Genomic DNA, 54,194 nt, shown 5'->3' on the forward strand with positions numbered 1-54,194 from the left:
GCTTCAAGAAATAAGAAGGAATTGACGAAATTTACTTCTCACATTTTTTTGTAATTTCGGCTTATTTCCGAAGAAGCTACTTCTGGAACACCAGTTATTCGGAAAAAGGAACTGCGACACGATTTTTGTCACAGTTCTATTTTCAATTATTTTTGTTTATTCCCACTCGAAAATAAAAAGATAGCGTATAGAATTATTTCGCTAATTTAAAGGTTTGCAACATATTACAATATGTTTAGAATACGATGAATTTTATAGAGTATTATCATTTTATTTACTTATTTCTACGTATTAATGTGTTAAAATTTTTTCTTGCTTATCTAGGACAGTTAAATCTAACGTATTTTTAGTAAAGTCTATAAACTTTTTGTCATGAGTCACAAAAACAACGGTAGCATGATGTTCGACATTAAATTTTTTTATGATGCGAAAGACTAATTCAGCATTTTTTTCATCAAGGTTACCTGTAGGTTCATCTGCAAAAATATAAGAAGGTTTTTTTAAAATTAATCTAGCTAACGCAATACGCTGCTGTTCTCCGCCGCTTAATTCATAAATCTTTTTCTTTAAAACATTGGATAGACCTACTTCGAATAGACTGTGTAACATCATTTCTTTTTTCACTTTGTTATTCATCTTTTGGTTTTTTAATGCTATAAGTAGATTACTTTCGACACTTTCATCGTTTATTAAACCGAAATTTTGAAAGATATAGCCAATCTTATCTTTTTGTAGTAAATGAACTTCTTTAGCACTAGGATTTTCTATACCTTCAAATATGATTTTTCCACTATCAGGTTTTTCCAGCAAGCCTAACAAGTTTAATAAAGTTGTTTTGCCACTCCCGCTTTTTCCATAAATACATAAAAAGTCACCATCTTTAATCGTTAAGGAGAATTGTTCAAAAATTTTATTTTTTCCATATGAAATACCAACGTTTTTTATCTCTATCATCTCTAAACTCCTTTTTTTTCTATGCTTGGCTTGTTAATAGAAGTGCTTAAGTAATACATGGTTAATAAAGTGATAAGTAATTCTAAAATGCTCCAGCAAGTAATTATAAAAATAATATATTGGTTTCTATAAAGGATGAATAATACTGATACAAGAATGATATCTAATAAGATAATTGGCATGACTATTGGAGTAAAGAGTTTTATAAAAGAATATCCAAAAAGTCTCTTAATATGCAAGCTATATCTATATTTTTCTACGATTAATTGGTAGGATGAAAAAACATTAAAAATTTGGATTACAGTTAAACAAATCAATAGAATTCTTATAGTGTAAATCAATGTTTTCTTTGTATTCAATTCTTCAGCTCGGAAATTGTAAATTGAAATAGTATTCTGGATGCTTGGTAAAGTATTTGTTTTGATAATGGTCGGTAATAAATAATTAAATCCATCCTTTTTTTCTGTTTGAACAAAAGAAGATGTCGTCAACCAGGCTGCATAAAAACTAGCATCTAGATTTCCTGTATCTACTATAGAGATTGGATCAACTATAGTAAAGTCTTTTTTATCAATGTGAGGATTATACGTAAAATATTTTTGATGACTTTTCACATATATGATGTTTATTTTTGCATTTATCGGTTCTGAAGACGCGCTCGTAGCTCGCCTCAAAAAAGAAAAATATTCCAGATATTGCGATTCAATTTCTTTTTCAAATTTATTCAAGAAGTCAGGCACTAATAGATTCAAATGGTTAGGTGAATAGATTATTTTATCTATAGGAGATTTTCCTTGAGTATCTATGATCGGGTTGTGCGCGAAATAGTTTTTATTGATAATGATCGATTTTCCAGCAGGAGAAGTCAATTGTTCAATATCACTATGAGTATTCATTTCATAGAGCGGTTTTCCATTTGATAGTTTTTCATAATTGGATGAGTTTATTAGGAATAATCCTTTTTTATTTGTTGCCTCGTTAAAAAAATTTTTCAAATTTTTCTCGTAAGGACGATATTCATCTGGATCATTCGTGATAAATCTTAATTGTGTGGCATAGATATTCTTTGTTTTCTCCCAATAGACATTTTGATTTTGGTGCTGAACCAATACCTGTTGCTCTTTTAATAATGAAGTACCTAAAATAATAATGGTTGTTGCAACTGCTAATTTACAGAATAGATTAAAGGCTATCCCAAAACTGCTGTAATTGTTGCCTTTTAAATTATTGGGATGATTCGAGCGATAAATGAGTTTAATAGATAGATAAATACAGATAGAATACAGCGTAATGAGTAAAAGAGTGGTCAATAATGACAAAGAGAAAAAGGAAATTATAAATGGCATTCCTTTATAACGGATAAAAAAGTATGGGACAATAATAAGGCTGACGGTAGATAAACTCAATAAAAGTACACGTATGATAGGAATTGTAAAAGAACTTAAAGTATCTTGGATACTCCAGCCAAATAGTTTAAATAGAGTGATTTTTTTAGTTTGTTTAATAAGAAATTGGATCAATATTGCTAAATTAACCACCAATAATAGAAACCATACTAAAATCAATAAATATTTGTCGAAAAACTCTTTGCGGACATTTAGGTTGTAACTATCATTGTTATCGGTTTGTATAGTACCTAGTTTATTGATATCTCTGAGAAACGCGTGGATCTGTTTTTGAGTGTTTCCCTGAATATAATAGACGCCTGAAATCCCTGTTTCAGGAATGTCGGCGAACTTTTTTAGCTCTAGGTCAATTTTTGAATTTGTCCAAACGAAATCTTTTCTAGACTTTAAAGTATCTGTACTGCTTTCATTTGGATTCCCTAGAGTAGTAAATCCATTCTTCATTGTTTGATTTGTATATATTTTTAAATCGGAGTCACTAGAAAATATATATTTAAAGATTTCAATTTGATTGTTGTTTGCTGTTTCAATAATAAAATCAGCTTGTTGCTGAGGTTCTCTTAACATTGAATTAGATTCGACTAGAATAGTAATCTTTTCTTTATCTTTATAAAGTAATTTATTTAACTCTAATTGGTCAATAACTGAAAGGAAAATAAAAACAGTGAGTATTAATTGGGCAATTATTCCTATGTAAACATATTTTTTCATAATATCTCCTTTTAGTATAAAGCTATCTCAATTAAAGATAGCGCTTACAACGGTGGTTATCAATAGTTGAAAATAAAATGTCAAGCAATTAGCTCAGAATATTTTTCTATCGGAAAATATTTGTATTAATGAAGATGCTACTAGCATTGTTGAATATATTTTTATTATGCCTCATCTTGTTTAAAATTGTTATCGTTATTTAGTATTAACTGTAAAAGTTTCATTTTTTATTATTTGAGAACACATATTGAATCATGTCCAGAACTGTTAAATAATTAGCAAGAAATATTTGGTAAGGAACAAAGAAGACTAAAGGAGCGGACATATAAAAAACGCTTATGAAGTACTATTGAAGGAATTTTCATGTTTTGTCAAGAGTAAATCAATTAAAATTACGTATAAAGTAATTGATGAAATCTTTTAAAAACTTTGTAACTGTGATAAAAGTGTGATAATGAAAAAACAAACAGCCAACAAACATTGACATATCAAAATTTGTTGGCTATTTTTGATTATTCCCACTCAATAGCCTATTAGGAAGTAAGAAAATTCAACACTGATTTGTTGGGATTTTTAACGGTATAGCTAGCGTGATTAGATTTGAATTGAATTAAACTGTGACCAAAAGTGTGACCATAAACGTCTCTTTTTTGGATATATTATTCTATTCATGCGAATAACCTTGATTAAATGCGGGTGTTTATACTCCATTTTATTTTAGGTTGACACACTTGAGCTTTAAGAATATACTCTAAACGAATTGAATATTTCTTCGGGGCAGGGTGTAATTCCCGACCGACGGTGACGAGTTTACTCGAAGTCCGTGACCCACATTTTTGTGGTTGAGCCAGTGAAAATCTGGCACCGACAGTTAAAGTCTGGATGGGAGAAGAAAAGTTGACTGAAGGTCGGTTTTATTTATTAAAATCGATTTACCTTTAGGTTTGTTTAGTTATGCCCTGTGATTAAATTCGCAGGGCTTTTTTTGTTGAAAGGGGGAATTTATATGCACCAGTCTTTCATGCTAGCTGCGATTGCAGAAGCAAAAAAAGGAAAGGGAAATACCTTTACCAATCCATTAGTTGGAGCAGCAATTGTAAAAGAAGGAAAGCTAATCTCACTAGGTGCCCATTTACATTATGGCGAGTCCCACGCTGAAGTAAATGCTATTCAAAATTGTAGTTCCCCCGAAGAACTGTTTAATTCAACTTTATATGTTACTTTAGAACCTTGTAATCACCAAGGAAAACAGCCACCTTGTACGCAAGCCATTGTTCAGTCTGGTATCACAACAGTAGTCATAGGTCAGCTTGATCCGAATCCTTTAGTGGCAGGAAAAGGCAGAGAATTTCTACAAAAGCATGGAATCAAAGTAATTGTAGGTGTGGAAGAAGAGAAATGTAGAGCACTGAATCCTTTTTATAACCACTTTTTTGAAATGGATCGTCCCTATATCACACTAAAACAAGCCGTTACACTAGATGGGAAGATTTCTATAAAGAAAGGTTCTCGGCACTCAATAACAAGCCCAAAGGCCATTTCAAGAGTACGGAAAGAGCGAGGAGAATACCAAGGAATCGTGGTGGGGAGCGAAACTGTTCTAGTTGATAACCCTCATTTGTTGCCTGATGCTGAAAATATTTTCCCGCCAGTGCGCATCGTTTTGGATCGTAGAGGGCGGATTCTTAAAAGTCCTGAACTCAATCTTTTTCAAAAGACAACAAGTCCGGTTTGGATATTTACGGAAAATCATGAGCTAAAGGAAATATTCCCCCATGTAACAATTTTTTATACACCTAAGTTTTCTTTTGCCTTCTTTATTGAGACCATGAGAAAGAAAGGTGTTCAGTCGTTGTACGTAGAAGGAGGAGCGAAAATCCATGATGCTTTTTTAGCAGAAAGTCTCTGGGACGAAGTCATCAGTTATATTGCGCCCAAACTTTTTGGGGGAACAAGTCCGATGTCCTTTCATAGTGAACGTTTAGTCTCTAAAGACCAGCAATTAGAATTTTTGGAAGTTGAACAGCTTGGAGAAGACATTCGAGTGAGGGGGAAACGAAAGCAATGTTCACAGGATTAATCGCCGAACAAGGAATAGTCAAAGAAATTAGACGAAACCAGCAAATGATCCAACTCACTTTTCAGGCTTCCAACAGTATACTAAGTGATTACAACATTGGTGATAGTATGGCAGTCAATGGGGTATGTTTAACTGCTATTGAGGTTTCAAGTACATTTTTTAAAGCTGAAATAATGCCTGAAACTTTTCAACGGACCACTTTTTCCACCGTAAAAGTGGGCGATAGAGTCAATTTAGAACGAGCAGTTTTGATGATGCAACGTTTTGAAGGACATTTTGTTGCGGGACATATTGATACTGTTACAAGGTTGATTAAGAAAGTAGAGAATCAAAATGCATTAGTTTTGACGTTTGCTTATCCAACCAAATATGCAGGTGAAATCATTCCACAAGGATCAATTGCAATTAATGGAGTAAGTTTAACAGTGACGGAAACAACAACAGCAAGCTTTTCAGTTAGTCTGATTCCACATTCCAAATCCTTGACAAATCTGGGAAATTTAAGTGTAGGACATTTTGTGAATATAGAAACGGATATGGTTGGAAAATATGTAAAGGCACAGAGAAATAAATTTGAAATGTATAAGGAGAAGGACTTACTATGAGTAATATTACTGAAGCAATAAAGACCCTGAAAAAGGGTGGGCTAATCATTGTAGCTGATGATGAAGATAGAGAATCAGAAGGAGATCTGGTTGGTTTAGCCGAATATGTGACACCTGAGGCGGTCAATTTTATGACAAAGTTTGGTCGAGGATTAATCTGTGCGCCACTATCTAAGAGCATTGCGCAACGCTTGTCTTTAGGAGAAATGACAGCTCATAATACGGATGCGTTTGGTACAGCTTTTACGATTAGTGTGGATCATAAACATACGAAGACTGGTATTTCCGCATTTGATCGAGCAACTTCCATTCAAGCATTGGCTGATCCTCATTCGAAATCAAATGATTTTCTTAGACCAGGACATATTTTCCCTTTGATTAGTGTAGAGGGCGGAACGCTTGTACGTCGAGGACACACTGAAGCTGCGATTGATTTAGCGAAATTAGCTAATAGCGTAGAGGCTGCTTATATTTGCGAGATCCTAAAAGAGGATGGAACGATGGCAAGGATGAAAGACCTGACCCGTTTATCTGAAAAATGGCAGTTACCCTTAATTACTATTGATGAGTTGGTAAAATTTTTAGAAGAAAGTAGTCATATAACAGTAAACTTACCGACAGATTATGGTGATTTCAAATTGACGATTTATGAAGATGGAGAAAAGCGGGAGCATTTATTGTTAACAAAAGGAGATATTCAAAATAGTCAATCTCCTACATTAGTCCGGGTTCATTCAGAATGTTTAACCGGTGATGTCTTCGGGTCTCATCGTTGCGATTGTGGTGAACAGTTACATGAAGCGATGAGAATGATTGAGAAAGAGGGGACTGGGGCTATTCTTTATCTTCGTCAAGAAGGTCGTGGGATCGGATTGAGGAATAAGCTAAAAGCTTATCAATTACAAGAACAAGGACTTGATACTTATGAAGCAAATATTGAATTGGGGTTTGCTCCGGATGAACGAGATTATCACTTTGCAGCAGATATTTTAAAATCAATTGGTGCAACGTCCATTCGATTACTTACAAACAATCCCGATAAAGTAACAGAGCTACAACAGGATGGAATTACGATTGTCGATAGGGTACCCATTGAAACCGTTCCACAAAAGGAAAACCAAGCCTATTTAAAAACAAAAAGAGATAAGTTCCACCATTACTTATCAGTATAAAAATAAAGGAGCAAGAAAATGACAATTTATGAAGGAAATTATTCTCCAAGGGATCTTCGAATAGGAATTGTAGTCGCGCGATTTAATGAATTTATCAATCAAAAATTATTGCAAGGAGCATTGGATAATTTAAAAAGACACGGCGTTAAAGAAGAACAAATTGATATATATTGGGTACCGGGAGCTTTTGAAATTCCTTTTATTACCAAAAAACTCAGCAAAAAAGATAGTTATGATGGGTTGATTACGTTGGGAACAGTGATCAGAGGCGCAACTACTCATTATGAATTAGTTTCCAATGAGGTAGCAAAAGGAGTCGCACATATTAACCTAGAATCCGATATTCCCGTGATGTTCGGTGTATTAACCACAGAATCCATTGAGCAAGCAATTGAAAGAGCAGGGACGAAAGCAGGGAATAAAGGTAGTGAAGCTGCTCAAGGGTTAATTGAAATGATCTCTCTTTCACAACAAATTTGAAAATTCCTAATTTTTAGAGTATGACGAGTTTACTGCGAAAATATAAACCTTCAGTTTACTGAATACAACAAACGCAGTTATTAATATCAAAAGTGCCTGTCAAGGATTATCCTGACAGGTATTTTTGATAAGTAAAATGGTCACGTATGTAATTATAATTTCTGTAATATTTTGCCATTAAAAAGAAAAGTGAAAAAACAATGAAATTTAATACAAAAATTGATTTGTAAAATGATTTTCTTATGCGAATATACCTAGTGAATCTGGACTTTTTGTAAAAAAATTTTTATGAAATATATAAATAATACTTGTTTAGAGTTATTATAATTATATATTGTGAAACAAATTATTTATTAGGAGTAGTGCTTATGCTTAAAAGTTTTTTACAAAAAGTTACACATAAGACAGAAGAAATAAATTCAAAAGAAGTTTTATCTAAAAAGTATCGTGAAGTAAAAGGGTTATCTTTTGTACAAAGTGATGATGAAACCATAGTGATAGATTTTTTAAATAATATGGATAAAGAGTTTTCCGTAGGTAAAACTGGTTGGAGACAGCAGGGAGATTATTTTGAACAATTTTTAGCAGCTGTTTTTCGATTAGCTAATTATGAAGTTGAAGTAACAAAAAAAGAATATCAAAAAGATAGATATGTATATACAGGAGACAACAATATAGATTTAATTATAAAAAAAGATGATGAATGTATTGCAGTACAAGCAAAACATTACCGTTTAAATACTAAAGCCCCGAAAATTATTACAGTAGACTATATCAAACATTATTCTGGAATTTCAGATAAAGGTTGGACAAATAAACTATTTATCACTACTTCCTTATTTAATCCATATGTATACATGGAAATAGAAAAGAATGAAAAGGCACAAAATATTGAATGGTATGATAGATATGGATTGTTACAGCTATTGAATAACTTGATCCCAAAAACTATGGAAAAATATATTTTTTTAAAAAGTTTACCTGAAAAAGTTGTCAAATGTCCAAAATGTGAATCTGGCTTTATTGTAGATAAATGGAGTGAGAGCAACCATAGTTATTTTAGAGCTTGTACTATGTATCCTGAATGTAAGTATACAGAAAAGTCATTTAGTTAGTAAGGTATTAAAATAAGCATTATATTGATAGAATATACTAAAAAATTCTTTGTTATTTCTGTATCTATAATTGTTTATTAAGCTTCGAGCATAATCGGGATGGCAATTTTTATTAAAAATTAAATACTCTGTTAATCGGTTGAATAAGGCTGATTTACTCATGAAAAAATATTTTGCTACTTCTTCAAAAGAAGAGAATCGATAGAGCGCATATTTTAAAGCTGAGTCATTTGCCATTAAGATACTAGCTCCAACATTAGCGCGATATTCTTTAGGCAAGTCTTCTGATAAATAACCATTTTCTGAAATCATATCAGAAAATGTATGTCCTTCTCTCACATAAGGAATATCTTTATAAAGATGAACAATTTCATGCATTTCAGTGAAATTTCTTCTTTCACACATGTAAGAAACATATATGGGATTTTTCAGATGTCATTAGACCAAGCAGTGGTTTTGGGACTACTTGAAAAAATCCTGCAAAAGTTATTGGAAATGTGAAGAAAAAGAAAACTACAGTTGATTTTTGGACAAAAGAAGAATTTGAAAAAGTTATTTCAACTTTTTATATTGATGATTTGTACCAACATTGTGGTTTTATTTGTATTTGGTTACTTTTTATGACCGGTATGCGTTTGGGAGAAGCCACTGCATTAAGTTGGAAAGATATTGATTTTGAAAATAAAAACTTGCGTGTGAATAAACCACTCTATTATAAGAATGCCAAAACCTATGAGTTTGTAGAACCCAAAACAGCTTCTAGTATTCGTACAATCGAACAAGACGACGATACAATTACCTTTTTAAAAGATTGGAAGGAGCGTCAAGATTCAATAGGAGGCATGTCGTTTGTACTTTCTTATAATGGAATACCTACTCAGAAATATACAATCCGTCATATTATGAGAAGACATGCAACGATTGCTGGTGTTCATATAATCCGCATACATGGGTTAAGACATAGTCATGCTTCTTTGCTTATATCACAGCGAAAGGATGCACTTCGAATTAAGGAGAGACTAGGGCATGCTGATGTACAAACGACTTTAGGAACTTATGGTCATTTGTATCCAAATTCATTGAGAGAGATAGCGAATGATTTGACTGGATCTATCCAAACTAATTTTTCTAAAAGCAATCTGACACCTGAAACTAAGAATCAGTTTACAGCAAAAGAAACAAAATGATATATAATAATATGCTATACTGTTTTTGTTTTAGTTAAAAACCATAATAAGAGAGGCATATTTTGATAAGTATTTTTCTTTTCATTTTTTTAGATTCACTTTAAAAAAAATATCTATTTTGTATTCTTTTCTTCAATTTTTAAAATAAATAGGATATAATGACTTCAAATATAAGTAGATTGGAGTTGTACAAATGGAAAATGAAGTTCTCAATGCAGAAGAAGCACAATTAGTTGTTGATGGGTTATTACTTGGTTATAAAGAATATCTAGATATTCGTAAAGAGATGAAAGAAAAATTGAAAGTTTCCGCTGGTTTTGCTTTTACAAAAGGTAACTTTATTGATGACGGTGTTGCTAGAAAAACTTTTAATTTTGCAAAAAATAAACGCGAAAAAGCAGGCGAAAGTTGGGAATATTTAGAGTTTTCCTTTGGTGGAGAAAAACCTTCTCTTTTTATCGTAAAAAACGACTATAGATTACAGCAAACTTTCTCAAAAGAAAAAAAGAAAAAGGTAAGTCAATATTTGTCTGATTATGCTAAGATTAATAAACCTATCCTTAATTCAGTTCGTAAAGGTCAAAAGAAAGTGCCTAATACCTCAATTCAATTAGAACTTCCATTGGAAGAACCAATGATTTCAGAACAAGAGTTATCAAAATATGAAAATTTTTATATAGTGGTTTATAAAACTAATACGGCAAAAGTGATAGAATCAGTTTTACTTGTTTTACCTGATGATGAAACAAAAGAATTACATGTAGTTCAAAATTTAACACCTTATCTACAAACTACGTCTATAATTATAGAAGATGAAGAATATTCTGCTGTAGTTGGTGAAAAAGAAGAAATTGGTGATCTTTATGATTATGATTATACAATTCCAAAAGAGGAAGAAGAAATCTCCAATTAGCTTTCCCAGTGCAGTGTATTAAGAAAGGAAGAGCACAATGTTTTATGGGAAAAATCTGCAAATAATTAGGATGTTGCATGGTCTTTCACGTAAAGAACTTGGAGAAAAACTACGCGTGTCTGAACAATCTATATGGCAATTTGAAAAGCAAATGATAGAACCGTCATTTGAAAATATCTTACAAATGAAAGAAATTTTACAAGTGAAATCTTCTTTTTTCTTTGAAGAAATTATTATTGAAAAGACTTTTTTTGAAAATAATGTTGCATATAGAAAAGCAGATATTTCTTCAAGAAAAAAAACTAATAGCGAGGTAGTTTATTTAAATGTTGCTTCGAAAGTAATTAGTTATTTAGAAAGTTTTTTAAATGTGCCACCTAATAAGTTATTAGATCTTAGACAAAAAATTTCTAAAATGTTATTTGATGAAATAACAAATGAAAAAATAGAAGAGATTGCTACTCTTTCTAGAAAGTTTTTAGATATTCAACCTGATAATGGTAATCTATTATTATCATTAGAAAAGGCAGGAATTTATGTTTTAGAGAAGAATGTTGGTGGGAAGGCAGATGCTTATAGTGCATGGTCAACACAAGATGTTCCGATCATTGTATTAGGTATAAAAAAATCAGCAGTGAGAAGAAATTTTGATTTGGCTCATGAATTAGGACATTTGTTACTACACCCATATGTTGACTTTTCTCTGTTAGATAAAAATGAACGTCAACAAGTAGAAAGAGAAGCAGATTATTTTGCTTCGTGCTTTTTATTGCCTTCACATATTATTCAAGAAGATTTAGAAAAAATAAAAAAGATTTCAAATCCAGATAGTTATATCTCTTTAAAGGCAAAATATAATGTATCAATTCAAGCACTTGAAATGAGAGCTTACAAATTAGGGTTTCTTACACCAAAACAACATAGTTATTTTTATCGACAAATTGCTATAAAAAATTACAAATTAGAAGAACCTTTAGATAGGGAGATTGTATTTAAACGTCCCGGAAAAATCCGTAGTATTTTTAACTTGGTTCTAACGAATAAGTTAACTGATTTATCAAGCATTGAAAATAATTTTAGGGTTAACAGGAGCTTATTAGAAGAAATGTTTTCAATTGAACCTGATTTCTTCGTTCCCTTTACAAAGGAAGAAAACTTTACAGATTTAAATAATGTTTTAAAACTTAACTTTGGTTCTGTATAGTTTACAAGTTTTATCAAAGTAAATATTTGATTTGAGAAACTAAGAATCAATTTACGACAGATAAAAAAAGGAACAACGAACACAAGTGTGACCAAAATGTGACCACCCCAAAAGAAACACGCTAGAAATCCTATAACATAGGCTTTCTAGCGTGTTGTTTCTTATTCCCATTCCACTGTTGCTGGTGGTTTAGAAGTGATGTCATACACGATGCGGTTGACATGGGCTACTTCGTTTACGATACGTACAGAGATTTTTTGCAAGACTTCCCATGGGATACGGGCAAAGTCAGCTGTCATTCCGTCGATTGAAGTCACCGCACGGATACCGACTGTGTAGTCGTAAGTACGTCCGTCACCCATAACACCGACAGAGCGGATTCCTGGAAGAACAGTGAAATATTGCCAGATATCACGGTCAAGTCCAGCAGCTGCGATTTCTTCGCGCAAGATAGCATCAGATTCGCGTACGATTTCTAGCTTGTCTTCAGTGATTTCGCCAAGAACACGAATACCAAGACCAGGGCCAGGGAATGGCTGACGCCAAACGATTGAATCAGGCATGCCTAATTGAGTACCTAATTCACGGACTTCGTCTTTGAATAGTGTGTTTAATGGTTCGATCAATTCAAATTGCATATCTTCTGGCAGTCCACCTACATTATGGTGAGATTTGATCGTTTGTGCTGTTTCTGTACCAGATTCGATAACGTCAGTATACAACGTTCCTTGTGCTAAGAAAGAGACGCCTTCTTCACCAGCAAGTTTTGTTGCTTCGTCATCAAAAACATATACGAATTCATTCCCAATGATTTTACGTTTTTGTTCTGGGTCAGATACACCTTTCAACTTGTCTAAGAAGCGATCTCTTGCATCGACTTTGATGATGTTCAAGCCGAATTTTCCGCCTAGACTTTCCATTACTTGTTCCGCTTCGCCTTTGCGTAGCAGACCATGGTCAACGAAGATAGATGTCAATTGGTTACCAATCGCTTTTTGTAAAAGAACCCCAACGACACTAGAATCAACGCCGCCTGAGAGACCAAGCAAGACTTTTTTGTCACCAACTTGTTCACGGATTTTTTCTACTTGCATATCAATAAAGTTATCCATTGTCCAGTTACCTTCACAGTGGCAAACATCAAAGGCAAAGTGGCGCAACAATTCGATTCCGTATTCGGAATGACGTACTTCTGCATGGAATTGGATACCATAAAAATTACGTGTTGTGTCTTGGATAGAAGCAATCGGACAATCTTTGCTTGTTCCGACTGTTTCAAAGCCTTCAGGAACTTTAGTTACCAAGTCGCCATGGCTCATCCATACTGTTTGTTGTTTTGGTGTTTCTTTAAACAAGACAGCTTGATCGCTTGTTACTTCTAACAAGGCTTTCCCATATTCGCGGTTTTTAGCAGGCTCTACGGAACCGCCAAGTTTGTATGTGATCAATTGCATACCATAGCAAATCCCTAATACAGGAATACCTAAATTGAAGATCTCAGGATCGATCCCAAATGCATTCTCATCATATACACTGTTTGGTCCGCCAGAAAGAATGATTCCCTTTGGATTCATCGCTTTTACTTCTTCTGCAGTAATGCGGTGGCTCAATAATTCGGAAAAGACTCCAAGATCACGAATACGTCTTGTGATCAATTGGTTATACTGACTACCGTAGTCTAATACGATAATCTTTTCAACGTTCGTCATATCGGCAACGTTTGTCAAATTTATTACCCCTATCCCTTTAAATTTTATCTCAAAATAGTCAAACTATTTTAAAATGCTAATATTTTCGCATGAAAATCGAATCGATAATATGATTTTCAGTTTTATGGAGAATTATATCGGCTCTTCCTCGTGTAGGCAAGATATATTCCTGTAAATTTTTCAAATTCACATTTTTCCATACATCTTTTGCCATTTTAAAGGCTTCTTCACGATCTCCGATAGCAAAACGATAATAATAATTCTCTGGATTTTGGAAAGCCGTATCCAGTAACGCGCCAAAACGATCCAAATACCATTTTTCGATCAGCACGGGATCGGCATCGACATAGACAGAAAAATCAAAAAAGTCGCTGACGTAGATTTGCTGATTCGCAGGTAATTGAAGCGTATTGATCCCCTCAACGATCAAGATATCAGGTTGCTGGATCAGCTCGTACTTACCTGGAATGATATCATATACATCATGTGAGTAAACAGGTACTTTTATCTCTTCCTGACCAGATTTTACACGATTCAAGAAGTCGATCAGCATCTCCATATCATAACTTTCAGGAAATCCTTTGCGATCCATGATTCCACGCTCTTTTAATATACGATTTGGATAAAGAAATCCATCAGTCGTGATCAGCTGAACATTTCTTCGTTTGAAGGTACGAGACAAAATCGTCTGCAGCAGTCTGGCTGTGGTACTTTTTCCAACGGCTACGCTTCCGGCAATCCCGATGATAAAAGGCGGTACTTCTACATATTTATGAAGAAATAAACCTTTACTCAAGAACAAAGATTCGAATTCTTTCATATATAGATATATCAGATGAGCAAGAGGTACGTAGATATCTCGAACATCCTGCATGGAAATGCGGTCATTCAAACTTTTGATATTATCTAGTTCATCTTGTGTCAAAGGTGCTTGCCCATTACGATAAAATTCTCGCCATTCTTCTCTTGCCACACGGTAGTAGTTCATTGGATCATTCATATTAGCCTCCTGCGTTCTCCCATCAATGGAACTATTTTAACACAAAATAAACACAAACCCCACCACTTAAGAGAGATTGCCAATCTTTTTGTACAATCTTTATAATAGAAAGAAAAGGAGTTTTATTCTTGACTTGCGTACGGATACATAAAAGGATAGACTGTTGACATGAAAGAAACGAGAAGGATGGAAGACATGACAAATCATTACTATTCTGAACGCCCAGATACGGCGCACGATTTTGAACAATGGGCTTTTGAGTTAAAAGGCAGAACCTTTCAATTTGTAACTGATTCTGGTGTATTTTCACGTGAAACAGTGGATTATGGTTCACGTGTCCTGATTGATGCTTTTGATTGGGAAGAGTTACCTGATGAAGGAAAGATCTTAGATGTGGGATGCGGGTATGGACCGATTGGGCTAGCTTTGGCATTTGCGACACAACGGTTTGTTGAAATGGTCGACATTAATGAGCGAGCAGTGAGTCTAGCGCAAGGAAACGCAAAGCGTAACCAAATCGAACAAGTGGACATCCATCAATCAAATATCTATGAAGTACTTCATGAAGAAACCTATGCAGCTATTGTCAGCAATCCGCCAATCCGTGCTGGAAAAAAAGTCGTACATGAAATCTTGACAGGCGCATATCCTCGGTTGAAGCAGGGCGGTACACTGACAATTGTGATCCAGAAGAAACAAGGAGCGCCGAGTGCGCAAAAGAAGATGGAAGAAACATTTGGCAATGCAGAAATCGTCACAAAAGATAAAGGATATTATATCATCAAAAGTGTGAAAGAATAACTAGCTGAAAAATAATAGAGCGACGAAAAAGTGGAACTGGGCGTGCATGTAAGGGTACGTATCAGTTCTTTTTTTGTTGAGAAGTTTTTAAAAACAAAGAACTATTTTTTTCTTCAAAAAGAAATAGTAGGAACAGAGTCGTTGTTTTTTACGATAAAATAAATAAGATACAGAACTTGTATAGAACGCTGCCAAGTTGGTAGATAAAGGAGATTTTTATCAAAAAACATACTTTCTTTTTTTCTCTATTCTTTTCTTGGGGGTTTTGGTACACTGATAGGGAATTTAGATAGAAGGGAGCCACTAGGGTGAAGCTGACCATCAGAGATATTGCAGAAATGGCAGGGGTATCAGTAACAACTGTCTCACAGATTTTGAATAACAAAGGAAGCCGATTTAGTGATAAGACAAGAAAAAAAGTGTTGTCGATCGTGAATGAACATCATTATAAACCCGATTATTTCGCTTCAAATGTGATCAATCGACATTCAAAGACCATCGGAATGATCGTCCCTGATGTCACTGATTTCTTCTTCTCCAAACTGATCGAAGGTGTAGAGAGCTATTTGAATCCTTTGGGCTATGTGATCATGTTATGCAATTCTCGTCATAGCCAAGAAAATGAGATCAAGTATTTACAAGAGCTTTCCCACCGCTCAGTGGATGGGATCTTGCTGGCAACACCAAATATTTTACCTGAGAAATACGCATTAGACAGCGGATTTTATCAAAAAATGCCGATTATTTTAATCGATCGCGGATTGAATCGTCGGGATAACGGACGGCTTATCGTAAAGGAATATGAGGGCGCCTATCAAGCCGTTTCACTATTTATTGAAAGCGGCCATACGAAGATCGGCATGCTGAAGGAAACCACTGGATACTATCAATTAGAAGAACGTTTCAACGGATATCGTCATGCGCTGAAAGATCATGGCCTGCCTTTTAATGGGAAATTTGTTGAACATGGAGAGTTGACTGTCCAAGGTGGCTATACTGCATCAAAAAAACTACTCAAACATAAAGATATCACGGCTATTTTTTGCGGGAATGATGCCATGGCGATCGGCTGCTATCAGGCGATAGATGAATTGGGCAAAAAAATCCCAGAAGATATCTCTGTCATAGGATTCGATGGATTAAAACTGTCAGAATACATGATTCCGCAATTGACGACAGTGCAGCAACCAAGTTTTGATATTGGATTTTATGCTGCGCGTTTCCTAATCGATACGATCGAATTTCCTCAAAGAAAAGTTCCGAACAAAGTGTTCGAAACAAAATTAATTATTCGTGAGAGCGTAAAAGTATTGACAAAGGGCTAACTCGGCGGTATATTGCTTATGTAAGCATTTACAAAGGCGAGTTAGTGCTTTTTTTATTTTTAGTAAACCAGTTTACTAAAGTGGTTTACCTTTCCTAAAAATAATGTATAATACCGAATGAAGACAAGGAGGATCAGACAATGCGAATGGTGGATCTGATTGAAAAAAAGAGGGATGGAAACGAGCTGTCGAAAGAGGAAATCGAGTACATCGTCACGAACTATACGAATGGAAAGATTCCAGATTATCAAGTCAGTGCATTATTGATGGCAATTTTTTATCAAGACATGACAAATGAAGAAATCACGAATTTAACATTGGCGATTGCTAATTCTGGTGATGTCATCGATTTGAGTTCTCTTGAAGGAATAAAGGTAGATAAGCATTCGACAGGTGGCGTTGGTGACACGACCACATTGATTTTAGCCCCCCTAGTAGCTAGTGTCGGAGTGACAGTGGCTAAAATGTCTGGACGCGGTCTAGGTTACACAGGTGGCACATTAGACAAGCTAGAAGCAATTCCCGGATTTCAGATCGAGCTTTCGGATGAAGCATTCGTGCGCATTGTCAATGAAAGCAAAGTAGCAGTAATCGGTCAATCAGGAAACTTGGCACCGGCGGACAAAAAATTGTACGCTTTGCGTGACGTCACAGCGACCGTTGATTCTCTTCCGCTGATTGCCAGTTCGATTATGAGTAAAAAGATCGCGGCAGGAGCAGATGCAATCGTTTTGGACGTGACCACTGGAGACGGTGCTTTCATGAAGAATATCGAAGATGCAAGACGTCTGGCAAAAACCATGACAAGCATTGGCAAACTAGCGAACCGAGAAACAGTGGCGGTAATCTCGGATATGTCAGAACCTCTTGGCGAAGCAATCGGAAATAGTCTAGAAGTTGTCGAGGCAATCGAAACATTACAAGGAAATGGTCCAGAAGATCTAGTAGAAATGTGCTACGCCTTAGGAAGCCAAATGGTTGTCCTTGCTGGCAAAGCTAAAACAATCGATGAAGCAAGAACGTTGCTTCAAGAAGCTCTGGAATCAGGTAAAGCGTTAGCAAAATTCAAAGAAATGATCCAAAATCAAGGGGGAGACCCAACGATCGTGGAACAACCAGAACGAATTTTGACTGCACAGTACACAATGGAGCTTCCTGCTAAACAAAGCGGAGTCGTGTCAAAAATCGTGGCAAACGAATTAGGAATTGCTGCAATGATGCTAGGTGCTGGGCGTAAAACCAAAGAAGACGATATTGATCACGCCGTTGGATTGAAACTGCATAAAAAAATCGGGGACACTGTGACAAAGGGCGAGTCATTATTGACAATCTATAGTAATGATAAAGAAATCTCTTCTGTTATTGAATTATTATATAAAAATATTGAAATTGGCGAGTCAGCAATGAAGCCAACATTGATTCATGACATTATCACAGAATAAAAGGAAAAAAGCGGATTTTACCGTTTGAAAGAAAAGGGGAAAAGAAATGGAACTAAACCGAATGATCGACCATACTATTTTGAAAGCAGACGCATCTAAAGAAGCTGTGATGCAAATTATCGAAGAAGCGAAAAAATATCATTTTTACTCTGTCTGCATCAATCCAGCATGGGTTGCGCTAGCAAAAGAACAATTACAAGGCGAACCAGTAGCCGTATGTACAGTGATCGGGTTTCCTTTAGGAGCAAACACATCCGAGACAAAAGCATTTGAAACGACAGATGCCATCAATAACGGTGCAGATGAAGTCGATATGGTCATCAATATCGGTGCGTTGAAATCAAAAGATGATCAAAAAGTTCAAAAAGATATCGAAGCAGTTGTTGAAGCAGCAAAAGATCGTGCACTTGTCAAAGTGATCATCGAAACATCTTTATTAGATAGAGAAGAAATCATCCGAGCATGCGAATTAGCAAAAGCTGCAGGCGCTGATTTTGTCAAAACATCAACTGGTTTCTCAACGGGTGGTGCAAAGGTAGAGGATGTCCGCTTGATGCGTGAAACGGTAGGACCTGAAATGGGCGTCAAAGCTTCTGGCGGTATCCATAACGAAGAGGAAGCAATGGCAATGATCGAAGCGGGTGCTACAAGAATCGGAACAAGCGCAGGAGTAGCAATCGTATCTGGTTCAACTGGCGAAGGCTATTAATTTTCAAAGGAGAAACTCATGGCAGAACTCAAACAAGAATGGATCAACACAGCTATTGAAGCGTTAGATAAAGCATACGTTCCTTATTCCCATTTTCCGGTAGGTGCTTGTCTCGTAACAGAATCAGGCAAGATTTATCAAGGTATCAACATCGAGAATGCATCATTTGGATTAACGAATTGTGCCGAGCGCACAGCTTTCTTCAAAGCCGTATCAGAAGGAGAAAGATCGTTTACCCATTTAGTCGTAGCAGGGCACACCCCTGATCCTATTTCTCCATGTGGTGCATGTCGGCAAGTAATGGCAGAGTTCTGCGCCCCTGATATGCCGGTTACGCTAGTGGGAGACAATGGTGTGACGAAGGCAACGACCGTTCGAGAACTACTGCCTTATGCATTTACTGAAAAAGATCTATAACTCATGTTCATTCAGTCAGCTGACTGTTGAAAAATAAAACAATTATTTTAGGAGGCTTTACAGAAATGAAAAAAGCAAAATTATTTGGTTTAGGTGCTGTCGCACTAGCAGCAGGGTTATTTTTAGGTGCATGCGGCAACAACGGCTCTACTGATTCATCCGGTGGCAAAAGCTCATCAGACACAACAACTGCAGCATTGATCACAGATACAGGTGGGGTAGACGACCGTTCATTCAACCAGTCAGCTTGGGAAGGATTACAAAAATGGGGGAAAGATCAAGGTCTTTCACGAGGCAATGATGGCTTCCAATACTTCCAATCTTCAAACGAATCAGATTATATCCCAAATATCGACCAAGCATTGAATGCTGGATTCAAAACGATTTTTGGTATTGGTTATAAACTAAAACCAGCGATCCAAGAACAAGCAACAAACAATACAGGTACGAACTTCGTTATCATCGATGATGTGATTGACGGATTAGATAACGTTGTATCTGCAACATTCAAAGACAACGAAGCTTCTTATCTTGCAGGGATTGCAGCAGCTTACACGACTGAAACAAACGTAGTCGGCTTTATCGGCGGCGTAAAAGGTGAAGTAATCGATCGTTTTGATGCTGGATTCAAAGCCGGTGTTGATGCAGGTGCGAAAGAACTAGGAAAAGAAATCAAAGTATTGAACCAATATGCTGGTGACTTCTCTGCTCCAGATAAAGGACGTTCAATTGCTCAAGGTATGTATGCACAAAATGCAGATATCATCTTCCATGCTTCAGGTGGTACAGGTAACGGTGTATTCCAAGAAGCAAAATCATTGAACGAATCAGGCGACAAAAAAGTTTGGGTTATCGGTGTTGACCGCGACCAATCAGACGAAGGCGAATACACATTGAACGGCGAAAAGAAAAACTTCACATTGACATCTACACTGAAAGCAGTTGGAACAGTAGTAGAAGATTTGGCACAAAAATCAGCTGACGGTAAATTCCCTGGTGGTGAACACACTGTTTATGGATTGAAAGAAGACGGTGTTGGTCTAACAGAAGGACAACTTTCTGATGAAGCGAAAAAAGCAGTGGATGAAGCAAAAGAAAAAATCATTTCAGGTGACGTAAAAGTTCCAGAAACTCCTGAAGAAAACTAAAACCATTTCTATAGCCTTGTTAGACACATGTTTGACAAGGCTATGGTTTGATTAGAACAAGAATTGTTCATTTATCCAAGCTGCCTTGAGACAGTTTGGATAAGGGAACAACTCCCTGAAGTAATGTTTGTTTCAAAAGAAGAACGCTCACTAAGCGTGAATCTTAGTCAATCGTTGCCCTAGATAGAAATCGTTAGGATGTGAAAAAAAGGTGGTTCAAGAAAATATTGTCATAGAAATGCAGAATATTACCAAAGAATTTGGAACATTCAAGGCAAATGACAACATCAATTTACAAGTAAAGGCAGGAGAGATTCATGCGTTGCTTGGAGAAAACGGTGCTGGCAAATCTACATTGATGAACGTGCTTTCCGGATTATTAGAGCCGACATCAGGGAAAATTTTGATGCGTGGGAAAGAAGTACAGATCACAAGCCCGACAAAAGCCAATCAATTAGGGATTGGGATGGTCCATCAGCACTTTATGCTTGTTGATGCCTTTACTGTAACAGAAAACATCGTGTTGGGAAGCGAACCTAGTCGTGCAGGGATGCTTGACCATAAAAAAGCGCGAAAAGAGATCCAAAAAGTTTCTGAACAATATGGATTATCAGTCAACCCGGATGCTTATGTTCGTGATATTTCAGTTGGGATGGAACAACGGGTAGAAATTTTAAAAACACTTTACCGAGGAGCAGATGTACTGATTTTTGATGAGCCGACAGCTGTATTGACCCCTCAGGAAATTGATGAATTAATCGTGATCATGAAGGAATTAGTCAAAGAAGGCAAGTCAATCATTTTGATTACGCATAAGTTAGATGAAATCAAAGCAGTAGCTGACCGTTGTACAGTTATCCGCCGTGGAAAAGGAATCGGTACAGTCAACGTTAAAGACGTTACCTCACAGCAATTAGCTGATATGATGGTCGGAAGAACGGTTTCATTCAAAACGATGAAAAAAGAAGCGAAGCCTCAAGAAGTCGTTTTGTCTATTGAAAATCTAGTGGTGAAAGAAAATCGTGGATTAGAAGCCGTGAAAAACCTGAACTTAGAGGTTCGTGCTGGCGAAGTACTTGGTATCGCTGGAATCGATGGAAACGGGCAGTCGGAGTTGATCCAAGCTTTGACCGGTTTGCGAAAGGCAGAAAGCGGACATATCAAGCTAAAAGGGGAAGACATCACCAATAAAAAACCTCGAAAGATCACTGAACATGGTGTAGGACATGTGCCAGAAGACCGTCATAAATACGGGTTGGTCCTAGATATGACATTGTCTGAAAACATTGCACTGCAAACGTATCATCAAAAACCTTACAGTAAAAACGGTATGCTGAATTATTCAGTGATAAATGAACATGCCAGAGAATTGATCGAAGAATATGATGTTCGAACAACGAATGAACTTGTCCCTGCAAAAGCTTTATCAGGCGGAAATCAGCAAAAAGCAATCATCGCTCGGGAAGTCGACCGAGATCCTGATCTGTTGATCGTTGCAAATCCAACTCGTGGACTGGATGTAGGTGCGATCGAATTTATTCATAAACGTCTGATCGAACAAAGGGACAAATACAAAGCAGTGTTATTGATTAGTTTCGAATTAGAAGAAATTTTAAATGTTTCGGATCGTATTGCTGTTATCCATGAAGGAGAAATCGTCGGGATCGTTGATCCGAAAGAAACATCTGAAAATGAATTAGGTCTATTGATGGCGGGCTATACCTTAGAAGAAGCACGAAAAGAGTTAGAAAAGGGGGCTGGCGCACATGAATGATCGCAGCGAGAAATTCCGTAATTTATTAGTGCCTGTACTTTCAGTTGTTTTAGGATTGATCTTAGGCGCGATATTGATGGCTGCTTTCGGTTTTCAGCCCATCCAAGGTTATTCTTCTATGTTAGATGCAGCTCTTGGTTCGCAAAGAGGAATCGGTGAAACATTAAGGCAAGCAACGCCGTTGATTTTTACAGCATTAGGGTTTTCTGTAGCTAACTCAGCTGGGTTCTTCAATATCGGGCTTTCTGGACAAGCGCTTTGCGGATGGATCGTCAGTGTCTGGGTGGCACTTGCTTTTCCAGATCTTCCAAAAGTTGTTTTGCTTCCATTGTGTGTGATCCTAGGTGCCTTAGCAGGTGCGATGGCAGCGGCTGTTCCTGGGTTGCTACGAGCATTCTTTGGAACAAGTGAAGTGATCGTAACGATCATGATGAACTATATCTTATTATACGTAAGCACATTTGCTTTACATGAAGTGATGCCTGAAAGCTACCGATCAAGTTTGGACTCTTCCAATATGATCAGTCAAAATGCATCGTTGCGGTTACCTTGGTTAACACAAGCTTTTGGCGGCTCTCGCGTAAACTCAGGTTTGTTTTTAGCCATCATCGCGCTTATTTTCGTTTGGCTATTGATGAAGAAAACGACTTTAGGATTTGAGATCCGTTCCGTTGGTTTGAATCCTTTTGCTTCTGAGTATGCAGGGATGAGCAGTAAACGTACGATCGTTTTGTCGATGGTCATTTCTGGCGCTTTGGCAGGGCTTGGCGGTGTGGTTGAAGGATTAGGAACGTATCAAAACTTCTTCGTTCAAACGACCTCGCTATCTATTGGATTTGACGGAATGGCTGTCTCCTTACTTGGATCTGGATCAGCAATCGGTATTCTTTTATCAGCGATTTTGTTCAGTATTTTGAAGATCGGCGGACTTGGCATGCAGACAGGAGCTGGTGTTCCGTTTGAGATCGTCAATGTATCGATTGCTCTGATTATCTTCTTTGTTGGGATCAATTTCTTGATTCGTTTCGTCATGGCTAAGTTCTTCCAAGGAAAAAAACAAGAAGAAATCGTTGCGACAATCGAAGCGAAGCCAACGAATCAAAACCATGAAGGAGGCGAACTATAATGTCGACTATCGAATTAATTGCCTTGATTCTTACTTCAACACTGGTTTATTCAACACCGTTAATTCTAACATCACTAGGCGGAACGTTTTCTGAACGCAGCGGGATCGTAAACGTAGGGTTAGAGGGAATCATGGTCATGGGTGCTTTTAGTTCCATCGTTTTCAACTTGACGATGAGCCCCTCACTTGGTTCCATGACGCCATGGATCGCTATTTTAGTGGGTGGCGTCGTAGGTATCCTATTTTCTTTGATCCACGCAGTAGCAACAGTCAGCTTGCGTGCTGACCATATCATCAGCGGTACAGTGATCAATCTGATGGCACCAGCTTTAGGTGTTTTCTTGATCAAAGCATGGTATGGGAAAGGTCAAACAGATAACATCACGCAGAATCTGGGATATTTCTCTTTCCCAGGTTTAGCAGATATTCCGGTCATTGGACCAATTTTCTTCAAAAATACATTCTTGCCTGCTTATTGTGCAATTTTGATTGCTGTCATTGCTTGGGTGATCATCTTCAAGACGAAATTCGGCTTACGCCTCCGTTCAGTTGGTGAGAACCCTCAAGCTGCCGATACATTAGGTATCAATGTATATGCTATGCGTTATTCAGGCGTGCTGATTTCAGGCTTGTTAGGTGGTATGGGCGGTGCTGTTTTTGCTCAGTCGATTTCCGGTAACTTTTCAGCTGGGACGATCGTCGGACAAGGGTTCATCTCCATGGCTGCTATGATTTTTGGTAAATGGAATCCTTTAGGCGCAATGGGTGCCTCACTGTTCTTTGGTTTTGCACAAAGCTTGAGTATCATCGGTGCGCAATTACCAGTTATTTCTTCGATTCCACCAGTATTGCTGCAAATTGCTCCATATTTGCTGACAATCATTGTGTTGGTTGTTTTCTTAGGGAAAGCTTCTGGACCAAAAGCAAACGGGAAGAACTATATCAAATCAAAATAATCTTTTAGCGAATAAAAAGGGTGGGTTACGGGAAGTGTTTTTCGTCTCGCCCTTTTTGTTTTAAAGGTAATAAAAATAAAAAGAAAGAAGGAATAATCATGTTTAAACGCGTACATCTGATCGTCATGGATTCAGTAGGAATTGGAGAAGCACCAGATGCCGAGAAGTTCGGTGACGTTGGTTCTGATACATTAGGACACATTGCAAAAGAAGCAGGATTGAACATTCCGCATTTAGAGCAGCTTGGTTTGGGAACGATTCGTCCTCTTGAAGGTGTGGAATCAGTGAAAGATCATCAAGGCTATGCGACGAAATTAGAAGAAGTTTCTGTAGGGAAAGATACGATGACAGGCCATTGGGAAATCATGGGATTGAATATCAAGACGCCGTTTCGTGTGTTTCCGAACGGATTCCCTGATGATCTGATCAAACAAATCGAAGAGTTTTCTGGCCGTAAAGTCGTATGCAACAAACCATATAGCGGAACGGCTGTTATTGACGATTACGGTGAACACCAAATGAAAACAGGCGATTTAATCGTATATACTTCTGCTGATCCTGTCCTTCAGATCGCGGCACATGAAGAAATCATTCCTTTAGAAGAACTATACCGGGTTTGCCAATTCGTTCGTGATATAACAAAAGATGACCCGTACATGATTGGTCGAATCATTGCACGTCCATATGTGGGAGAACCAGGAGACTTCACACGAACAAGCAATCGTCATGATTATGCGTTGGATCCATTCGGACACACGGTCCTCGATTCTTTGAAAGAAGCAGGAAAAGACGTGATTGCTGTAGGAAAGATCAACGATATTTTCAATGGACAAGGAATCACTGAATCTGTCCGCACGAAAAGTAATATGGATGGCGTCGACCAGTTGCTGAACGTTATGAAAAAAGAGTTTACAGGTATCAGCTTTACCAATTTAGTAGATTTTGATGCATTATACGGTCATCGCCGGGATGTAGTCGGTTATGCGCATGCGATTGAAGAATTTGACTTGCGGATCCCAGAACTGCTTGAAGCCATGGAAGAAGACGACTTGCTAATGATTACAGCCGATCACGGAAACGATCCGACATTTACTGGTACCGATCATACGCGAGAATATGTACCGTTATTGGTCTACAGTAAAAAAATGAAAGAACAAGGGGCGTTGCCTCAAGGGTATTATTCTGATATCTCCGCAACGATTGCTGAGAACTTTAGTGTTTCTTCGACTGAAAATGGCGAAAGCTTCTTAAAATTATTAAAATAATCTTTTTAAAATAGGAGAAAGCAAATGACCAAGTTAAGCGAGATGTTACAAGAAACGACCCAGTTTATCCTTGATAAAGGAGTAAAAGAAATTGATTTTGGTTTGATCCTAGGTTCAGGATTAGGTGAATTAGCAGATGAAATCGAAGATGCTGTAATGATTTCTTATGATGAGATCCCGTTCTTTCCTGTTTCGACAGTAGTTGGACATGCAGGACGGCTGGTTTACGGATCTCTAGCAGGCAAAAAAGTGTTAGCCATGCAAGGAAGATTCCACTACTATGAAGGTCATTCCATGCAAACAGTGACCTATCCAGTACGTGTGATGGCCGGACTAGGTGCCCATTCAGTCATTGTGACCAACGCATGTGGCGGTGTCAATGAATCCTTCGTACCAGGAGATTTGATGCTGATTACCGATCACATCAATTTTACTGGTGAAAATCCTTTGATTGGCCCGAATGAAGATGAAATGGGTCCTAGATTCCCAGATATGAGTCAAGCTTATACGCCTGACTATCAAGCAACAGCAAAAGCAGCTGCAGAAAAACTAGGTTTGGATCTTAAAGAAGGCGTATATATGGGCTATTCTGGCCCAACTTATGAAACGCCTGCTGAGATTCGGATGTCTCGGACAATAGGAGCCGATGCAGTAGGGATGTCGACTGTTCCAGAAGTCATCGTAGCAGCTCACAGCGGATTAAAAGTGTTAGGAATCTCTTGTATTACCAACTTAGCAGCAGGCATGCAGGCGAATCTGAGCCATGAAGAAGTTGTAGAAACAACTCAGAGAGTCAAACAATCTTTTAAAGCATTGGTTAAAGAAATATTGACATTATTGTAATAGGAGGAGCAATAAAATGAGTGTGCATATCGAAGCGAAAGAAGGCGAGATCGCCGATAAGATTTTACTTCCGGGAGACCCTTTGCGAGCTAAATATATTGCGGAGACTTTTTTAGAAGAACCAGTTTGTTACAATCAGGTCCGCGGTATGCTAGGCTTTACCGGCAAATATAAAGGCGAACGTATTTCTGTTCAAGGAACAGGGATGGGGATGCCATCAGCCACTATCTATGCCCATGAATTGATCCAGTCATATGGCGTAAAGAAATTGATCCGAGTAGGTACATGCGGGGCATTGTCAAAAGATGTCCATGTTCGTGATTTGGTACTAGCGCAAGGCGCAGCAACCAGCTCTTCGATGATCGAAAAAAATTTCCAAGCCTTTCATTTTCCGCCAATCAGTGATTTCAATCTATTACTGAAAGCATATGAGATAGCTAAAGAAAAGGGCTATACGGTTCATGTAGGAAATGTCCTTTCGGAAGATTCTTTCTACAAAGATGATTTGACAGAGACATTCCAATTAGCTGAACTTGGCGTCTTAGGAGTGGAAATGGAAGCAGCGGCTCTTTATTACTTAGGCGCGAAATACCATGTGCAGACATTAAGTTTGATGACCGTTAGCGACCATTTGATTACTGGGGAAGAAACAACAGCTGCAGAACGTCAATCGACATTCAATGAAATGATCGAAGTAGGATTGGAAACGGCGATTCAAGGGTAAAGTAATAGCTAAATAGCAAGAAAGTGTGACTGCCTAAACTTCTATTAATAGAAATTTGGCAGTCACATTTTTTTGCAGAAACTGTCTCACATAACCTGAAATCAATGACAACCGTTGCTTCAGTTACTTCGAGAGTCCTCCTAAAGTCAACCTAAAGTCAACCATTTGAATCTCTAAAATGTGAATCGACATTCCTTTTAAATTGCAGACGAATGGCACAATCTTAATCAAATAAAAAAGAACAGAAAGAAGCGAGTTACGCTCTTTCTGTTCCGAACTAGGCCACCAACAGGATGTGACAAATGAGTCATCTTCTGTTGGTGGTTTCGTCTAAATGAATACCTTAATCATTCAATTGCTCATGTGATGATGTTTGAAGAATGAAAAATTCAACTTAAATCAAGTCTGCATCAATAATAAGTGTTTCGAATAATACAGCGTGCTCAAGTGAGGAGCTTGATCCAGGACGTCCTGGTAGGCGATATACTTCTACTCGCTGTCCTGCTTTTCCAGGAATTTCGTGACGTACTTGAATATTACCATCAACTATTCTTGGAATGCTATAGTATGCTGTGCCGTCAAATGTTTCAAAACGATATCTTCCATCAATGTAAACGACCCATCTGTCTTGATTATTGTGAAAAAGTTCAGGTGTCAATGTTAAATAAGCAAATGCTCGAGAGCCTTCTCGCCCTACAGACAACATGTTTGTTTCTGTTACGCCTGTTTCCACTTGGATATTGTCATATTTCGCCCAACCATTCCATGTAGAAGCAAATCGTATAAGGTATGTATTTTCATCGTCTGGAGTCGTAAAAGTAAGTTTGCCACGTTCCCAGTTCTCATTATTATGTTCACTGCTCTCTAATACATCAAAACCGACATCATGATTCATGATCCCTAATTCAACACGTCCTGGTGCTGATTCGCTTGCTGCAACATCATAACTAAATGTATACGTGGTACTTGGTTTTAATGTCACGTATTGATGAACATTTTCACCATTTCTTGCTAAAGCAAAGTTATTTCCATTAACGGTTTGAAGTATGGGATTATTTGGCTCTTGGCCACTAGTGATCCAATGATCAAACCCGTCATTAAAGTCACCATTATGGATATACAATTGTTGCTCAATGGCCTGTTTACTTGTACTAACGAAGTCAGTTGTTGATAGATTTGTTGCGAATGTCGAAACGGATCCTCCTAAACTTAAAAATACCATACCTGCTGCCATCACTGTTTTTAAATTACTTTTGATCATCTTGTCTCTCCTCACTCTATATTTTTATTTTTTGATTTTGTTTGTAAGATGCAGCCGTGTAGTCTGTCTGTATCTCACAAATTAATCATAACCGAGAAAATAGCGGTCGTGTAAACACTTTTTTCTATATAACATTCATCATTAGAAAAAAATGATAAAATAAATAGTTTTATGAGGTTGACTTTTATCTAAACTTCATTTATTAGCAACATAAGAAAAGATGGAGAGTTGTGGTGATAGCTCATACAAATGAAAACTTCCTCTTAGAAACAGGATAAAAGAATGAAATTTAAATAAGTTTCTACAAAAAATGTTCGCTCCACATCTGAATGATTGTCAGACATTCTTTTTTCTCTCAATGCTACGCCTTCTCTCTTCATTTTTTGTTTATTCAAACAGTACTTACTATTATAATCATATAGTTATTATGTAAATTGATGTCATTCGCATTAGATAGCCAAGACTACCGTCTTCCAATATCTAAAAAAACAGCCCCTTCATCTCTTACAATAATAGGAGGTGAGAGGGCTGTCTTATTTACAATAGAGTATCTATTATAGGTAGTATTTTTTAGCCACTGTTAAGTCATCATTTAATTCATAAACAAGTGGTTGACCTGTTGGGATTTCAAGATCCATGATGTCTTCGTCAGAGATACCTTCGATATGTTTAGCTAGAGCGCGTAATGAGTTACCGTGTGCAGCTACTAAAACAGTTTTGTTGTCTAGTAATGCTGGAGCAATTTCATCTTGCCAGAATGGCAAAGCACGTTCTAATGTCACTTTCAAGTTTTCGCCACCAGGAATATCGCGTTTGTCTAACATTGCGTAACGACGGTCGTTTGCTGCAGAACCTTCGTCAGTTTCTTCCATTAATGGAGGAAGAGTATCGTAAGAACGACGCCAGATGTGTACTTGTTCGTCGCCGTATTTTTCAGCTGTTTCTTTTTTGTTCAAACCTTGTAATTTACCATAGTGACGTTCGTTCAAGCGCCATGATTTGATTTGTGGTACCCAAAGTTGATCAGAATATTCTAAGATCAAGTTACATGTTTTGATTGCACGAGTTAAAACAGAAGTATAGGCAACATCAAATTCGATTCCAGCTTCTTTGATTTTGCGTCCGCCTTCTTTTGCTTCTTCGATTCCTTCTGGTGCTAGGTTTACATCAGCCCAACCAGTAAATTGGTTCAATGCATTCCATTCACTAAGACCGTGACGAGAAAAAACTAATTTTGGCATGTTTAGCTCTCCTTTAAGATAGGTTTATATTTCTGAAAATTTCAGTTCTGTTTTATTGTACAATTTTTTGGAAGAGATTTCCATCGAAAAATTGGATAAGATTCTATGAGAAAACGAGTAGAGAAGATAAAAAAACGAACAGCTGCGAAAGCACTGTTCGTTTTTAGGCATTAGATGCATAATTGCTCGATTTCTTTTTCAGGCAAATTGATATATTTATAACATGTTCCAACTGAAACACCGCATTTTGAAGAAATAAATTGGATTGTTTCTTTTTTTTCATAATAGAGACGTCGGATTTTTTTGATCGTTTTTGCATCGATTTTTGGTCTTCCGCCGATTTTTCCTTTTTTACGAGCTTCATCTAATCCAACTAATGTACGTTCTTTGATCAATGCGCACTCCATGTTTGCCAGGTTTTCCATCAATTGGAAATAGATTTTCCCCATTTCGCGCGTATCGATTCCTTCATCAATGCTAATCAAGTGCAGCCCGCGGTCTTTGAATAATTGTGTAAGTTCTGTTAATTGCCGTGTAGATTTGCCCAATCGATGAAGTTGGCAGACGACTAGTGCATCGCCTTGCTGCATGTCAGCAATCACTGACTCCAAATGAACAGCAGTAGCATCGTTTTGTTCCACTTCATATGTCTCATGGAAAATTTCTTGACAACCAAAGTCAGATAATTGTTCAACCTGAGTTGTTAAATCAACATCATTTATGGTTGTGCGTGCATAACCAATAATTTTCATGGTGATTCCTTTCTAGCAGTGATTTTCTAACTGGATATAACAGTAAAAATGTAGCATAAAGTACGTCAAAAAGATAGTTTTTTCGCAAATTTTCCGCTGTCTTTTTTTATTGGATGATCAAGCAGTTTTTCTTTATTTATGGCGGATGGCATCAAGAATCTCAACACCTTTTTCTGAGCCAACAACAACTTTTGAAACCATATTTAGGAAAAGTCCATGTTCGACTACCCCAACAAGTTCATCTAAATAGGTAGCTAAGCTTTCTGGTTGTTCAATAACTTCTAGATGCAGATCAATGATATAATGACCACCATCTGTGGTTAGGACTTCGCCGTTTTCGTCTGTACGCAAAACAGGTTGGAATCCTTTTTCGTCAAAAATATGAAGTAGCTGTTGGGAGCCATAAGGGATGACTTCAACTGGGAGTGGGAACTTCCCAAGTTTATGGACTAATTTAGAAGAATCAACGATCCAAATCGTTTCTTTTGAGTACGTAGCGACTATTTTCTCGAAAAGCAAAGCAGCACCGCCGCCTTTTATCCCTTGAAAATCAGCACTGATTTCATCAGCACCATCTATCGTCAGATCGACTACTGGGACTTCATCGATACTCTTTAGCGGTATTCCTAATTTTTCCGCTTGTTCTTTTGTCGCATTTGAAGTAGTGACTCCTGTGATACGTAATCCTTCTTCACGCATACGGCGACCAATCTCTTCTACCATATAATAGGCGGTTGAACCGGTCCCGAGACCAACGATCATCCCGTCCTTTACGAATTTCGCGGCTTCAATGCCAGCTAATTGTTTTAAATTCATCTTTGCATCCACCTTTTTTTAGTTTGAGCTTCGTGCTTTCCTCACTATTTTAGCGTGATTTACGGCAAAAAGATACCATTCTTTTTTATTGCAATAAAGCTTTTTCAAAAAAAATTGCATCTCTTGTTGACATGTTTTTTCATTCGTGATATTCTAACAAAGGTGCTTTATCTACAGGTTTCTGTGAAGAAACGTGCTGACTGTTTATCAAAGCATATTTGATAAGGATGCAGACATTGCATTTATTTTTTATCGCAAAAAAAGAACCACCTGGATGTGTGGAACTAGACGCAAATCGTGGGAAGGAGGAAACAAGGAATGCCTACAATTAACCAATTAGTACGTAAACCTCGTAAATCAAAGGTGGAAAAATCTAATTCACCTGCTTTGAACAAAGGATATAACAGCTTTAAGAAAACTCAAACTAACGTAAACTCACCTCAAAAACGTGGGGTAGCAACTCGTGTGGGTACAATGACACCTAAAAAACCGAACTCAGCTTTACGTAAATATGCACGTGTTCGTTTGTCAAACTTAATTGAAGTTACTGCTTATATCCCAGGGATTGGTCATAACTTACAAGAACACAGTGTTGTATTATTACGCGGTGGTCGTGTAAAAGACTTGCCAGGGGTACGTTACCATATCGTTCGCGGTGCTTTAGATACTGCTGGTGTTAACGACCGTAAACAAAGCCGTTCTAAATACGGAACTAAAAAACCTAAAGCTTAATTTTAATTATTAAACAAATGAAACTTGCTTCTATTATATAGAAGTAATTACTATGAACAATATTTCGGAAGGAGGAGTTACGGATGCCACGTAAAGGTCCTGTTGCAAAACGTGATGTTTTACCAGATCCTATTTATAACTCAAAATTAGTAACTCGCTTGATCAACCGTGTAATGGTTGACGGAAAACGCGGGATTGCAGCTAACATTATCTATAATGCCTTTGATTTGATCAAAGAATCTACAGGTAACGATCCATTAGAAGTGTTTGAACAAGCAATGAAAAACGTTCAACCTGTTCTTGAAGTTAAAGCACGTCGTGTTGGGGGTTCAAACTACCAAGTACCAGTTGAAGTTCGCCCTGAACGCCGCGTTACTCTAGGTCTTCGTTGGGTAGTAAACTACGCTCGCTTGCGCGGTGAACACACAATGGAAGAACGCTTAGCAAAAGAAATCATGGATGCTGCAAACAACACAGGTGCTTCTGTTAAAAAACGTGAAGACACTCATAAAATGGCTGATGCCAACCGTGCGTTTGCTCACTATCGCTGGTAAGATTCTCTCTGTTTGGTCGGCTTTTATAAGTCGACCTCAGATAGTGTCCTTATTTTTAGCAACTAGATAGTAAAGAGAGGAGAAACAAGGAGAATGACCAGAGAATTTTCTTTACAAAACACTCGTAATATCGGTATCATGGCCCACATCGATGCTGGTAAAACGACTGCTACTGAACGTATCTTGTACTATACTGGTAAAATCCATAAAATTGGTGAAACTCATGAAGGAGCTTCACAAATGGACTGGATGGAACAAGAACAAGAACGTGGTATTACGATCACTTCTGCTGCTACTACAGCACAATGGAAGGGTCATCGAATCAACATCATCGACACACCAGGACACGTAGACTTCACAGTTGAAGTTGAACGTTCATTGCGTGTACTTGATGGTGCTGTAACTGTTCTTGATGCACAATCAGGTGTTGAACCTCAAACTGAAACAGTTTGGCGTCAAGCAACAACTTACGGTGTACCTCGTATCGTATTTGCAAACAAAATGGACAAGATCGGTGCTGACTTCTTATATTCAGTATCAACTTTACATGACCGTTTGCAAGCAAACGCTCACCCAATCCAATTACCAATTGGTGCGGAAGACGACTTCACAGGAATTATCGACCTTGTAACAATGAAGGCTGAAATGTATACAAACGATCTTGGAACAGAGATCGAAGAAACAGAAATTCCTGAAGAATACCGCGAATTAGCTGAAGAATGGCGCGAAAAATTGGTTGAAGCTGTAGCTGAAACTGATGAAGAACTTACTTTGAAATACTTAGAAGGTGAAGAAATCACTGAAGCTGAGTTAAAAGAAGGTATCCGCCGCGCAACAGTTAACGTAGAATTCTACCCAGTACTATGTGGTTCAGCATTTAAGAACAAAGGGGTTCAATTACTATTGGACGCTGTTCTTGATTACTTGCCATCACCGTTAGATATCCCAGCTATCAAAGGGATTGACCCTAAAACTGATGAAGAAGTAGAACGTCCTGCAGACGACAGCGCTCCTTTCTCAGCTTTAGCATTTAAAGTTATGACTGACCCATTCGTAGGTCGTTTAACTTTCTTCCGTGTGTACTCTGGTGTTTTAAAATCAGGTTCATACGTACAAAACGCAACAAAAGGCAAACGCGAACGTGTTGGTCGTATCTTACAGATGCATGCCAACTCTCGTTCAGAAATCTCTGAAGTTTACGCTGGAGATATCGCTGCTGCTGTTGGTTTGAAAGACACAACTACTGGGGACACACTATGTGATGAAAAGAATCTAGTTATTCTTGAATCAATGGAATTCCCAGAACCAGTTATCCAAGTCGCTATTGAACCTAAATCAAAAGCTGACCAAGATAAAATGGGTGTGGCTTTACAAAAACTATCTGAAGAAGATCCTACTTTCCGTGCTGAAACAAACGTGGAAACAGGCGAAACAATCATCGCTGGTATGGGTGAACTTCACTTAGATATCATCGTTGACCGTATGCGTCGTGAATTCAAAGTTGAAGCTAACGTAGGTGCGCCTCAAGTATCTTACCGTGAAACTTTCCGTGCTGGCACTCAAGCCGAAGGTAAGTTTGTACGTCAGTCTGGTGGTAAAGGTCAATATGGTCACGTATGGATCGAATTTACACCAAACGAAGAAGGTGCTGGTTTCGAATTTGAAAATGCGATCGTCGGTGGGGTTGTTCCTCGTGAATACATTCCAGCTGTTGAAACTGGTTTGAAAGATGCTATGGAAAATGGTGTCTTAGCTGGCTATCCATTAGTAGATATCAAAGCTAAACTTTACGATGGTTCATACCATGATGTCGATTCAAATGAAACTGCCTTCCGTGTTGCTGCTTCTATGGCATTACGTGCAGCAGCTAAGAAAGCTAATCCAGTAATCCTTGAACCAATCATGGCTGTAGAAGTTGTTATCCCTGAAGATTACTTAGGTGATGTTATGGGCCACGTAACTGCTCGTCGTGGACGTGTTGAAGGTATGGAAGCTCGCGCTGGCGGCCAACAAGTTGTTCGTGCGATGGTTCCACTTGCTGAAATGTTTGGTTATGCTACAACTCTTCGTTCTGCTACTCAAGGTCGTGGTACATTTACAATGACATTTGACCACTACGAAGATGTACCAAAATCAGTACAAGAAGAAATCATTAAGAAAAACGGCGGAAAAGCTGAATAATTTCTTAAAACCGGATAGTCCTGCAAAGAGATTATCCAAAGAGACTATATTTTTAATATAGTTTCGTGTAAAATAATTATCGATGATATGGGCATGTGGTGTACCTTGTGTACATCATATACCTATCAGACAAATAAAAAATATATTGTATTTTTAGGAGGACATTTTAAAATGGCAAAAGAAAAATTTGACCGTTCTAAACCACACGTTAACATTGGTACTATCGGACACGTTGACCATGGTAAAACTACATTAACAGCTGCAATCACAACTGTACTATCTAAGAAAAACGGCGGCCAAGCTATGGCTTACGATCAAATCGATGGTGCTCCAGAAGAACGCGAACGCGGAATCACAATCTCAACAGCTCACGTTGAGTATGAAACAGATACACGCCACTACGCTCACGTTGACTGCCCAGGACACGCGGACTACGTTAAAAACATGATCACTGGTGCTGCTCAAATGGACGGAGCTATCTTGGTAGTTTCTGCTGCTGATGGCCCAATGCCTCAAACTCGTGAACACATCCTATTGTCTCGTCAAGTTGGTGTTCCTTACATCGTTGTATTCTTGAACAAAGTAGACATGGTTGATGACGAAGAATTACTAGAATTAGTTGAAATGGAAGTTCGTGACCTATTAACAGAATACGAATTCCCTGGTGACGATGTTCCTGTAGTTGCTGGCTCAGCTTTGAAAGCTTTAGAAGGCGACGCTTCATACGAAGAAAAAATTCTTGAATTGATGGCTGCAGTTGACGAATACATCCCAACTCCAGAACGTGACAACGACAAACCATTCATGATGCCAGTTGAAGACGTGTTCTCAATCACTGGACGTGGTACTGTTGCTACAGGTCGTGTTGAACGTGGACAAGTTCGCGTTGGTGACGAAGTTGAAGTTGTTGGTATTGCTGAAGAAACTTCAAAAACAACAGTTACTGGTGTTGAAATGTTCCGTAAATTGTTAGACTACGCTGAAGCTGGAGACAACATTGGTGCTTTACTACGTGGTGTTGCACGTGAAGACATCCAACGTGGACAAGTTTTAGCTAAACCAGGTACAATCACACCTCATACAAAATTCTCTGCAGAAGTATATGTGTTGACAAAAGAAGAAGGTGGACGTCATACTCCATTCTTCACTAACTACCGTCCACAATTCTACTTCCGTACAACTGACGTAACAGGTGTTGTTGAATTGCCAGAAGGAACTGAAATGGTTATGCCTGGCGACAACGTAACAATGGAAGTTGAATTAATCCACCCAATCGCTATCGAAAACGGTACTAAATTCTCAATCCGTGAAGGCGGACGTACAGTTGGTGCCGGTGTCGTTACAGAAATCAAAGCTTAATTGAATTAAGCAAAACTAAGCAACATTTATTCGGACGTAATCGCTCGGAATGAAGATCTCAGGATCTTTGTTCCGAGCTTTTTTATTTATTGCAGGATCAGGAAAGAAAAGACAGGACATTATAATAGAAGGAACGCGAAATACAAGAGTTAGTGTTTTCTAAATGAAACTTTATGAAAACAAAATGTTTTTTACAAGAAAAAGCCTTGCGTTGTGAGTTCATATATATTATAATGACAAAGGTGCGTTTACTTTAGTGAATTGCACAGACGTAATCAGAATGATTTCGTCGGCTAAGAAACGAGAGGTTGCGACACGCCCGGACGCTTTGCCACGAACGAGCGTGACGGAAATTTTCGTGGAGCTATGTCTACTTTTCAAAATAGGCGAAGGAGGGAACAAGATGGCAAAACAAAAAATTCGTATCCGTTTAAAAGCGTATGAACACCGTATTTTAGATCAATCAGCGGATAAAATCGTGGAAACTGCAAAAAGAACTGGAGCTAGCGTGTCTGGTCCAATTCCATTACCAACTGAACGCAGTCTTTACACAATCATTCGTGCGACTCATAAATACAAAGATTCACGCGAACAATTCGAAATGCGTACACACAAACGTCTTATCGACATTGTGAACCCAACACCAAAAACTGTTGATGCTTTGATGAAGCTAGACTTACCATCTGGTGTAAACATCGAAATCAAATTATAAAACTAAAACAAAAATAATGGAGGTGTACTCATGACCAAAGGAATCTTAGGGAAAAAAGTGGGAATGACACAAATCTTCACTGAATCTGGTGAATTAATTCCAGTTACTGTTGTAGAAGCTACGCCAAACGTAGTACTACAAGTGAAAACAATGGAAACGGATGGCTACGAAGCTATTCAAGTTGGTTACCAAGATATGCGTGAAGTTTTATCAAACAAACCTGCGAAAGGTCATGTTGCAAAAGCAAACACGGCTCCTAAGCGCTTCATTCGTGAATTCAAAAATGTTGAGCTAGGAGAATATGAAGTAGGAAAAGAAATTACAGTAGATGTTTTCCAAGCAGGAGACATTATTGATGTAACAGGTACTACGAAAGGTAAAGGATTCCAAGGGGTTATCAAACGCCACGGACAAAGCCGCGGACCAATGGCTCACGGTTCTCGTTACCATCGTCGTCCTGGGTCAATGGGTCCAGTTGCACCTAACCGTGTATTCAAAAACAAACGTCTTGCTGGCCGTATGGGTGGCAACCGCGTAACTATCCAAAACTTGGAAGTTGTACGTGTAGATGCAGAAAGAAATGTTATCTTGATCAAAGGTAATGTTCCTGGAGCGAAAAAATCTTTAATCACTATCAAATCAGCTGTGAAAGCTAAATAATTGTAGGAAGAAAGGAGGAACTAAGGAATGCCGAATGTAGCATTATTCAAACAAGATGGAAGCCAAAACGGTGAAATCACACTTAACGAAGAAATCTTCGGAATTGAACCTAATGAAAGTGTTGTTTACGATGCAATCGTAATGCAACGTGCGTCATTAAGACAAGGAACACACGCGGTTAAAAACCGTAGCGCTGTTCGTGGCGGTGGACGTAAACCATGGCGTCAAAAAGGAACAGGTCGTGCACGTCAAGGATCTATCCGCTCACCACAATGGCGTGGAGGTGGCGTAGTCTTTGGACCAACACCACGTTCTTACAGCTACAAACTTCCTAAAAAAGTTCGTCGTTTAGCAATGAAATCTGTATTGTCAGAAAAAGTTGCTGAAAACAACTTGGTAGCAATCGAAGGCTTGAACTTCGACGCACCAAAAACAAAAGAATTCAAACAAGTTCTTGCTAACTTATCTATCGACTCTAAAGTATTGGTTGTTCTAGAAAAAGGTAACGACTTTGCTGCTTTATCAGCACGTAACTTACCAAACGTTTCTGTAGTAACTTCTGATAATGTGAGTGTGCTAGACGTTGTATCAAATACAAAAGTGTTAGCAACACAAACTGCTCTTACTCAAATTGAGGAGGTGCTTGCATAATGAACTTACTAGACGTAATCAAACGCCCAGTGATCACTGAAAAATCAATGCTTGCCATGGATGACAAGAAATACACTTTTGAAGTGGACACTCGCGCAAACAAAACTTTAGTAAAACAAGCGGTAGAAGCTGCTTTTGACGTTAAAGTCAAAAACGTGAACATCGTGAACGTACGTGCGAAATTCAAACGTATGGGCAAATATGCAGGATATACAAAAAAACGTCGCAAAGCGATCGTTACATTGACTGAAGATTCAAAAGAAATCCAATTATTCGAAGCTGCTGAATAAGCACTAATAGATAACTCATTAAATTAGGAGGGAAAAACGTGGCGATTAAAAAGTACAAACCTACCTCAAATGGTCGTCGTAACATGACAGGTTCTGATTTTGCTGAAATCACAACATCAACACCTGAAAAATCATTGTTACAACCATTGAAAAACCATGCTGGACGTAACAACAACGGCCGCATCACTGTACGTCATCAAGGTGGCGGACACAAACGCCAATATCGCGTGATCGACTTCAAACGTAACAAAGACAACGTTGTTGCAACTGTTCAAACGATCGAATATGATCCAAACCGTTCAGCTAACATCGCGTTAGTACACTATGAAGATGGAGTGAAAGCTTACATCTTAGCACCTAAAGGACTAGAAGTGGGTATGAAACTTGTTTCAGGTCCAGAAGCAGATATCAAAGTCGGAAATGCTCTTCCATTAGAAAACATTCCAGTTGGTACTGTTATCCACAACATTGAAATGAAACCTGGTAAAGGTGGACAATTGATCCGTTCTGCTGGTACAAGTGCTCAAGTACTTGGTAAAGAAGGCAAATACGTATTGATCCGCTTGAACTCTGGTGAAGTTCGTATGATCTTAGCTGCATGCCGCGCAACAATCGGTTCTGTAGGTAACGAACAACACGAATTAATCAACATCGGTAAAGCTGGACGCTCTCGTTGGATGCGTAAACGCCCAACTGTACGTGGTAGCGTAATGAACCCTAATGATCACCCACACGGTGGTGGTGAAGGTAAAGCTCCTATCGGACGTAAAGCACCAGTTTCTCCTTGGGGTCAACCAGCTCTTGGTTACAAAACTCGTAACAAAAAAGCTAAATCAGACAAACTTATTGTTCGTCGTCGCAAAAATAAATAATTACTTTGACCATGTGTCGCACATTTTGAGAGGAGGTTCACCATGGGTCGTAGTTTAAAGAAAGGACCTTTTGTCGATGAGCATTTAATGAAAAAAGTTGAAGCTCAAGCAGGGGTTGAAAAGAAAAAAGTTATCAAAACTTGGTCACGCCGTTCAACAGTTTTCCCAAGTTTTGTTGGATATACCATCGCAGTTTATGATGGACGTAAACATGTACCAGTTTACATCCAAGAAGACATGGTAGGACACAAATTAGGTGAATTTGCACCTACAAGAACTTATCGTGGACATGCTGCTGACGATAAGAAAACGAAACGCTAATTTGAGGGGAGGATAAATCCAAATGGCAGAACAAATCACATCAGCTAAAGCAACTGCAAAAACAGTTCGCACTTCACCTCGAAAAGCCCGTTTAGTAATTGACCTTATCAGAGGTAAAAGTGTCGCAGATGCAATTTCAATCTTGAAATTCACACCAAACAAATCTGCTGGAATCATTGAAAAAGTATTGATGTCAGCAGTTGCGAATGCAGAAAATAACTTTGACTTAGATGTTGAAAACTTGGTAGTAACCGAAGCTTTTGTTAACGAAGGACCTACAATGAAACGTTTCCGTCCTCGTGCAAAAGGATCAGCTTCTCCAATCAACAAACGTACAAGTCATATCACGGTAGTCGTATCAGAAAAATAAGGAGGGATAATCAGTGGGTCAAAAAGTACATCCAATTGGAATGCGTGTAGGCATCATCCGCGACTGGGATGCTAAATGGTATGCTGAAAAAGAGTATGCTGAGTTCTTACACGAAGATTTAAGAATCCGTAAATTTATTTCAACTAAACTTGCTGATGCTGCTGTATCAACAGTTGAAATCGAACGTGCAACAGGTCGCGTAAACATTTCAATTCACACAGCTAAACCAGGTATGGTTATTGGTAAAGGCGGTTCTGAAGTCGAAAGCCTAAGAAAAGAATTAAACAAATTAACTGGTAAAAGAATCCACATCAACATCGTGGAAATCAAAAAACCAGATCTAGATGCAAAATTAGTAGGTGAAGGAATCGCACGTCAATTAGAAAACCGTGTTGCTTTCCGTCGCGCTCAAAAACAAGCGATCCAACGCTCAATGCGTGCTGGCGCTCAAGGGATCAAAACTCAAGTATCTGGTCGTCTAAACGGAGCAGATATCGCTCGTTCAGAAGGATACTCAGAGGGAACTGTTCCTCTTCATACTTTACGTGCGGACATTGATTACGCATGGGAAGAAGCAGATACAACATACGGAAAACTAGGAGTTAAAGTGTGGATCTATCGTGGAGAAATTCTTCCAACTAAAAAAAACACTGAGAAAGGAGGGAAATAATCATGTTAGTACCTAAACGTGTAAAACACCGTCGTGAATTCCGCGGAAAAATGCGCGGGGAAGCTAAAGGCGGAAAAGAAGTAGCATTCGGTGAATACGGTTTGCAAGCTGTTGATTCACATTGGATCACAAACCGCCAAATCGAAGCTGCTCGTATCGCAATGACTCGTTACATGAAACGTGGTGGGAAAGTATGGATTAAAATTTTCCCTCACAAATCTTATACTGCCAAAGCAATTGGGGTACGTATGGGTTCTGGTAAAGGGGCACCTGAAGGATGGGTTGCACCAGTAAAACGTGGTAAAATCATGTTTGAAATCGCAGGCGTTCCTGAAGAAGTAGCTCGTGAAGCGTTACGTCTAGCTTCTCACAAATTACCAATGAAAACTAAGATCGTAAAACGTGAGGAAATGGGTGGTGAATCGAATGAAGGTTAAAGAAATCAGAGAATTAACCACTGCCGAAATGCTTGATCAAGAAAAACAATTAAAAGAAGAATTGTTTAATCTTAGATTCCAATTAGCAACAGGTCAATTAGAAAACACTGCACGTATTAAAGAAGTACGTAAATCGATTGCACGCATCAAAACTGTGTTGCGTGAACAAGCTAAGTAATTATGGAAGGAGGCCATTAAGCGTATGACTGAAGGAAGAAATCAACGCAAAGTTTATCAAGGTCGCGTGGTTTCAGACAAAATGGATAAAACAATTACCGTTGCTGTCGAAACAAAGAAAAACCACCCTATCTATGGCAAACGCATGAACTATTCTAAGAAATACAAAGTGCATGATGAAAACAACACAGCAAAAGTTGGCGACATCGTGAGAATTATGGAAACTCGTCCATTATCAGCTACAAAACGTTTCCGTTTGTTGGAAGTAGTCGAAGAAGCAGTTATTATCTAATAACACGAGATTTTCCTATATAGATTGAATGCAAAATCTGAAAGGAGGATACACAACGTGATCCAAGCAGAAAGTCGTTTAAAAGTCGCTGATAACTCAGGCGCACGTGAAATTTTGACGATCAAAGTCCTTGGTGGATCTGGTCGTAAAACTGCTAACATCGGTGATGTGATCGTTGCTACGGTTAAACAAGCAACGCCAGGTGGGGTTGTCAAAAAAGGTGACGTCGTTAAAGCCGTTATCGTTCGAACAAAATCAGGAGCTCGTCGTACAGACGGTTCATATATTAAATTTGATGAAAATGCTGCAGTGATTATTCGTGATGATAAAAGCCCTCGTGGAACACGTATCTTTGGGCCAGTTGCACGTGAACTACGTGAAAACAACTTCATGAAGATCGTTTCACTAGCACCAGAAGTTTTATAATCTTGAGACACTTATCAAAGGAGGTGCGAAACAGTTATGTTTGTTAAAAAAGGCGATAAAGTTAAAGTTATCACTGGAAAAGACAAAAACAAAGAAGGCGTTGTACTAGCAGCGTTCCCGAAAAAAGATAAAGTTATTGTCGAAGGTGTAAATGTCGTTAAAAAACACCAAAAACCTTCTCAAGCTGCTCCTCAAGGTGGAATTGTTGAGATGGAAGCGCCAATTCATGTTTCTAACGTGATGGTGGTTGACTCTACTGGTGTAGCTGGCCGAGTTGGCTACAAAGAAGTAGACGGCAAAAAAGTCCGTGTTTCTAAAAAAACCGGTGAAGTTTTAGATAAATAAAAGTTTAAGGAAGGAGGGTCTTACTGAATGAACCGCCTAAAAGAAAAATATCTTAAAGAAGTAACTCCATCATTGATGGAAAAATTTAACTATAGCTCTGTTATGCAAACACCTAAAGTTGAAAAAATCGTCATCAACATGGGTGTTGGTGATGCGGTATCAAACGCTAAAAACTTAGATAAAGCAGTTGAAGAATTAACTTTGATCACTGGTCAAAAACCAATGATTACAAAAGCTAAAAAATCAATCGCTGGATTCCGTTTACGTGAAGGAATGCCAATTGGTGCAAAAGTTACATTGCGCGGAGAAAGAATGTACGAATTCTTAGACAAATTGGTTTCAGTTTCACTACCACGTGTACGTGACTTCCATGGTGTAAGTAAAAAAGCCTTTGACGGTCGTGGAAACTATACTTTAGGTATTAAAGAACAATTGATCTTCCCAGAAGTAGATTATGATTTAGTAGATAAAGTACGTGGTATGGACATCGTTATTGTAACAACAGCAAACTCTGATGAAGAATCTCGTGAGTTGTTGACACAATTAGGCATGCCATTCCAAAAATAATTAAAGGAGGCGAACTACGTGGCTAAAAAATCAATGATTGCTAAAAACAAACGTCCTGCAAAATTTTCAACACAAGCTTATACTCGTTGCGAACGTTGCGGACGTCCACATTCAGTTTATCGTAAGTTCCATCTTTGCCGTATTTGCTTCCGCGAACTTGCCTATAAAGGTCAAATTCCCGGCGTGAAGAAAGCTAGCTGGTAAAAAGTAAATTCGCATAAGAAGGAGGTAAAAGATCAATGGTCATGACAGATCCAATTGCAGATTTTCTAACTCGTATCCGTAACGCAAACATGGTTAAACATGAGTCTTTAGAAGTACCTGCATCAAAAATTAAACGTGACATCGCTGAAATCTTGAAACGTGAAGGTTTCGTTCGTGATGTTGAATACATCGAAGATGACAAACAAGGCGTGATCCGTGTTTTCCTAAAATTTGGTAAAAACGGCGAACGTGTTATCACAAACTTAAAACGTATCTCTAAACCAGGTTTGCGTGCTTATGTCAAAGCTGACGAAGTACCAAAAGTATTGAACGGTTTAGGTATCGCAATCATTTCGACTTCTGAAGGTGTTGTCACTGATAAAGAAGCTCGTGAAAAAAATATCGGCGGCGAAGTTATCGCTTACGTATGGTAATCAAGTAGAATCTACAAGGAGGTGTCTTTAAGTGAGCCGTATCGGAAATAAAGTCGTTGTGATCCCTGAAGGAGTAACAGTTACTCAAGAAGGAAACAACGTTACAGTTAAAGGACCAAAAGGTGAATTGACTCGTACTTTCTCAGCAGATATCAAAATGAATATCGAAGGAAACGAAGTGACTTTCACTCGTCCAAACGACAGTAAAGAAATGAAAACAATTCATGGAACAACTCGTGCGAACTTCAACAACATGGTTGTAGGTGTCAGCGAAGGATTCCAAAAAGCGTTAGAACTAATCGGGGTTGGGTACCGTGCACAATTACAAGGATCAAAACTTGTATTGAACGTTGGTTACTCACATCCAGTAGAAATCACACCACCAGCTGGAGTAACTGTTGAAGTACCAGCTAACACACAAGTAATTGTTAAAGGTGCGAACAAAGAAGAAGTTGGCGAATTAGCTGCAAATATTCGCGGAACTCGTCCTCCAGAACCTTATAAAGGTAAAGGTATTCGTTATGTTGGCGAATATGTACGCCGTAAAGAAGGTAAAACTGGTAAATAATCGTTTAGAAAAATTGCATAGAAGCCAGCAGCAGGAAAAAGGTATTTGGCTGAAGTTTACCTTCAAAAAAATAAATTTCTACTTGTGCCGCAGCTTCTATTTTTCGAAACGTATTTACTGCTTGAAATAGTAGTACAATAAAAATAAAGAGGTGACAATTGTGATTACAAAACCAGATAAGAACAAAACACGTCAAAAGAGACATCGTCGTGTACGTAACAATATCTCTGGTACTGCTGAGCGCCCACGCTTGAACGTTTTTCGTTCTAACAAAAACATCTACGCTCAAATTATTGATGACGTAGCGGGTGTAACGCTAGCAAGTGCCTCTACCTTGGATAAAGAAATTTCAGGTGGAACAAAAACAGAAGCAGCACAAGCTGTCGGTAAACTAGTTGCTGAACGTGCAGCTGAAAAAGGCATTAAAGTAGTAGTCTTTGACCGTGGTGGATACCTTTACCATGGCCGTGTGCAAGCTTTAGCTGAAGCAGCTCGCGAAAATGGACTAGAATTTTAGAAGAAGGAGGAATACCATTCATGGTTTATATCGATCCAAAACATTTGGAATTAGAAGACCGCGTTGTTGCAATTAACCGTGTAACAAAAGTTGTTAAAGGTGGACGTCGTCTACGTTTTGCTGCTTTAGTTGTTGTCGGTGACAAAAACGGACACGTAGGATTTGGTACAGGTAAAGCTCAAGAAGTTCCTGAAGCAATCCGTAAAGCAATTGAAGATGCGAAGAAAAACTTAGTTGAAGTACCTATGGTTGGTTCAACAATCCCACACGAAGTAATCGGTGCTTTTAGTGGTGGTAGAATCCTAATGAAACCTGCTGTAGAAGGTTCTGGGGTTGCTGCTGGCGGACCAGTTCGTGCCGTATTAGAATTAGCTGGGGTAGCAGATATCACTTCTAAATCTTTAGGCTCAAATACACCAATCAACGTTGTTCGCGCAACAGTTGAAGGTTTGAAACAATTGAAACGTGCAGAAGAAGTTGCAGAACTTCGCGGCAAATCAGTTGAAGAATTAATCGGATAAGGAGGACAACAATAATGGCTGAATTAAAAGTTACTTTAAAACGCAGTATTATCGGACGTCCTCAAAACCAACGCGATACAGTTAAAGCGTTAGGTCTTACAAAGATTAACAGTTCAGTGGTTAAGCCTTCTAATGAAGCAATTAAAGGCATGATCAATACTGTTTCTCACCTAGTGGACGTTGAAGAAGTTTAATTAAAAAAAATCAGAACTAGAACATTAAGGAGGTGCCAAACCTATGAAACTTCATGAATTAAAACCTGCTGAAGGTTCACGCCAAGTACGTAACCGTGTTGGTCGTGGTACTTCATCTGGTAACGGAAAAACTGCCGGACGCGGACAAAAAGGACAAAAAGCCCGTTCAGGCGGTGGTGTGCGTTTAGGATTTGAAGGGGGACAAACACCATTGTTCCGTCGTTTACCAAAACGAGGATTCACAAACGTGAACCGTAAAGACTATGCAGTCATCAATCTTGATGTATTGAACCGCTTTGAAGACGGAGCTGAAGTAACTCCTGTTGCTTTAGTTGAAGCTGGAATCGTGAAAAACGAAAAAGCTGGAATCAAAGTATTAGCTAACGGGGAACTAAACAAGAAATTAACTGTGAAAGCAGCAAAATTCTCTAAAGCAGCTCAAGAAGCAATTGAAGCGGCTGGTGGATCAATCGAGGTGATCTAATGTTTAGACTATTAAAAGATGCTTTTAAAGTAAAAGACATTAGATCGAAAATCCTATTTACTGTATTTGTGTTGTTTGTATTTCGCCTAGGTGCACATATCACTGTACCAGGCGTAAATGCTGCTTCATTGCAAAACCTTTCTTCTTTGCCATTTTTCAACATGTTGAACTTGGTAAGTGGTAGTGCGATGCAAAACTTCTCCATTTTCTCAATGGGGGTTTCACCATACATTACTGCTTCTATCGTCATTCAGCTTCTTCAAATGGACATCGTGCCTCGATTTGTTGAATGGTCGAAACAAGGGGAAGTGGGACGTAAAAAATTGAATCAAGCCACTCGATATCTGACATTAGTATTGGCATTTATCCAATCTGTCGGTATCACTGCTGGATTCAACCAATACGCTCAATTAGGTTTCGTCAATAATCCTAACGTAGCAACTTACGTAACGATCGGTTTGATTCTAACAGCCGGTACGATGTTTGTTACTTGGCTAGGAGAACAGATCACAGAAAAAGGTATCGGAAATGGCGTATCAATGATCATTTTTGCAGGTATCATTTCTAGATTGCCTGAAAGTATCAGAGAAATTTATGAAGATTACTTTATAAATATCGATCCTTCAGACATATGGAAATCTGCTATTTTTGTGGCCATTTTATTAGTAGCGGTCTTATTGATCGTGACATTCGTAACATTTTTCCAACAAGCTGAACGCAAGATCCCGATCCAATATACGAAACGTGTCGCTGGCGCGCCTACAAGCAGCTATCTGCCGTTGAAAGTAAATGCAGCTGGAGTTATTCCAGTTATCTTTGCTAGTTCGTTTATTGCTACGCCAAATGCTGTTTTACAAGCATTGAGTGGTAGATTCGGTTCTGAAAACTGGTATAAAGTGATGATGGAGATCTTTAACTATAATACAGCACCTGGTGCTACGATTTATACGATTCTGATCGTTGCCTTCACTTTCTTCTACGCCTTTGTACAAGTAAACCCTGAGAAATTAGCGGAAAACTTGCAAAAGCAAGGAAGTTATATACCAAGCGTACGCCCTGGTAAGGGGACTGAAGAGTATGTCTCAAGATTACTGATGCGTTTAAGTACAGTTGGTGCAGTCTTCCTTGGTTTAGTGGCATTACTTCCAATCATTGCTCAAATGGTTTGGGATCTTCCACAATCAATCGGATTAGGCGGTACAAGCTTACTGATCGTTATCGGTGTAGCTTTAGAAACTGCGAAACAGTTAGAAGGCTTAATGCTGAAACGTAAATATGTTGGATTCATTGAGTAAGAAAGCGTGTTGAGGTTCTTCCTCAACACACGTTCTCACACATTTATTAGGAGGGAAAACAATGAACCTCATTTTAATGGGGCTGCCAGGCGCAGGTAAAGGAACACAAGCTGAAAAAATCATTGACGCTTATGGTATTCCGCACATCTCAACAGGAGATATGTTCCGCGCAGCGATGCAAAACGAAACAGCTCTTGGCCTGGAAGCAAAGTCTTATATGGATAAAGGTGCATTAGTTCCTGATGAAGTAACAAATGGAATCGTGAAAGAGCGACTAGCTGAACCAGATACAGAGAAAGGCTTCTTATTAGACGGCTTTCCACGTACACTAGATCAAGCAAAAGCTCTGGACGCAATGCTAAAAGATTTGAATAAAAAAATTGATGCTGTCATCGATATCCATGTTGGTGAAGAAATCTTGGTCGAACGTCTAGCCGGCCGATTTATCTGCAGCAATTGTGGAGCAACTTACCATAAAATTTTCAACCCTACAAAAGTTGAAGACACATGTGATCGTTGCGGTGGGCATGAATTCTATCAAAGAGAAGATGATAAACCTGAGACGGTTAAAAATCGTCTGGCTATCAACATCAAAAATAGTGAACCAATCTTGGCTTATTATAAAGAACAAGGTTTGCTAAACACTATTGATGGTGCTCGTGAAATCGATGCTGTATTTGCAGATGTACAAAAAATCATTGAAAAATAGCACGATTGCCCGTAGCCGACTTGCATTATGCAGTTACTCTTGTCAAGTTCAATAAATTATGATAGAATATGTCAGTCCGACTTCTAGAGAATCCTCTAGATGATCCATTTTGAGAATTTTGAGGTGGGAACTGCAGTTTCCGCCATTTTATCGTGTGAAAATGCGAAACAAGTACAAGGAGGTACTGTGCGTGGCAAAAGAAGATATGATTGAAGTCGAAGGTACAGTCGTCGAAACTTTGCCGAATGCAATGTTTAAAGTTGAACTAGAAAACGGACACCAAGTTCTTGCTACTGTTTCAGGTAAAATTCGTATGCATTACATCCGTATCTTACCTGGTGACAAAGTAACGGTTGAATTGTCTCCATACGATCTTAACCGTGGCCGTATTACTTATCGCTTTAAATAATTGTACTCCGTAAAACTACAGGAGGTATTATCATGAAAGTAAGACCATCAGTAAAACCAATGTGCGAACATTGTAAAGTAATTCGTCGTAAAGGACGCGTTATGGTGATTTGCCCAGCAAATCCAAAACATAAACAACGTCAAGGATAATTGGAGGTGCTATAAATATGGCTCGTATTGCAGGAGTAGATATTCCTCGTGATAAACGTGTGGTAGTTTCACTTACTTATATCTATGGTATTGGTAACACTACTGCTAAAAAGATCTTAGCTGATGCTGGTGTATCTGAAGATGTTCGCGTTCGTGAATTAACGAATGAACAAACAGATGCTATCCGTGCAGAAGTAGATAAATTAAAAGTTGAAGGGGATCTTCGTCGTGAAGTGAACTTGAACATCAAACGTTTGATGGAAATCGGTTCTTACCGTGGAATCCGTCATCGCCGTGGATTGCCTGTTCGTGGACAAAACACGAAAAACAATGCACGTACTCGTAAAGGCCCAGCTCGCGCTATCGCTGGCAAGAAAAAATAATTCTTAAGTGAAGGAGGTTAAAACTTCATGGCAGCAAAAAAAGTGAATCGTAAACGCCGTGTGAAGAAGAATATAGAAGCAGGTATTGCACATATCCATTCTACATTCAATAACACTATCATCATGATCACTGATACTCACGGAAATGCATTAGCGTGGTCATCAGCTGGTTCATTAGGTTTCAAAGGAAGCAAAAAATCAACTCCTTTTGCCGCTCAAATGGCAGCAGAAACTGCTACAAAAGCAGCAATGGAACACGGATTAAAGACTGTTGAAGTAACAGTTAAAGGACCTGGTTCTGGACGTGAAGCAGCAATTCGTTCATTACAAGCTACAGGTTTAGAAGTGACTGCAATTCGTGACGTGACTCCAGTTCCTCATAATGGTGCCCGCCCTCCAAAACGCCGTCGTGTTTAATGAGTGCCGCTCATTTTGAGTTTTATCAGTAACGTCATTGAACAAGACACTTTTCGTTTTGAAAGGGGTAAAGATAAGAATGATTGAGTTCGAAAAACCAAGAATCGCAAAAATTGATGAAGAAAAAGATTATGGCAAGTTCATCGTTGAACCTCTTGAAAGAGGGTATGGGACTACTTTAGGGAATTCCCTACGTCGTATTTTATTATCTTCTTTGCCAGGTGCTGCCATCACTAATATTCAAATCGATGGTGTACTGCATGAATTCTCTACCATTAAAGGTGTTAGAGAAGACGTCACTCAAATCATCTTGAACATTAAAGGCTTAGCGCTGAAAATGTATGGCCAAGAAGAAAAAACCCTTGAAATCGATATTACCGGACCTGCTACAGTAACTGCTGGCGATATTATCGTTGATAGTGATGTAGAAATTCTTAACAAAGATATGTACATCTGTAGTGTCTCTGAAGGAGCTACGTTCCATGCTCGCTTAACAGTGAAACCTGGACGTGGTTATGTTCAAGCAGATGAAAATAAAAAAGAAGATATGCCAATTGGCGTTCTTCCAGTCGATTCAATCTACACACCTGTTCGTCGTGTGAACTATCAAGTTGAGAACACACGTGTTGGACACCGTGAAGATTTTGATAAATTGACGATGGAGATTTGGACAGATGGTTCAATCGAACCGTTGGAAGCAATGAGTTTATCTGCGAAAATCATGACTGAACATTTGGATATTTTTGTGAACTTAACTGATGAAGCAAAAAATGCTGAAATCATGGTCGAAAAAGAAGAAACACAAAAAGAAAAAATGTTGGAAATGACGATCGAAGAGTTAGACTTGTCTGTTCGCTCTTACAATTGTTTGAAACGTGCAGGAATCAATACTGTACAAGAACTTACAAATAAATCTGAGCCTGAAATGATCAAAGTCCGTAACTTAGGACGTAAATCATTAGAAGAAGTTAAAGCAAAATTGCACGACTTAGGTTTAGGTTTACGTAAAGAAGATTAAAACCTTTTACGAAGGAGGGAAACCAACGTGAGTTATCGTAAACTAGGACGCACATCTAGCCAACGTAAAGCGATGTTGCGTGATTTAACAACTGATTTATTAATCAACGAACGTATTGTGACTACTGAAGCTCGTGCGAAAGAAGTTCGCTCAACTGCAGAAAAAATGATCACTTTAGGTAAACGCGGAGATTTGCATGCACGTCGTCAAGCTGCGGCTTTCGTACGTAATGAAGTTGCCAGCGTGCGTGAAGAAAATGAGGACATCGTCATTGAATCAGCTTTACAAAAACTATTCAACGATATTGCACCTCGTTACGCAGAACGTCAAGGCGGATACACACGCATTTTGAAGACAGAACCAAGACGCGGTGATGGTGCACCAATGGTTGTCTTAGAACTTGTCTAAAATCACACTAATAACATCACTTTATAGATGATTCTTTTAGAGTGTTATGATGTTGGAAGATATTTTTCCGAGTCTAGCTCAGCGCTGCTCCTCAAGCGAATATCGCTTGGGGAGTAAGCACTCATCATAAAGTGTTTTTTTATACCTTCAATTAACTGTCATGACAGCTCTGCTTGAAGGCATAAAAAAACATTTTAAGCGAGAAATAATTGAAAATTTTGTCTTTTTTTGATAGTGTTAGTAGGAACTTTAGGATGAAGAAGGAGTAATCATGGAGCCAATTATTGAATTAGAGAAAATAAATTACAAATACCAGCCAGATGATCTTCGCCCCGCATTGAAAGATGTCTCCTTTACAATTGATAAAGGTGAGTGGATCGCTATTATTGGACACAACGGTTCAGGAAAATCGACACTTGCCAAAACAATCAATGGGCTACTTCTGCCAGAATCAGGGGTCGTGAAAGTCGGAAATCAAGTATTGGATGAAGAAAACATTTGGACGATCCGGCAAATGGTTGGAATGGTTTTTCAAAATCCAGACAATCAGTTCGTTGGTTCGACAGTAGAAGATGACGTTGCGTTTGGTCTTGAAAATCAAGGGATTCCCAGAGAAGAAATGCTGATACGTGTGAAAGATGCACTTGAGAAAGTTAGAATGGCTGAGTTTGCTACACGCGAGCCTGCTCGTTTATCAGGAGGACAAAAACAACGTGTTGCTATTGCCGGCGTGGTTGCCTTACGACCTGATATCATTATTTTAGATGAAGCAACAAGTATGCTAGATCCAGAAGGCCGTGAAGAAGTGATTTCTACGATCAAGAAGATCAAAGAAGAAAGTCAATTGACCGTTATATCTATCACTCATGATATTGATGAGGCAGCTAATGCTAATCGGATACTAGTGATGAGACAAGGAGAACTTGTCCGTGAAGGTACACCAAAAGAAATCTTTTCTGCGGGGCCTGAACTGATCGATTTAGGTCTAGATCTACCATTTCCTGAAAAACTGAAACGTGCACTGAAAGAACGTGGGGTAGATGTGCCAAGTGAATATATGACAGAAGAAAGGATGGTGGATTGGTTATGGACATCCGTTTTGAACAAGTAGACTTCACTTATCAGCCGAATACACCATTTGAACAACGAGCCTTATTTGACATCAATATGACGATCAAAGAAAACAGTTATACTGCATTAGTAGGGCATACCGGAAGCGGGAAATCAACTTTACTCCAACATTTGAATGCGCTTGTTAAGCCAACAAGCGGTACCGTCCATATTGGAGAACGCGACATTCAGCCAGATACGGATAATAAAAATCTAAAGCCTATCCGAAAAAAAGTCGGCATCGTCTTTCAGTTTCCAGAAGCACAGCTATTCGAAGAAACGGTGGCAAAAGATATTGCCTTCGGTCCTAAAAACTTTGGTGTCAGTGAAGAAGAAGCGCTGATACTAGCAAAAGAAACATTAGAACAAGTTGGACTGGATGAAAGCTATTTGGAACGTTCACCATTTGAACTTTCAGGAGGGCAAATGCGTAGAGTAGCAATCGCTGGTGTGCTTGCCATGAAGCCTGAAGTACTTGTATTGGATGAACCAACGGCAGGACTTGATCCTCAGGGAAGAAAAGAAATGATGGAGATGTTTTGGCGTCTTCATAAGGAACAACAGATTACTATTGTTTTAGTGACGCATTTAATGGATGATGTAGCCAATTTTGCAGACTATGTCTATGTACTGGAGAAGGGGCGAATCGTTAATAGCGGGCAGCCTCAAGAGGTTTTTCAAAACATCGAATGGCTAAAAGAAAAACAGTTAGGTGTACCTACTGCCACAGAATTTGCAGAAGAATTAATGGCTAAAGGGATGGACTTCACTACCTTACCTTTGACAGCTGAAGAATTAGCAGACGCCATCATCCATTCTGCTGGAGGAAATGCCCATGATGAATAAATTGATATTTGGTCGTTATATGCCAGGAGATTCCTTGATCCATCGATTGGATCCCCGAGCCAAATTATTAGCCAGTTTTTATTTTATTGGTATCATTTTTTTAGCAAATAATTGGGAAACATATCTTGTATTGGCAGTTTTCACATTATTTTCTGTCTTCTTATCAAAAGTAGACTTGAAATTTTTTATCCGAGGTATTCGCCCATTGATTTGGCTGATCCTCTTTACTGTAGCTTTGCAAGTCTTGTTTACTAGTGGCGGAGAAACTTATTGGAGTTGGGGTGTTTTCCATATCACTGAATTTGGTGTGATGAACGGTCTCTTTATTTTCTGCCGATTCGTGTTGATTATTTTTATGTCGACGCTACTCACGCTTACTACACCGCCTTTGGAATTATCTGATGCGATTGAGTACTTGCTTCGTCCATTGAAAGCCGTACGGTTCCCAGTCCACGAAATTTCTTTGATGCTGTCGATTGCGCTTCGTTTTGTGCCTACATTGATGGATGAAACAGAAAAGATCATGAACGCTCAGCGCGCGCGTGGTGTTGACTTTGGTGAAGGCAATCTAGTTCAGAAAATGAAAGCAGTCATTCCTTTGCTGATTCCTTTATTTGTTAGCAGTTTCAACCGAGCGGAAGATCTTGCGACCGCTATGGAAGCAAGGGGCTACAAGGGCGGGGAAGGAAGAACGAAATATCGTGTCTTGCATTGGCATAATAGAGACACGATGGTTATCATTGCTTTTATATTATTAACCGTGCTGCTGATCTTTTTAAGAGGATAAACGTTCAGTGGACCGCTATCTATCCTTTTCTTGCTAATCTATTTGCAAGAAAGGATGCGAACAGTGTATGACAAGAAGCATTAGGGTCTGTGGCAGACTAATGTCACAGGCCTCTTTCTTTTATTTGAAAAAAAGAACAAACAACATTATCTGGAAAAACCACTATTTCTAGACAACTTTTTAGAAACAAAGGAGAGAAAACCATGGTACGTTACAAAGCAATCATTGCATACGACGGAACAAATTTCAATGGGTTCCAGAAACAGCCAAATGGACGTACTGTTCAAGAAGAAGTAGAAACAACATTACAAAGAATGGCAAACGGGAAAGAAATCACGGTCTTTGGTTCGGGAAGGACAGATGCCGGAGTACATGCAATCGGGCAAGTGATCCATTTTGATTATCCAGAAGAACGCCCATTAGAACGAATGCGTTTTGCGTTAGATACCCAGTCACCAGAGGATATCGCTGTAAGAAAAGTAGAAATCGTTTCAGAAGAATTTCATGCAAGATATTTGGTCAAAGAAAAAACTTATCAATTTCGAGTGGATATAGGCAAGCCACGCAGTCCCTTTCGACGTCATTATGCCAGTTATTATCCTTACCCACTTGATTTGGGAAAAATCCAGCGGGCGCTACCTGATTTATTGGGGACCCACGATTTCACCTCTTTTTGTGCATCAGGAAGCTCGATAGAGGATAAAGTACGTACGATCTATGAGGCTAAGATGGAGGTCAATGAAACAAAAGACGAACTGTTGTTTACTTTTAGAGGAAATGGCTTCTTGTATAAGATGATACGTATCTTAGTAGGAACGCTATTGAAAATTGGTAATGGCCGATTGCCTGAAGATAGTATCCCAGCGATTATTGCGAAAAAAGATCGTAATGCAGCAGGACCTACAGCACATCCTGAAGGACTTTATTTGTATGAAGTGAAATATGAATAAGAGGTTGTAAAAAAGCTGTCCTGCATCAAGCAATAAGAA

66 protein-coding genes and 1 riboswitch are annotated in these 54,194 nt (G+C 38.5%); of the genes, 57 read left to right on the top strand and 9 right to left on the bottom strand.

Annotation, left to right across the window (positions count from 1 at the left end):
• Positions 1 to 291: 291 nt before the first annotated feature.
• Together HMPREF2988_RS06695 and HMPREF2988_RS06700 are read right to left on the bottom strand one after the other, a co-directional pair.
• Complete coding sequence (locus tag HMPREF2988_RS06695) at positions 292 to 954, bottom strand: ATP-binding cassette domain-containing protein (RefSeq protein WP_070770277.1); 663 nt, start codon at positions 952 to 954, stop codon at positions 292 to 294.
• Between the two features lie 2 nt (positions 955 to 956).
• Positions 957 to 3,071: an ABC transporter permease gene (locus HMPREF2988_RS06700; protein WP_070770278.1), complete on the bottom strand. Its 2,115-nt coding sequence runs from the start codon at positions 3,069 to 3,071 to the stop codon at positions 957 to 959.
• Between the two features lie 764 nt (positions 3,072 to 3,835).
• Positions 3,836 to 3,969: riboswitch (FMN riboswitch) on the top strand.
• Positions 3,970 to 4,077: 108 nt separating this feature from the next.
• Between HMPREF2988_RS06700 and ribD the strand changes: the two genes are divergently transcribed.
• The 5 genes from ribD to HMPREF2988_RS06725 all read left to right on the top strand — a co-directional run bounded on the left by ribD (position 4,078) and on the right by HMPREF2988_RS06725 (position 8,523).
• Complete coding sequence (gene ribD / locus HMPREF2988_RS06705; protein ID WP_070703996.1) at positions 4,078 to 5,151, top strand: bifunctional diaminohydroxyphosphoribosylaminopyrimidine deaminase/5-amino-6-(5-phosphoribosylamino)uracil reductase RibD; 1,074 nt, start codon at positions 4,078 to 4,080, stop codon at positions 5,149 to 5,151.
• A complete protein-coding gene (locus HMPREF2988_RS06710; protein ID WP_002315492.1) occupies positions 5,136 to 5,756 on the top strand; it encodes a riboflavin synthase in 621 nt (206 codons plus the stop codon). Before ribD ends, HMPREF2988_RS06710 begins: the two co-directional genes overlap by 16 nt.
• Positions 5,753 to 6,928 carry a bifunctional 3,4-dihydroxy-2-butanone-4-phosphate synthase/GTP cyclohydrolase II gene (locus HMPREF2988_RS06715; RefSeq protein ID WP_002315493.1) on the top strand — a complete coding sequence of 392 codons (1,176 nt, stop codon included), beginning with the start codon at positions 5,753 to 5,755 and terminating at the stop codon, positions 6,926 to 6,928. Before HMPREF2988_RS06710 ends, HMPREF2988_RS06715 begins: the two co-directional genes overlap by 4 nt.
• Before the next feature lie 18 nt (positions 6,929 to 6,946).
• A complete protein-coding gene (ribE, locus tag HMPREF2988_RS06720) occupies positions 6,947 to 7,408 on the top strand; it encodes a 6,7-dimethyl-8-ribityllumazine synthase (RefSeq protein ID WP_002315494.1) in 462 nt (153 codons plus the stop codon).
• Positions 7,409 to 7,776: 368 nt separating this feature from the next.
• Entirely contained in the window at positions 7,777 to 8,523 is a 747-nt protein-coding gene (locus tag HMPREF2988_RS06725) for a restriction endonuclease (RefSeq protein WP_070770279.1), read from the top strand.
• On the opposite strand, the gene HMPREF2988_RS06730 is transcribed toward HMPREF2988_RS06725, so the two are convergent.
• On the bottom strand, positions 8,512 to 8,901 hold the full coding sequence (locus tag HMPREF2988_RS06730) for a hypothetical protein (protein ID WP_070770280.1): 390 nt from the start codon (positions 8,899 to 8,901) through the stop codon (positions 8,512 to 8,514). The two genes, HMPREF2988_RS06725 and HMPREF2988_RS06730, sit on opposite strands and share 12 nt — an antisense overlap.
• A gap of 119 nt (positions 8,902 to 9,020) precedes the next feature.
• On the opposite strand from HMPREF2988_RS06730, the gene HMPREF2988_RS06735 reads away from it, so the two are divergent.
• From HMPREF2988_RS06735 to HMPREF2988_RS06745, 3 genes are all read left to right on the top strand, one after another.
• Positions 9,021 to 9,710, top strand: a complete 690-nt coding sequence (locus tag HMPREF2988_RS06735; protein WP_070770281.1) for a site-specific integrase — start codon at positions 9,021 to 9,023, stop codon at positions 9,708 to 9,710.
• Positions 9,711 to 9,903: 193 nt separating this feature from the next.
• Entirely contained in the window at positions 9,904 to 10,623 is a 720-nt protein-coding gene (locus HMPREF2988_RS06740; protein ID WP_070770282.1) for a spr1630 family ClpXP-sensitive toxin, read from the top strand.
• Between the two features lie 37 nt (positions 10,624 to 10,660).
• The gene (locus tag HMPREF2988_RS06745; RefSeq protein ID WP_070770283.1) at positions 10,661 to 11,827 is read left to right on the top strand and encodes a spr1629 family repressor/antitoxin; all 1,167 of its coding nucleotides are present in this window, start codon (positions 10,661 to 10,663) and stop codon (positions 11,825 to 11,827) included.
• Positions 11,828 to 11,988: 161 nt separating this feature from the next.
• Here the strand turns inward: HMPREF2988_RS06745 and guaA are convergent, their stop codons facing one another.
• Together guaA and coaA are read right to left on the bottom strand one after the other, a co-directional pair.
• Positions 11,989 to 13,554 (bottom strand): glutamine-hydrolyzing GMP synthase, encoded by a 1,566-nt coding sequence (guaA, locus tag HMPREF2988_RS06750; RefSeq protein WP_024635746.1) that lies wholly within the window; start codon positions 13,552 to 13,554, stop codon positions 11,989 to 11,991.
• A 58-nt stretch (positions 13,555 to 13,612) separates the two neighbouring features.
• Positions 13,613 to 14,536 carry a type I pantothenate kinase gene (gene coaA / locus HMPREF2988_RS06755; RefSeq protein WP_070770284.1) on the bottom strand — a complete coding sequence of 308 codons (924 nt, stop codon included), beginning with the start codon at positions 14,534 to 14,536 and terminating at the stop codon, positions 13,613 to 13,615.
• Between the two features lie 195 nt (positions 14,537 to 14,731).
• On the opposite strand from coaA, the gene HMPREF2988_RS06760 reads away from it, so the two are divergent.
• The 12 genes from HMPREF2988_RS06760 to deoD all read left to right on the top strand — a co-directional run bounded on the left by HMPREF2988_RS06760 (position 14,732) and on the right by deoD (position 27,066).
• On the top strand, positions 14,732 to 15,337 hold the full coding sequence (locus tag HMPREF2988_RS06760) for a class I SAM-dependent methyltransferase (RefSeq protein WP_002309852.1): 606 nt from the start codon (positions 14,732 to 14,734) through the stop codon (positions 15,335 to 15,337).
• A 308-nt stretch (positions 15,338 to 15,645) separates the two neighbouring features.
• Positions 15,646 to 16,662 (top strand): LacI family DNA-binding transcriptional regulator, encoded by a 1,017-nt coding sequence (locus HMPREF2988_RS06765; RefSeq protein ID WP_002291103.1) that lies wholly within the window; start codon positions 15,646 to 15,648, stop codon positions 16,660 to 16,662.
• Between the two features lie 140 nt (positions 16,663 to 16,802).
• The gene (locus tag HMPREF2988_RS06770; RefSeq protein ID WP_024635745.1) at positions 16,803 to 18,104 is read left to right on the top strand and encodes a pyrimidine-nucleoside phosphorylase; all 1,302 of its coding nucleotides are present in this window, start codon (positions 16,803 to 16,805) and stop codon (positions 18,102 to 18,104) included.
• Positions 18,105 to 18,150: 46 nt separating this feature from the next.
• Positions 18,151 to 18,813, top strand: coding sequence for a deoxyribose-phosphate aldolase (gene deoC, locus HMPREF2988_RS06775; protein ID WP_002291107.1), 663 nt, complete (start codon positions 18,151 to 18,153; stop codon positions 18,811 to 18,813).
• 18 nt (positions 18,814 to 18,831) lie between these two features.
• Positions 18,832 to 19,230, top strand: a complete 399-nt coding sequence (locus HMPREF2988_RS06780; protein ID WP_002291109.1) for a cytidine deaminase — start codon at positions 18,832 to 18,834, stop codon at positions 19,228 to 19,230.
• 65 nt (positions 19,231 to 19,295) lie between these two features.
• Entirely contained in the window at positions 19,296 to 20,378 is a 1,083-nt protein-coding gene (locus HMPREF2988_RS06785; protein WP_002291111.1) for a BMP family lipoprotein, read from the top strand.
• Positions 20,379 to 20,589: 211 nt separating this feature from the next.
• Complete coding sequence (locus tag HMPREF2988_RS06790; protein ID WP_002291113.1) at positions 20,590 to 22,152, top strand: ABC transporter ATP-binding protein; 1,563 nt, start codon at positions 20,590 to 20,592, stop codon at positions 22,150 to 22,152.
• Positions 22,145 to 23,278 carry an ABC transporter permease gene (locus tag HMPREF2988_RS06795; protein ID WP_002291115.1) on the top strand — a complete coding sequence of 378 codons (1,134 nt, stop codon included), beginning with the start codon at positions 22,145 to 22,147 and terminating at the stop codon, positions 23,276 to 23,278. Before HMPREF2988_RS06790 ends, HMPREF2988_RS06795 begins: the two co-directional genes overlap by 8 nt.
• Positions 23,278 to 24,234: an ABC transporter permease gene (locus HMPREF2988_RS06800; RefSeq protein WP_002309847.1), complete on the top strand. Its 957-nt coding sequence runs from the start codon at positions 23,278 to 23,280 to the stop codon at positions 24,232 to 24,234. Before HMPREF2988_RS06795 ends, HMPREF2988_RS06800 begins: the two co-directional genes overlap by 1 nt.
• 98 nt (positions 24,235 to 24,332) lie before the next feature.
• Entirely contained in the window at positions 24,333 to 25,499 is a 1,167-nt protein-coding gene (deoB, locus tag HMPREF2988_RS06805) for a phosphopentomutase (protein WP_002291118.1), read from the top strand.
• 24 nt (positions 25,500 to 25,523) lie between these two features.
• Positions 25,524 to 26,342, top strand: a complete 819-nt coding sequence (locus tag HMPREF2988_RS06810; protein ID WP_002315501.1) for a purine-nucleoside phosphorylase — start codon at positions 25,524 to 25,526, stop codon at positions 26,340 to 26,342.
• A gap of 16 nt (positions 26,343 to 26,358) precedes the next feature.
• The gene (gene deoD, locus HMPREF2988_RS06815; RefSeq protein ID WP_002291121.1) at positions 26,359 to 27,066 is read left to right on the top strand and encodes a purine-nucleoside phosphorylase; all 708 of its coding nucleotides are present in this window, start codon (positions 26,359 to 26,361) and stop codon (positions 27,064 to 27,066) included.
• A 394-nt stretch (positions 27,067 to 27,460) separates the two neighbouring features.
• Here deoD and HMPREF2988_RS06820 read toward each other — a convergent pair whose 3' ends face one another.
• From HMPREF2988_RS06820 to rpiA, 4 genes are all read right to left on the bottom strand, one after another.
• Positions 27,461 to 28,327 (bottom strand): carbohydrate binding domain-containing protein, encoded by an 867-nt coding sequence (locus HMPREF2988_RS06820; RefSeq protein ID WP_025477285.1) that lies wholly within the window; start codon positions 28,325 to 28,327, stop codon positions 27,461 to 27,463.
• A 554-nt stretch (positions 28,328 to 28,881) separates the two neighbouring features.
• Positions 28,882 to 29,568: a 2,3-diphosphoglycerate-dependent phosphoglycerate mutase gene (gene gpmA / locus HMPREF2988_RS06825; RefSeq protein ID WP_002294321.1), complete on the bottom strand. Its 687-nt coding sequence runs from the start codon at positions 29,566 to 29,568 to the stop codon at positions 28,882 to 28,884.
• A gap of 170 nt (positions 29,569 to 29,738) precedes the next feature.
• Positions 29,739 to 30,320 (bottom strand): recombinase family protein, encoded by a 582-nt coding sequence (locus tag HMPREF2988_RS06830; protein ID WP_002290435.1) that lies wholly within the window; start codon positions 30,318 to 30,320, stop codon positions 29,739 to 29,741.
• A gap of 132 nt (positions 30,321 to 30,452) precedes the next feature.
• Positions 30,453 to 31,136, bottom strand: coding sequence for a ribose-5-phosphate isomerase RpiA (gene rpiA, locus HMPREF2988_RS06835; protein WP_002309842.1), 684 nt, complete (start codon positions 31,134 to 31,136; stop codon positions 30,453 to 30,455).
• Positions 31,137 to 31,454: 318 nt separating this feature from the next.
• On the opposite strand from rpiA, the gene rpsL reads away from it, so the two are divergent.
• The 37 genes from rpsL (at position 31,455) to truA (ending at position 54,155) form a co-directional block, all read left to right on the top strand.
• The gene (rpsL, locus tag HMPREF2988_RS06840; RefSeq protein ID WP_002294318.1) at positions 31,455 to 31,868 is read left to right on the top strand and encodes a 30S ribosomal protein S12; all 414 of its coding nucleotides are present in this window, start codon (positions 31,455 to 31,457) and stop codon (positions 31,866 to 31,868) included.
• Between the two features lie 83 nt (positions 31,869 to 31,951).
• Positions 31,952 to 32,422 carry a 30S ribosomal protein S7 gene (gene rpsG, locus HMPREF2988_RS06845; protein WP_002290440.1) on the top strand — a complete coding sequence of 157 codons (471 nt, stop codon included), beginning with the start codon at positions 31,952 to 31,954 and terminating at the stop codon, positions 32,420 to 32,422.
• 93 nt (positions 32,423 to 32,515) lie between these two features.
• Complete coding sequence (fusA, locus tag HMPREF2988_RS06850; RefSeq protein WP_002309841.1) at positions 32,516 to 34,603, top strand: elongation factor G; 2,088 nt, start codon at positions 32,516 to 32,518, stop codon at positions 34,601 to 34,603.
• A gap of 171 nt (positions 34,604 to 34,774) precedes the next feature.
• A complete protein-coding gene (gene tuf / locus HMPREF2988_RS06855) occupies positions 34,775 to 35,962 on the top strand; it encodes an elongation factor Tu (protein ID WP_002290442.1) in 1,188 nt (395 codons plus the stop codon).
• A gap of 403 nt (positions 35,963 to 36,365) precedes the next feature.
• Positions 36,366 to 36,674: a 30S ribosomal protein S10 gene (rpsJ, locus tag HMPREF2988_RS06860; RefSeq protein ID WP_002290443.1), complete on the top strand. Its 309-nt coding sequence runs from the start codon at positions 36,366 to 36,368 to the stop codon at positions 36,672 to 36,674.
• 30 nt (positions 36,675 to 36,704) lie between these two features.
• The gene (rplC, locus tag HMPREF2988_RS06865; protein WP_002290445.1) at positions 36,705 to 37,334 is read left to right on the top strand and encodes a 50S ribosomal protein L3; all 630 of its coding nucleotides are present in this window, start codon (positions 36,705 to 36,707) and stop codon (positions 37,332 to 37,334) included.
• 27 nt (positions 37,335 to 37,361) lie between these two features.
• Positions 37,362 to 37,985 (top strand): 50S ribosomal protein L4, encoded by a 624-nt coding sequence (gene rplD, locus HMPREF2988_RS06870; RefSeq protein WP_002290446.1) that lies wholly within the window; start codon positions 37,362 to 37,364, stop codon positions 37,983 to 37,985.
• Positions 37,985 to 38,275: a 50S ribosomal protein L23 gene (rplW, locus tag HMPREF2988_RS06875; protein WP_002290449.1), complete on the top strand. Its 291-nt coding sequence runs from the start codon at positions 37,985 to 37,987 to the stop codon at positions 38,273 to 38,275. The genes rplD and rplW overlap by 1 nt, the downstream gene beginning before the upstream one ends.
• Before the next feature lie 38 nt (positions 38,276 to 38,313).
• The gene (gene rplB, locus HMPREF2988_RS06880) at positions 38,314 to 39,147 is read left to right on the top strand and encodes a 50S ribosomal protein L2 (protein WP_002290451.1); all 834 of its coding nucleotides are present in this window, start codon (positions 38,314 to 38,316) and stop codon (positions 39,145 to 39,147) included.
• 42 nt (positions 39,148 to 39,189) lie between these two features.
• Complete coding sequence (rpsS, locus tag HMPREF2988_RS06885; protein ID WP_002288655.1) at positions 39,190 to 39,468, top strand: 30S ribosomal protein S19; 279 nt, start codon at positions 39,190 to 39,192, stop codon at positions 39,466 to 39,468.
• A 22-nt stretch (positions 39,469 to 39,490) separates the two neighbouring features.
• Positions 39,491 to 39,838: a 50S ribosomal protein L22 gene (gene rplV, locus HMPREF2988_RS06890; protein WP_002290452.1), complete on the top strand. Its 348-nt coding sequence runs from the start codon at positions 39,491 to 39,493 to the stop codon at positions 39,836 to 39,838.
• A gap of 13 nt (positions 39,839 to 39,851) precedes the next feature.
• The gene (gene rpsC / locus HMPREF2988_RS06895) at positions 39,852 to 40,508 is read left to right on the top strand and encodes a 30S ribosomal protein S3 (protein ID WP_002288659.1); all 657 of its coding nucleotides are present in this window, start codon (positions 39,852 to 39,854) and stop codon (positions 40,506 to 40,508) included.
• 2 nt (positions 40,509 to 40,510) lie between these two features.
• Positions 40,511 to 40,945 (top strand): 50S ribosomal protein L16, encoded by a 435-nt coding sequence (gene rplP, locus HMPREF2988_RS06900; protein WP_002288661.1) that lies wholly within the window; start codon positions 40,511 to 40,513, stop codon positions 40,943 to 40,945.
• Positions 40,935 to 41,123 carry a 50S ribosomal protein L29 gene (gene rpmC / locus HMPREF2988_RS06905; RefSeq protein WP_002288664.1) on the top strand — a complete coding sequence of 63 codons (189 nt, stop codon included), beginning with the start codon at positions 40,935 to 40,937 and terminating at the stop codon, positions 41,121 to 41,123. Before rplP ends, rpmC begins: the two co-directional genes overlap by 11 nt.
• Positions 41,124 to 41,147: 24 nt before the next feature.
• Entirely contained in the window at positions 41,148 to 41,414 is a 267-nt protein-coding gene (gene rpsQ, locus HMPREF2988_RS06910) for a 30S ribosomal protein S17 (RefSeq protein WP_002288668.1), read from the top strand.
• 57 nt (positions 41,415 to 41,471) lie between these two features.
• A complete protein-coding gene (gene rplN, locus HMPREF2988_RS06915) occupies positions 41,472 to 41,840 on the top strand; it encodes a 50S ribosomal protein L14 (RefSeq protein WP_002288669.1) in 369 nt (122 codons plus the stop codon).
• A 36-nt stretch (positions 41,841 to 41,876) separates the two neighbouring features.
• Positions 41,877 to 42,185 carry a 50S ribosomal protein L24 gene (gene rplX, locus HMPREF2988_RS06920; RefSeq protein WP_002288670.1) on the top strand — a complete coding sequence of 103 codons (309 nt, stop codon included), beginning with the start codon at positions 41,877 to 41,879 and terminating at the stop codon, positions 42,183 to 42,185.
• A gap of 27 nt (positions 42,186 to 42,212) precedes the next feature.
• Entirely contained in the window at positions 42,213 to 42,752 is a 540-nt protein-coding gene (gene rplE, locus HMPREF2988_RS06925) for a 50S ribosomal protein L5 (RefSeq protein WP_002288671.1), read from the top strand.
• Positions 42,753 to 42,770: 18 nt separating this feature from the next.
• On the top strand, positions 42,771 to 42,956 hold the full coding sequence (locus tag HMPREF2988_RS06930) for a type Z 30S ribosomal protein S14 (protein ID WP_002288673.1): 186 nt from the start codon (positions 42,771 to 42,773) through the stop codon (positions 42,954 to 42,956).
• A 35-nt stretch (positions 42,957 to 42,991) separates the two neighbouring features.
• Positions 42,992 to 43,390: a 30S ribosomal protein S8 gene (gene rpsH / locus HMPREF2988_RS06935; protein ID WP_002288675.1), complete on the top strand. Its 399-nt coding sequence runs from the start codon at positions 42,992 to 42,994 to the stop codon at positions 43,388 to 43,390.
• Between the two features lie 31 nt (positions 43,391 to 43,421).
• Positions 43,422 to 43,958, top strand: coding sequence for a 50S ribosomal protein L6 (gene rplF / locus HMPREF2988_RS06940; protein ID WP_002309839.1), 537 nt, complete (start codon positions 43,422 to 43,424; stop codon positions 43,956 to 43,958).
• 160 nt (positions 43,959 to 44,118) lie between these two features.
• Entirely contained in the window at positions 44,119 to 44,475 is a 357-nt protein-coding gene (gene rplR / locus HMPREF2988_RS06945; protein ID WP_002288679.1) for a 50S ribosomal protein L18, read from the top strand.
• A 20-nt stretch (positions 44,476 to 44,495) separates the two neighbouring features.
• The gene (gene rpsE, locus HMPREF2988_RS06950) at positions 44,496 to 44,996 is read left to right on the top strand and encodes a 30S ribosomal protein S5 (RefSeq protein WP_002288681.1); all 501 of its coding nucleotides are present in this window, start codon (positions 44,496 to 44,498) and stop codon (positions 44,994 to 44,996) included.
• Positions 44,997 to 45,010: 14 nt separating this feature from the next.
• A complete protein-coding gene (rpmD, locus tag HMPREF2988_RS06955; RefSeq protein ID WP_002290455.1) occupies positions 45,011 to 45,190 on the top strand; it encodes a 50S ribosomal protein L30 in 180 nt (59 codons plus the stop codon).
• A 43-nt stretch (positions 45,191 to 45,233) separates the two neighbouring features.
• The gene (rplO, locus tag HMPREF2988_RS06960) at positions 45,234 to 45,674 is read left to right on the top strand and encodes a 50S ribosomal protein L15 (protein ID WP_002288687.1); all 441 of its coding nucleotides are present in this window, start codon (positions 45,234 to 45,236) and stop codon (positions 45,672 to 45,674) included.
• On the top strand, positions 45,674 to 46,969 hold the full coding sequence (secY, locus tag HMPREF2988_RS06965) for a preprotein translocase subunit SecY (protein ID WP_002288688.1): 1,296 nt from the start codon (positions 45,674 to 45,676) through the stop codon (positions 46,967 to 46,969). The genes rplO and secY overlap by 1 nt, the downstream gene beginning before the upstream one ends.
• 61 nt (positions 46,970 to 47,030) lie before the next feature.
• Positions 47,031 to 47,678: an adenylate kinase gene (locus HMPREF2988_RS06970; RefSeq protein WP_002288690.1), complete on the top strand. Its 648-nt coding sequence runs from the start codon at positions 47,031 to 47,033 to the stop codon at positions 47,676 to 47,678.
• Positions 47,679 to 47,868: 190 nt separating this feature from the next.
• Complete coding sequence (gene infA / locus HMPREF2988_RS06975) at positions 47,869 to 48,087, top strand: translation initiation factor IF-1 (protein WP_002288695.1); 219 nt, start codon at positions 47,869 to 47,871, stop codon at positions 48,085 to 48,087.
• Positions 48,088 to 48,119: 32 nt separating this feature from the next.
• Complete coding sequence (rpmJ, locus tag HMPREF2988_RS06980) at positions 48,120 to 48,236, top strand: 50S ribosomal protein L36 (protein WP_002288710.1); 117 nt, start codon at positions 48,120 to 48,122, stop codon at positions 48,234 to 48,236.
• Between the two features lie 17 nt (positions 48,237 to 48,253).
• On the top strand, positions 48,254 to 48,619 hold the full coding sequence (gene rpsM, locus HMPREF2988_RS06985) for a 30S ribosomal protein S13 (protein ID WP_002288713.1): 366 nt from the start codon (positions 48,254 to 48,256) through the stop codon (positions 48,617 to 48,619).
• Positions 48,620 to 48,646: 27 nt separating this feature from the next.
• Entirely contained in the window at positions 48,647 to 49,036 is a 390-nt protein-coding gene (rpsK, locus tag HMPREF2988_RS06990; protein WP_002288714.1) for a 30S ribosomal protein S11, read from the top strand.
• 79 nt (positions 49,037 to 49,115) lie between these two features.
• Positions 49,116 to 50,054 (top strand): DNA-directed RNA polymerase subunit alpha, encoded by a 939-nt coding sequence (locus HMPREF2988_RS06995; protein ID WP_002288715.1) that lies wholly within the window; start codon positions 49,116 to 49,118, stop codon positions 50,052 to 50,054.
• Between the two features lie 27 nt (positions 50,055 to 50,081).
• A complete protein-coding gene (gene rplQ / locus HMPREF2988_RS07000; protein WP_002288716.1) occupies positions 50,082 to 50,462 on the top strand; it encodes a 50S ribosomal protein L17 in 381 nt (126 codons plus the stop codon).
• A gap of 271 nt (positions 50,463 to 50,733) precedes the next feature.
• Positions 50,734 to 51,573 carry an energy-coupling factor ABC transporter ATP-binding protein gene (locus HMPREF2988_RS07005; protein WP_002290456.1) on the top strand — a complete coding sequence of 280 codons (840 nt, stop codon included), beginning with the start codon at positions 50,734 to 50,736 and terminating at the stop codon, positions 51,571 to 51,573.
• Positions 51,549 to 52,418 (top strand): energy-coupling factor ABC transporter ATP-binding protein, encoded by an 870-nt coding sequence (locus tag HMPREF2988_RS07010; protein WP_002329760.1) that lies wholly within the window; start codon positions 51,549 to 51,551, stop codon positions 52,416 to 52,418. The genes HMPREF2988_RS07005 and HMPREF2988_RS07010 overlap by 25 nt, the downstream gene beginning before the upstream one ends.
• Positions 52,408 to 53,205 carry an energy-coupling factor transporter transmembrane component T family protein gene (locus tag HMPREF2988_RS07015; protein ID WP_002315505.1) on the top strand — a complete coding sequence of 266 codons (798 nt, stop codon included), beginning with the start codon at positions 52,408 to 52,410 and terminating at the stop codon, positions 53,203 to 53,205. The genes HMPREF2988_RS07010 and HMPREF2988_RS07015 overlap by 11 nt, the downstream gene beginning before the upstream one ends.
• Positions 53,206 to 53,408: 203 nt before the next feature.
• Positions 53,409 to 54,155 (top strand): tRNA pseudouridine(38-40) synthase TruA, encoded by a 747-nt coding sequence (gene truA / locus HMPREF2988_RS07020; protein ID WP_070770285.1) that lies wholly within the window; start codon positions 53,409 to 53,411, stop codon positions 54,153 to 54,155.
• Positions 54,156 to 54,194 lie beyond the last annotated feature (39 nt).

The sequence above is a fragment of the Enterococcus sp. HMSC061C05 genome, assembly GCF_001814765.1.
Lineage (GTDB): Bacteria > Bacillota > Bacilli > Lactobacillales > Enterococcaceae > Enterococcus_B > Enterococcus_B lactis.

What these genes read in the sequence shown, in the direction of transcription:
- rpsQ (WP_002288668.1), top strand. Translation starts at nt 41,148, where the DNA reads ATGACTGAAGGAAGAAATCAACGCAAAGTTTATCAAGGTCGCGTGGTT.
- deoC (WP_002291107.1), top strand. Translation starts at nt 18,151, where the DNA reads ATGGAACTAAACCGAATGATCGACCATACTATTTTGAAAGCAGACGCA.
- rpsJ (WP_002290443.1), top strand. Translation starts at nt 36,366, where the DNA reads ATGGCAAAACAAAAAATTCGTATCCGTTTAAAAGCGTATGAACACCGT.
- rpiA (WP_002309842.1), bottom strand. Translation starts at nt 31,136, where the DNA reads ATGAATTTAAAACAATTAGCTGGCATTGAAGCCGCGAAATTCGTAAAG.
- tuf (WP_002290442.1), top strand. Translation starts at nt 34,775, where the DNA reads ATGGCAAAAGAAAAATTTGACCGTTCTAAACCACACGTTAACATTGGT.
- rpmD (WP_002290455.1), top strand. Translation starts at nt 45,011, where the DNA reads ATGGCTGAATTAAAAGTTACTTTAAAACGCAGTATTATCGGACGTCCT.
- HMPREF2988_RS07015 (WP_002315505.1), top strand. Translation starts at nt 52,408, where the DNA reads ATGATGAATAAATTGATATTTGGTCGTTATATGCCAGGAGATTCCTTG.
- HMPREF2988_RS06995 (WP_002288715.1), top strand. Translation starts at nt 49,116, where the DNA reads ATGATTGAGTTCGAAAAACCAAGAATCGCAAAAATTGATGAAGAAAAA.
- HMPREF2988_RS06730 (WP_070770280.1), bottom strand. Translation starts at nt 8,901, where the DNA reads ATGCATGAAATTGTTCATCTTTATAAAGATATTCCTTATGTGAGAGAA.
- deoB (WP_002291118.1), top strand. Translation starts at nt 24,333, where the DNA reads ATGTTTAAACGCGTACATCTGATCGTCATGGATTCAGTAGGAATTGGA.
- rpmC (WP_002288664.1), top strand. Translation starts at nt 40,935, where the DNA reads ATGAAGGTTAAAGAAATCAGAGAATTAACCACTGCCGAAATGCTTGAT.
- rplP (WP_002288661.1), top strand. Translation starts at nt 40,511, where the DNA reads ATGTTAGTACCTAAACGTGTAAAACACCGTCGTGAATTCCGCGGAAAA.
- HMPREF2988_RS06795 (WP_002291115.1), top strand. Translation starts at nt 22,145, where the DNA reads ATGAATGATCGCAGCGAGAAATTCCGTAATTTATTAGTGCCTGTACTT.
- HMPREF2988_RS06785 (WP_002291111.1), top strand. Translation starts at nt 19,296, where the DNA reads ATGAAAAAAGCAAAATTATTTGGTTTAGGTGCTGTCGCACTAGCAGCA.
- rpsM (WP_002288713.1), top strand. Translation starts at nt 48,254, where the DNA reads ATGGCTCGTATTGCAGGAGTAGATATTCCTCGTGATAAACGTGTGGTA.
- rpsL (WP_002294318.1), top strand. Translation starts at nt 31,455, where the DNA reads ATGCCTACAATTAACCAATTAGTACGTAAACCTCGTAAATCAAAGGTG.
- ribD (WP_070703996.1), top strand. Translation starts at nt 4,078, where the DNA reads ATGCACCAGTCTTTCATGCTAGCTGCGATTGCAGAAGCAAAAAAAGGA.
- ribE (WP_002315494.1), top strand. Translation starts at nt 6,947, where the DNA reads ATGACAATTTATGAAGGAAATTATTCTCCAAGGGATCTTCGAATAGGA.
- rplO (WP_002288687.1), top strand. Translation starts at nt 45,234, where the DNA reads ATGAAACTTCATGAATTAAAACCTGCTGAAGGTTCACGCCAAGTACGT.
- rplC (WP_002290445.1), top strand. Translation starts at nt 36,705, where the DNA reads ATGACCAAAGGAATCTTAGGGAAAAAAGTGGGAATGACACAAATCTTC.
- rpsH (WP_002288675.1), top strand. Translation starts at nt 42,992, where the DNA reads ATGGTCATGACAGATCCAATTGCAGATTTTCTAACTCGTATCCGTAAC.
- HMPREF2988_RS07005 (WP_002290456.1), top strand. Translation starts at nt 50,734, where the DNA reads ATGGAGCCAATTATTGAATTAGAGAAAATAAATTACAAATACCAGCCA.
- gpmA (WP_002294321.1), bottom strand. Translation starts at nt 29,568, where the DNA reads ATGCCAAAATTAGTTTTTTCTCGTCACGGTCTTAGTGAATGGAATGCA.
- HMPREF2988_RS06715 (WP_002315493.1), top strand. Translation starts at nt 5,753, where the DNA reads ATGAGTAATATTACTGAAGCAATAAAGACCCTGAAAAAGGGTGGGCTA.
- HMPREF2988_RS06780 (WP_002291109.1), top strand. Translation starts at nt 18,832, where the DNA reads ATGGCAGAACTCAAACAAGAATGGATCAACACAGCTATTGAAGCGTTA.
- rpsE (WP_002288681.1), top strand. Translation starts at nt 44,496, where the DNA reads ATGGTTTATATCGATCCAAAACATTTGGAATTAGAAGACCGCGTTGTT.
- HMPREF2988_RS06970 (WP_002288690.1), top strand. Translation starts at nt 47,031, where the DNA reads ATGAACCTCATTTTAATGGGGCTGCCAGGCGCAGGTAAAGGAACACAA.
- rpsS (WP_002288655.1), top strand. Translation starts at nt 39,190, where the DNA reads ATGGGTCGTAGTTTAAAGAAAGGACCTTTTGTCGATGAGCATTTAATG.
- HMPREF2988_RS06745 (WP_070770283.1), top strand. Translation starts at nt 10,661, where the DNA reads ATGTTTTATGGGAAAAATCTGCAAATAATTAGGATGTTGCATGGTCTT.
- HMPREF2988_RS06830 (WP_002290435.1), bottom strand. Translation starts at nt 30,320, where the DNA reads ATGAAAATTATTGGTTATGCACGCACAACCATAAATGATGTTGATTTA.
- rplV (WP_002290452.1), top strand. Translation starts at nt 39,491, where the DNA reads ATGGCAGAACAAATCACATCAGCTAAAGCAACTGCAAAAACAGTTCGC.
- HMPREF2988_RS06800 (WP_002309847.1), top strand. Translation starts at nt 23,278, where the DNA reads ATGTCGACTATCGAATTAATTGCCTTGATTCTTACTTCAACACTGGTT.
- secY (WP_002288688.1), top strand. Translation starts at nt 45,674, where the DNA reads ATGTTTAGACTATTAAAAGATGCTTTTAAAGTAAAAGACATTAGATCG.
- rplX (WP_002288670.1), top strand. Translation starts at nt 41,877, where the DNA reads ATGTTTGTTAAAAAAGGCGATAAAGTTAAAGTTATCACTGGAAAAGAC.
- HMPREF2988_RS06700 (WP_070770278.1), bottom strand. Translation starts at nt 3,071, where the DNA reads ATGAAAAAATATGTTTACATAGGAATAATTGCCCAATTAATACTCACT.
- HMPREF2988_RS06710 (WP_002315492.1), top strand. Translation starts at nt 5,136, where the DNA reads ATGTTCACAGGATTAATCGCCGAACAAGGAATAGTCAAAGAAATTAGA.
- rpsG (WP_002290440.1), top strand. Translation starts at nt 31,952, where the DNA reads ATGCCACGTAAAGGTCCTGTTGCAAAACGTGATGTTTTACCAGATCCT.
- HMPREF2988_RS06760 (WP_002309852.1), top strand. Translation starts at nt 14,732, where the DNA reads ATGACAAATCATTACTATTCTGAACGCCCAGATACGGCGCACGATTTT.
- rplW (WP_002290449.1), top strand. Translation starts at nt 37,985, where the DNA reads ATGAACTTACTAGACGTAATCAAACGCCCAGTGATCACTGAAAAATCA.
- deoD (WP_002291121.1), top strand. Translation starts at nt 26,359, where the DNA reads ATGAGTGTGCATATCGAAGCGAAAGAAGGCGAGATCGCCGATAAGATT.
- rpsK (WP_002288714.1), top strand. Translation starts at nt 48,647, where the DNA reads ATGGCAGCAAAAAAAGTGAATCGTAAACGCCGTGTGAAGAAGAATATA.
- rplE (WP_002288671.1), top strand. Translation starts at nt 42,213, where the DNA reads ATGAACCGCCTAAAAGAAAAATATCTTAAAGAAGTAACTCCATCATTG.
- HMPREF2988_RS06820 (WP_025477285.1), bottom strand. Translation starts at nt 28,327, where the DNA reads ATGATCAAAAGTAATTTAAAAACAGTGATGGCAGCAGGTATGGTATTT.
- HMPREF2988_RS06725 (WP_070770279.1), top strand. Translation starts at nt 7,777, where the DNA reads ATGCTTAAAAGTTTTTTACAAAAAGTTACACATAAGACAGAAGAAATA.
- HMPREF2988_RS06810 (WP_002315501.1), top strand. Translation starts at nt 25,524, where the DNA reads ATGACCAAGTTAAGCGAGATGTTACAAGAAACGACCCAGTTTATCCTT.
- HMPREF2988_RS06740 (WP_070770282.1), top strand. Translation starts at nt 9,904, where the DNA reads ATGGAAAATGAAGTTCTCAATGCAGAAGAAGCACAATTAGTTGTTGAT.
- HMPREF2988_RS07010 (WP_002329760.1), top strand. Translation starts at nt 51,549, where the DNA reads ATGGACATCCGTTTTGAACAAGTAGACTTCACTTATCAGCCGAATACA.
- rpmJ (WP_002288710.1), top strand. Translation starts at nt 48,120, where the DNA reads ATGAAAGTAAGACCATCAGTAAAACCAATGTGCGAACATTGTAAAGTA.
- HMPREF2988_RS06770 (WP_024635745.1), top strand. Translation starts at nt 16,803, where the DNA reads ATGCGAATGGTGGATCTGATTGAAAAAAAGAGGGATGGAAACGAGCTG.
- HMPREF2988_RS06695 (WP_070770277.1), bottom strand. Translation starts at nt 954, where the DNA reads ATGATAGAGATAAAAAACGTTGGTATTTCATATGGAAAAAATAAAATT.
- fusA (WP_002309841.1), top strand. Translation starts at nt 32,516, where the DNA reads ATGACCAGAGAATTTTCTTTACAAAACACTCGTAATATCGGTATCATG.
- rplD (WP_002290446.1), top strand. Translation starts at nt 37,362, where the DNA reads ATGCCGAATGTAGCATTATTCAAACAAGATGGAAGCCAAAACGGTGAA.
- coaA (WP_070770284.1), bottom strand. Translation starts at nt 14,536, where the DNA reads ATGAATGATCCAATGAACTACTACCGTGTGGCAAGAGAAGAATGGCGA.
- truA (WP_070770285.1), top strand. Translation starts at nt 53,409, where the DNA reads ATGGTACGTTACAAAGCAATCATTGCATACGACGGAACAAATTTCAAT.